This window comes from Rhizobium aethiopicum, assembly GCF_900094625.1.
Taxonomy (GTDB): domain Bacteria; phylum Pseudomonadota; class Alphaproteobacteria; order Rhizobiales; family Rhizobiaceae; genus Rhizobium; species Rhizobium aethiopicum.
The window spans coordinates 1-56,648 of sequence record NZ_FMAJ01000023.1; the positions used below are offsets into that span (position 1 = coordinate 1).

A 56,648-nucleotide genomic window follows, 5' to 3' on the forward strand; every position below is an offset into this window, starting at 1 on the left:
CAGCGTCTCACCGTCGATGCGGTCGGTCTTCGCCCGGCGATGCCGGCGCGGCATAGCGATTGAGGCCGCCTCTACAATGTGGCTCTCTATCCAAGCTTCCTGGCTCAGCACTCGTCCCAGCCAGAAGCCATCAAGTCCGGCCTCTTGGATCATCACCAGTGGGTAAAGTATGTTCTTTCGCCGCTTGGCTTTCTGGCGAAGTGCAGCAAAGCACGCAAACAAACCGGCGATGTCGCCTCCTGTGACGGTGTGTCGGGACATCTTTTCGCTACAAGGTGACAGTGCTGTCACGAGCCATGTTGATTTGCTTAATTCCAACGAGATGAAAATTGCGCCAAGATCGACGAGAGTAGCGGTCTGCGCTTGAGATTGATCTGCTGTCATCGGCATGGTTGGCCTCCAGAGAGTTTTCTAGCGACCTCACTCTGCCACGGTGTAGGCCGCTACTCACCCCTGATGGGATCTCAACTGCAAGAAAGAGCCATTTGCAAATTGCGTCAAACTACCGAAGCGGCGATGGGGAGGAATGGCCGACGGATGCAAGATCACTGCCTGTATCCGTCCGGCCAAGTTCAATCTCGTTCACTGCTGACTAGGATAGCGGCAGGACCAACACGTCTCGGGCCGGCACCTCGATGCGGTCTGCATCAAAAGCAAATTCAGGCGGCCAGGCGGCCTTGCCGCCGGAGAGCTTTCCTTCAGCGAGGCTGACTGATGTTGTCTGGTTCTCGCGTGTTGGGTTGACCAGCCAGAGGAAGCTTGCGCTCTCCCCTCTGTGGATACGAGCAAAGATTGCTTCGTTTGACAAGGTTACGTGCCGCGTCCTGGCGCTCCAGGCCACAAGCCCGGCAAAAAAAGCGGCATTGGACCTACCCTCCGTGCGATAGAAGGCGACAGAGGGATTCGTTCCGATAAGCAAGGTGCGGCCCCTGCCAAAACGACTTTCGACCACTGCAAGGCGCCCATCGTCGAAATGACCGCGCCCGGTGCCGCCTGTCAGGCGGTAAGATTGCAGCAAACCTCCGCCATCGACGGCTATGTCGCCGAACTTGAAACGGATGCGGTTGCCGATGTCGGGCATGAATTCGACGTCTTCCTCGCGCACGCCGAAGACCTCATCAAGCCCCAGATTGGGCTGCACCTGACCGACATGACCGCGATCGCCGAAGTAGCCCGGGCAAGCTTCGGCAATGAGCGTTCCGCCCTTTTCCACCCAGGTTTTCAGGCGTGCCGCCTGTTCGGCGGTGAACATGATCGGGTAGGGGAAATAGAGGAAGTCGTAAGCGTCGATATCGTCGATATGGACCCAATCCGGTTGTAGCCCCTGTTCGAGGAAGGCGCGATAAGCGCCCCACATGGCTTCGGGATAGGGCTTTTCCCTGCGGTCATAATTCAGCAGGTAATCCCATTCCTGCGTTTCGCGGACGACGAGGATGCCCACCTCGCCACGCACCGGCTTGGCTTCCCAAAGTCCTGCCTGAGCTGGGTCATTGGCCCATTTCGCCATCAGGCTCTGCATGTCGGAGCGCGGCGTGCGGCTGCCGTCCATGCCATAGGCGCCGAAGGCGCCGAAGAGCGGCCCGTCGAGCAGCGGACGCCAGCGCAGGTTCAGGATGCCGCGAGCGCCGCCGGCAAAGGAGGTCATGCTCCAGATGCGGATGTCCTCGGGCTCGGCGACGCGACCGTCTTCCTTGTCGCGGCCGATCACCTGCGGCTGCAGCCAGAGCGGACCGCCCTGACGTTCCGCATGCCAGAAGGGCTTGCCGCGGGCAGCGGCGCGGTTGATGTCGACGCCGTACCAGGTCTTCCACGGCTCGGTGCCCTTGCGCGCCTGGATCCAGGTGAAGCCGTAGATTTCGACCTTGGAAGCGGCGAGCCAGTCGTCGCAGCCATTGGCGGCCATGTTCGGGATCGAACCGGAGACGCCGTGGGCGGCTATGACGTTCTTTTGGTCGACGGCGCGGATCGTATCGATGCGCCACTGCATCTGGTCATAGAAATTGTCACGCTTGAACTGCAGCCAGTCGATGCATTCCGGATAGGGCGCCATGTGAACCGGCGGCTCGACGTCGTCCCATTCGGCATAGCTGTACCGATGCCACGCTTTGGCGAGCACTTTCAGGCTGCCGTATTTCTTCTCCAGCCATCTGCGGAAGGCGGCCTTGGCATAGCTGCTGTAATCGACATCGGCGGAATAATTGCACTCATTCCAGACGTCGTACCCATAAATTGCCGGATGATCCTTGTAGCGGGTGGCAAGCGCCGTCAGGAACTCGCCGGCGGCTTCCTTCACCTCAGGGCAATTCAGCGTCAAAGCGCCAGCGCCGCCGCCATTGTTGGAAAAGCCGCCGGTCGCAGCCGATACGCCCATGTAAGAGCCGAGCTTGGTGCCGTCGGCATTGACCTGCAGCGCATCGGCATATTTGCGCACCGCCCAGTCCGGCACAGCATGGATGAGTTCGGCAATAACCGTTTTGATGCCGTTTTTGGCGGCGAGATCAAGCTGGCGATCATATTCCTCCCAGTCGTAGACGCCGGGGGCCACTTCGATCGCACTCCACATGAACCAGTGGCGGAAAATATTGAGGCCGTCTTCGCCCGCCGTTGCATAGTCACGTTCCCAATCGTCGCGCGGCGGATTGGACTTGCGGAAATAGACCGCACCGTAAGGAAATTGGATATCGTTTCTGAGCATTTTCCTGTCCTTCTCTATCGATGCCCGGACATGGCTTCGCCTCCCGAAGAAAGGCTCCGGCATGAGGCAATCGAATGTCGTCCGGTGAGGTCTAAGCTGTCCTGATCTAGCGCGGTCCTCCGGCGAGGAGCTCGAGCGTGCGGATGAGGGCGGAGTGGTCGCGTTCACCGTCACCATTGGCGATCGCGGCATTCATCAGTTGCTGGGTGGCGGCCGTATTCGGCAGCGAAAGATCGAGCGCGCGCGCGGCGTCAACAGCGAGCGTCAAATCCTTGCGGTGCAGGCGGATGCGGAAACCGGGGTCGAAGGTCTCTTTGACCATGCGATCGCCATGGACTTCGAGAATTCGCGAGGCGGCAAAGCCGCCCATGAGGGCTGCGCGCACCTTGGCCGGATCGGCGCCGGCTCGTTTGGCAAAGAGCAGGGCTTCGGAGACGGCTTCGATGGTGAGACCGACGATGATCTGGTTGGCAACCTTGGCGGTCTGGCCATCGCCGACACCGCCGACCAGGGTAATATTCTTGCCCATCTTTTCAAAGAGCGGCATGGCGCGCTCAAAAGCCGCTTCCTTACCGCCCGCCATGATGGTCAGCGAGGCAGCCTTGGCGCCGACTTCGCCACCCGACACCGGGGCATCGAGATAATCGCAGCCGAGCGCCTCAATGCGCTTGGCGAAGTTTTTGGTGGCGACAGGTGAAATCGAGCTCATATCGATGACGAGCTTGTCGGCGGACATACCCGACGCCACGCCATTCTCGCCGAACAGCACGGCTTCGACATCAGGCGTATCCGGCAGCATCAGTATGATGATGTCGGAGGCTTCTGCGACGGCTTTCGCATGAGCGGCGGCGGTGCCACCCTTGGTGACGAGATGCTGAGAAGCTTCTCTCACACGGCTCAGATGCAGCATGTGGCCGGCATCGATCAGATGTTCCGCCATCGGGCGGCCCATGACGCCCAGTCCAATAAAACCGATATCCATGTCACGCTCACTTCCGGTAGGGGTTCATCCAGCCAAGGCCCTCGCTGGTGCCGGCCTTCGGCTTGTATTCGCAGCCGACCCAGCCGTCGTAGCCGAGGCGGTCGAGTTCGGAGAGGATGAAGGTGTAGTTGATCTCGCCTGTGCCGGGCTCGTTGCGGCCGGGATTGTCGGCAATCTGCACATGGGCGATCTTGTCCTTCAACCTGGTAAAGGTCGGGATCAGGTCGCCCTGCATGATCTGCATGTGGTAGAAATCATACTGGATGTAGAGATTGTCGGAGTCCACCTTTTCGAGGATGCGCTCGGCATGATCGGTGGTCGACAGGAAGAAGCCTGGAATGTCGCGCAGGTTGATCGGCTCGATCAGAAGCTTGATGCCGGCATCGGCGCAACGGATCGCCGTATATTTCAGGTTATCCACCAACACTCGTTCCAGTGTTTCCAGATCGGTGCCCCTCGGCATCAGGCCGGAAATAACATTCACCTGCTCGCAGGCGAGCGCCTTGGCATAATCGAGCGCCAGCGACACGCCGCTGCGGAATTCCTCGATGCGATCGGGCAGGCAGGCGATGCCGCGTTCGCCGCTGGCCCAGTCACCGGAAGGCACGTTGAATAGAGCCTGCTTCAATCCGCTCGCTTGCAGAGCTTCGGCGACCTTCTCTTTCGGCTCGGCATAGGGGCCGAGATATTCGAGCGCGCTGAAGCCGTCTTTGGCGGCAGCGCCGAAACGGTCGAGAAAGGGCAGGTCCTGATAGAGGAAGGAAAGGTTGGCGGAAAATTTCGGCACTGGAATACCTTCAAGCATTGGCCGGGGCGACGAAACGCTGCCGATGCAGCATGCGCTTGTCGCGGGGGTCGGGATTGGGAACGGCTGAAATCAGGCTCTTGGTATAGGCTTCCTGCGGCGCGGTGCAGATTTGCTCCGCCTCGCCGAGCTCAACGATCTTGCCGCGATGCATGACGGCGACGCGGTCGCAGAAGTAGCGGACGACGGAGATGTCGTGGGAAATGAAGATGAAGCTCAGGTTCAGCCGTTGGCGGATATCGAGCAGCAGGTCAAGGATCTGGCTGCGAATAGAGACATCGAGCGCCGAGGTCGCTTCATCGGCGATGATGATGCGCGGATCGAGTGCAAGGGCACGGGCGATGCCGATACGCTGACGCTGGCCGCCGGAGAAGGCGTGCGGATAGCGCTCCATTCCCAACGGATCAAGGCCGACAAGACGCATGAGTTCAGCCACCCGGTCCTCCAACGCCTTGCCCTTTGCAAGCCCGTTGACGATCAGCGGGTCGCCGATCACGTCCTTGACGGTCATGCGCGGATTGAGCGAGGCGAACGGATCCTGGAAGACGAGGCGGACGTCGCGATGGAAGTTGCGCAGGTCCTTCTTGCCGAGTTTGGTGACGTCGATCTCGCTGCCATCCTTGCCGCGGTAGAGGACGGTGCCGGCCGTGGGCTCAACAGTACGCAGGATCAGGCGGCCAAGCGTCGTCTTGCCGGAGCCGCTTTCACCGACAATGCCGAGGTTTTCGCCAGGATAGAGATCGAAATTGGCGTTATCGACGGCGCGCAGTGTGTTGGCTTTGCCGTGCCAACCGAAGGTCTTGCTGAGGTGGCGCACCGACAGGATCGGCAGCGGCGCCTCCGGAGACAGGGCGATTGCAGGCAGCTTGCCTTCGACATGATGTGTGAGCTTCACCGTCGATGCCAGCAATTGCCGGGTATAGGGGTGGGTGGCGCCGTGATAGATCGCATCCACCGGCCCGCGCTCGACGATATGACCGAAGCGCATGACGGCGACGTCATCTGCCACTTCTGCGACCACGCCCATATCATGGGTAATGAGCAGCATCGCCATACCGCGCTCGACCTGTAGACGCTTGATGAGGTCTAGGATTTCGGCCTGTGTCGTCACATCGAGAGCGGTCGTCGGCTCGTCGGCGATCAGGATGTCGGGATTGCCGGCGAGCGCCATGGCTATCATCGCGCGCTGCCGCATGCCGCCAGAGAATTCGAACGTATAGCGGTCCGCCATCCGGTCTGGATTGGGGATCTCGACCTGCCGCAGCAGTTCGACCATGCGCTCACGCGCCGCTTTCTTGTCCGGATTGCTGTGCAGGCGGATCGCCTCGATGATCTGCGAGCCGATGGTGTGCACCGGCGAAAGCGAACTCATCGGCTCCTGAAAGATAAGCCCGATGCGCCGGCCGCGGATCTCCCGCATGGCGCGGCTGCCGGGTGCAAGCGTGGCGACATCGGTAACCTCGTTACCATTGCGCAGCAGGATGCGGCCGCCGACGATGGTGCCTGGCCTGTCGACGATCTGCAGCAAAGAGCGGGCCGTAACACTCTTGCCCGAGCCGCTTTCGCCGACGAGGCAGAGCGTCTGACCGCGCTTGAGCTGAAAGCTGACATTTTCGACGGCATGAAGGATATGGGTGCGAAGCCGGAAATCGATCGAGAGATCTTCAACCGAGAGAACGACCTCATCAGGAAGTGCGGTCATGGCTTCCTCCTCAATTGTCATAGGGATCGGCTGCATCACGCAGTCCGTCGCCGAAGAAGTTGAAGGACAGGACGGCTACGACGACCGCCAGGGACGGCCAGACCAGCAGCCAGGGCGCGGTCGCGACAGTACGAATGTTCTGGGCATCCTGCAGCAGCACGCCCCAGCTGACGACGGGCGGCTTCAGTCCGATGCCGAGGAAGGAGAGCGAGGTCTCGGCGACGATCATCGTCGGCACGGCGAGGGTGACGACGGCGAGGATGTGGCTTGTCAGCGAAGGCAGGATGTGACGGAAGATGAGCCGCGCCTCGCTCGACCCGTCAAGGCGGGCGGCCGTGACAAAATCCTCGCTGCGCAGCGCCAGGAAGCGTCCCCGCACCTCGCGCGCAAGGCTGGTCCAGCCGAGCAGCGAGACGATGATGGTTATGACGAAATAGACGTTGACGGGCGACCATGTAAGCGGGATCGCCGCCGCAAGGCCGAGCCAGAGTGGGATGGTCGGCATGGCGCTGACGACTTCGATGACCCGCTGGATCAACGTGTCGACCCAGCCGCCGTAGAATCCCGAGATTGAGCCAAGCACGACGCCGAGCACCAACGACATGGCGACGCCGACGAGGCCGATCGACATCGAGATCCGGGTCCCGTAGACCAGCCGCGAAAAGACGTCGCGGCCCAGGCGATCGGCGCCAAGCAGGTACATGGGATCGTTGGGATTGATCGGGCCGATGAAGTGGCGGTTCATCGGGATTAGTCCCCAGAGCTTGTAGGCAGGCCCGTTCACAAAGAAACCGACAGGCACGACCTTGGTGTCGTCGACGACGAAGGTGCGCCGCAAAGCCACCTTTTCGATCTCCACCTTGTAACCCTTCACGTGGAAATTGAATTCCGAGCTGCCGTCCGGCTTGGTGACGAAGAAGCTGAGACCCTGCGGCGGAGCGTAGGTGTATTGCGGCTTGGATGTTGCGGGCAGCGAGGGCGCCAGGAACTCTGCGAAGAGGCCGATGAGATAGAGGAGCAGGATGATAAAACCGGCCACCATCGCCACCTTCTGGCGAACGAGTTTGCCGGCGATCAGCCGCCAGGGGCCGATGGCAGCCGCCGAAACCGTCTTGCCTTGTTTCAGCGGACTGATCGAAGGTCCGGCGGCGGCGACATATAGGGGTCCGGCGTGGGTTCCGATGGTTTCATGTGTCATCGCCACCTCCTCAGTTGAACCGAATGCGCGGATCGAGCAGCGCAAGCAAGAGGTCCGACAGGAGCATGCCGACGAGAGTGAGAGCCGAGAGCAGCAGGATGAAGCTGCCGGCGAGATACATGTCCTGCGAGACCAGGGCGCGGAAGAGCAGCGGCCCGGCTGTCGGCAGATTGAGGACGATCGCCGTGATCGTCACGCCCGACACAAGATGGGGCAGCACCCAGCCGATCGCCGAGACGAAGGGATTGAGCGCGATGCGCACCGGATATCTCATGATCACCTTGTATTCCGGAAGACCCTTGGCGCGGGCGGTGATGACATAGGGCTTATGAAGCTCGTCCGTCAGGTTGGCACGGAGGATGCGGATGAGGGCGGCTGTTCCCGAAGCGCCGATAATGATGATCGGAATCCAGAGGTGGGCGAGGAAATCGACGACTTTGGCGAGGCTCCAGGGCGCTTCTGCATACTCGGGCGAGTTAAGGCCGCCGACGCTCTGGCCGAGATAGCGATAGGCGATATACATCAGCGTGAGCGCCAGAATGAAGTTCGGTACGGCAAGACCGATAAATCCGAAGAAGGTGAAGACGTGGTCGCCGACCGAGTGACGGCGCACGGCCGAGTAGATGCCGATCGGCAGGGCGACGATCCAGACGAAAAGCAGGCTCAACAGCGAGATGACCAGCGTCGAGCCCATGCGCGCCCAAATCAGGCCGGACACGGGCTGGTTCCACTCGAACGACCAGCCGAAATCGCCGCGGCTGACGATACCCCACATCCATTTGACATACTGGATATAGAAGGGGTCGTCGAAGCCGTAGATCTCCTTCAGCCGCTCGATCTGCGCGGGATCGACGGCCTGGCCGCTGTCGCTCATCGTCGCGATCATCGACGTCAGGTAGTCGCCCGGCGGCAACTGGATGATCAGGAACGAGATCAGCGACATGCCGATCAGCGTCGGGATCATGTAGAGCACGCGCTTGAAGATATAGCCAAACATCGGAATCTTCTCCTCCCGTTGAGAGCGCCCCACCGGGCACTTCCTTCGGACCTCCGTCCGTCTGCGGCCTTTCGAGCCGAAGGCGCCTCTCCTTGTCGCAACATCTCATTTCCAGGTGAGATGCAGCACCTCCAGCCGTTCGATGTCAGGCACCTCCACCTCTGCCCTGCCATCCCTCATGCTGAACTTTGCGGCGCGATCGGTGACGACAAGCCATGCCTTGGCGATCGACCTGCCTTCCGGAATTTCGACCGAAATCGTCTGCGCCGCCAGAGGGTAATTTTCCCGGATCGGCCCCTTCATCATCATCGGGTTGGTGAGGTTGAAGAGGCTGAGCGCGATTCCTTCGGCATTTTCGCGCAGCGCCACGTCAACAACGCCGGGACCCTTCACTTCGATGCGCGGTGTCTTGCCGAGCGCCCAGCGGATGGCATTGGCGATCAGCCGTCCATGATCGACGGCAAAGACCTCCCAGAAGATCTCGCCGATATTCCATGGGATATAGACCGTGCGCCCGCCTTTGCCGGTTTCGCGGGCGATGACAGCGGCTCCATAGGGCGCCTTGCGCGGATAGACCTCTTCCATCGGCAGATCCGGGAAATCGGGCACATAGAGAAAGGGGGTCGCCGCATCCCCGGTCGGCTCTGCGTGAATGATGCGAGTGCCGCCCATGATGCGCTCGGCGCCCTCGTAGCCTTGATTGACAGGGTGATCGCCTGAGAGAGCCACATAGGTGTTCTTGACGATGCCGCGCGGCCCGGAGACCAATTTGGCGCCGAACACATCCGAAAGGCCGAATTCGCTGCGCTTCTTGCCAAATTCATCGCGAAGCGACGTTTCGAAGGATGCAACGACGCTGCCGCCTCGCGCCACATAGGCGCGGATCGCTTCGTTCTGAGCATCCGATAGGCAGGAGGCATTGGCAAGGATGATCAGCTTGAAACGATCGAGATTTTCCTCAGTCAGAACCTGGTCGGAGAGGAGCTCAAAGGGCAGGCGGGCTTCGACAAGCGCATGGTAGAAGCCGAGATCGTGCTTTTCGGCGCTGTGCCGTTCCTCCGGCGCCCAGTGGCGGAGCGTCGTCGAAGGGTCGATGACCGCGATTTCGGCCGTCGGCTTCATGCTTTCGAGAACGGGCTCGACCGCTGCCTGCAGCGAGAAGGCGTCGGCAACCGGGTCCACCCAGCGTTTGTCCGGCACGACGCCATTGAACTTCGTGAACCACGCGTAAAGACCGTGGGCCGTACCGTCATTGATCCAGAGCTGCATTTCCTCGCCCGAGGTGACCGCGTCCTTCCAGCGATACTCCTCCTCCGGGCCGATCGAAGTTATCAGCACGACCGGACGGTCGGGGAAGGTGGCGCGGATGCGCTTGCCGTTGCGGCCTGCAGACCAACCGACTTCCAGACCCTTGCGGCCCTGGTGGTCGACGACGAGGAAGGGGCAATGTCTGGCGATGACGGAGAGGTCGAACTCCATCAGCGAAGCGCCGCCCATATTCGGAATGAAGCTCGCATGCGGGCGGATCGCTTTGACCGCATCGTCCCACTGGGCGATCATGTCGGTCAGAACCCGGCGGCGCCATTGCACCCAGGCCTGCCATGCCGGATCCTCGGCATCAGACTTCTTCGGCAGGGCGTGACCGAACATGTCCTTGAAGCGGCGGGCGCTATCTTCACTATAGTCGACGCCGTGGCCCTGCCAACGATTGGCGAAGACGGCGTCGATGTCATATTTGCGGACGATTTCCTTGACCACTTCGGGCATGAAGACGGTGTTGTAATCGCCATAGGCATTGGTAACCCAGACGTCGCGGTAGGCCCAGTGCCGGCGCGGCGTGCCGTCGGCGTTGATCATCACCCATTCCGGATGAGCCTTGGCGGCATCGTCATGGATTGCATGTGGATCGACGCGGGCCATGACGTGCATGTCGAGCTTGCGGGCGGCATCGACAAGTGCGCCGAAGATATCCTTATCGCCCAGATATTTGCTCACATAGTGATAGGGGACGTCACTCGGATAATAGGCGACATAGCCGCCGGCGCTGAGGCATACCGCGTTGGATTTGGTGCGCTTGAAGACGTCGATCCAGAAGGCCGGATCATATTTTTCCGGATCGTCCTCCACGAAGGTGAGCTGGGTCCAGCGTGTTGCGGTCTTGAACCAATCCGGGGTGCGCAGCGTGTCGCTATTCTGTCTTCTGGCGTCGAGCATCGTCTTCATCCAACCATTGGGCAATGAGGGACCGTGACGCCGGCTGCCACAGCCGGCGCCTCGAATTCATTCGCTGTCACAGGCCATCAGACCTTGTAGAACTGCTCCGGCATGGTGGGAGCAGGCGTCGGCCAGCCGAAAGAGTTCGGCATCGTCTTCGTGATGTTCTTCATGTTGTTCTTGACGATGCCGTAGCCATCCGGGGGCAGAGAGATGCCAAAAACATAGAAATTCTCGGCAGCACCCTGCAATATCTGCTTCATGACCTCCTGCTGGGCAGCCGGATCGGAAGTCGATTTCAGCTTGTCGTAGAGCTCAAGCTGCTTCTTGGTCTCTTCCGGTGGCTCTTCCGCATTGGCATTGGTACGGTCGAGATACCAAAGCTGCCAGGCTGGCGCATACATAGCGTTCGAATCCGTCGGCACGTAGTAGCGCGGATCGAGCATGGCGGCGACGCCGCCATTGGCGCCGAACTGGTGTGCCGTAGCGTCGAAATCGCGGCCCTGGCGGACGCGGGTTTCCCACAGCGATCGATCCATGGTACGCATCTGTGCATCGATGCCGACGGCCTGGAACATCGGGATGACGAGCTGGAAAAGATCGAGGAAGACGGCGCGCGCCTGGTCGATTTCGAAGATCACCGTCAATCGGCGGCCCTTTTCGTCCAGGCGGAAGTTCTGATCGTCACGCTCCGGAATGAGCTGATCGAGCATGGCGTTCGCCTTATCGACGTCGTAGCTCGTGAACTGCGTGGCGAGCTGTTCGTCATAAAGCGGATCGCCCGGCTTGATCGAAGGTTGGGCGGGAGCGCCCTGGCCTACGAGCACGGCATCGATCAAGGCCTGGCGATCGAGCGCCATGGAGAGTGCTGCACGGAAGTCCTTGTTGCGGAAGAGCTTCCGCTTGGTTTCGTCATTGTGGTTCAGGTTGAAGATGAAGTTCATCACATTGGCTTCGGTCGAAGTCAGTGTATAGAAATCATATTTGCCCTGCTCACGCGCATCGTAGAGAACCGACTTGTTGTTCGGCGTGGCGATGTACTGGTCCATCAGGTCGATCTCGCCCTGCATGGCCTTCAGGAGCAACACCTGGGGATCGGCGACCATCTGGTAGACGATGCGGTCCATATAGGGAAGCTGGTTCCCTTCCGTATCAACCTTCCAGTAGAAGGGATTGCGCTCGGCAATGGCACGTTCGGTGTTCTCGCCGGGGGCGACCGTGAACATCCATGCATGCAGGCAAGGCTTTTTCGAGGAGTTCAGGAAGAAAGCGTTGTCGTCCTGAAAGCCGGAAGCGGATTGGAAGGCAGCAATCCAGCTTTCGAAGCCGCGCTGCTTGGCAAGCTCGTCAGCCTTCGGATTGTAGTCAATATGGAACTGCTCGAGATAATGCTTGGGGCAGCGGGTCGTGTGATCGCTATTAGACCAGGCGACCTGAAGCGGAAACATACCGTTAGGCTTCGCGAAGATAACTTTAAACGTCTGCTCGTCGATGACTTCGAGCTTTGCCGGCTTGCCTGATGTCTTCCAATGTCCCTGACCGATCACGGCAACGCGCTTGTCGGTCAGGATGGTGTCGTACCAGAATTTCACGTCAGCTGTAGTGTAAGGGTGTCCGTCCGACCACTTCATGCCCTTGCGCAGGCGGATGGTATATTCGGTGGAATCTGAATTGCCGTCGAAGGCTTCGGCGACGTTGAGCGTCACGCCAGACCAATCTGGCTTGTAGCGGAGGAGCGGCTCGTATGCTTGGTAACGGAACAGCATGGAGAGCGAACCACCGCCGACAAGGGCCATGTTCCAGTCGCCGCCATATCTCCCGACGCTTTCGACCGGCTTGATGACGAGGGGATTTTCCGGCAGCCGGTCCTTCAGCGGCGGCAGTCCGCCGCTCGAAACCTTGTCCTTCAGAATATTCGCTTCTTTGTAGTCCAAGCCAAGCGCAGGCAGCGCCGGCAAAAACAGAGCGGCCGAGGTCCCGGCCAGAAACGCGCGACGTTTCAGCTTGATCATAGGGTTCTCCTCCAAACGTCCGCTCTTTCGGTTGGTTTTTGCTTTATCGAGCGGACCGAGGTGAAGAATACATTTGGATATTGTTAGGTAAAGCGTTATGTTTTATTAGTGCGAAAGTTTGTCTTTGCAGGGAGAACCGTGTAGCGGAATGGCTGCACGCCGGCGTGGAGGAGGTGGAGAGTGAGAAGCAGGGGGCGAATTACCTTACAGACGATCGCGCAAGAGGTCGGCCTCTCAAAATTTGCCGTCTCACGTTCGCTGGCAGGCAAGAGCGGCGTCAGCGAGGAAACGCGTGCGCTCATTCGCGCAACGGCCGAGCGGCTGGGCTACACGCGCCCTGCCGGCCAGTCGCAGTCAAACGACATTGCGGTCGTGTTCCACGATCTCGATGCCGTCAATAGCGAGCTTTACATGCAGGTCCAGAATGGCGTGCAGCGTGAGGCGCACAGGCTGGGGATGGCGCTGCGCATCCGCTGGACGCATAGCGCCGGGCAACTCGAGGAATTGGCGCACTCATGCGCAGGCTTGTTGCTCGTTGGCCCGCATGATCGCGAAGCGGTGGAGGCGGCAACGGCGACCGGCATTCCGATCGTGCGTTTCGGATGGGTCGATGCGCTGGAGCAAGCCGACCAGATCACTGGCACCGACCATGAAGCGGGTCAGGCGGTGCTTCAATATCTGATTGGCCTTGGCCATCGATCGATCGTCTATGTCAGTGGCACGCCCGGCTTCCGCGGCCGGCGGGAGCGATTTTATGGAGCCCGTGAGATCGCCGAGCGCCACGAGGATGTCTCGTTGCAGGTATTGGAGTTCGACGAGCAGAACGGCTTCAGCGCGGCCTTCCGGGACTTAAAGGAAAAGGGGTTTCATCCCACGGCCTTTTTCTGCGCCCATGACGGTTTGGCGCTGACCGTCGTTTCCGAATTGCTGGGGCAGGGATACCGGATTCCCGATGATGTTTCTGTCATCGGCTTCGGCGACTTTTCACCGGCGACCCAGATTTCGCCGTCGCTGACGACGGTGAAGATGGAAGGGCAGGAGGCCGGCGCCGTCGGCCTCCGCCTGCTCCTCGAGCGCATAGAAAATCCGCGGCTTTCCGGGATGCCCGCCCGGCGGGTGATGATTGCCTCACGCATCGTCGAACGCCGTTCTGCTGGTCCTTGCGCATCCCGCGCTGAACCCTCTAGAACGACGCTGGCGAAGCCCTAGACGACCACCCGCTAGTGCACGGATGCAGACGCTGCGTGTAAAGCATCTGGTTGAGGGTCGCACGGTTCTCGAAGCAAGGCGGCTGATGGTGGCTGAAGCTGCAAGCGCAGCAGAGGCTGGCTATCAGGTCGGCTACGAGAGCGCTTCGCAATTCAACCGCGAATACTGCCGGATGTTGGCGCTGCGCCGAAGCGTGACGCGATGAAGCAGCAGCGCTCGTAATAGCGAATACGTTAGCCGCACAGTTCGTACAGCATAAGTCGCGCATCGGGAAGGCCCGGCCTGGGACGCCAGCATCTATTCACGCCGGAAAGGCGAGGGAGCCCCTAAATCGGGCCCTGCTTGCGGCTCAAATGACGGGTGATCGAGACCGCAAGAAGTGCCTTCGCATTGGCGACCAGTTGAATCCGTCGCTGGAGGCTGGCCAGGATCTGCGCGAGCAGACCACCGAGCTTTATGACCGCAACCGGTCGCGGCTTCGGCCGCTAGTCCAGTGATCGGACTACGCGAGGTCGCCACCGTCGATGCCGATCACGTGTCCGCTGATGTACGAACTTGCATCACTGGCCAGGAACACCACCAGCGAGGCGACTTCCTCCGGTGTACCGACGCGGCGCATGGGGTACGGGGCCACGAGTTGTTCCGTCGTCACCTTCCAGTCGCGCCGCACCCGCTCGAGCATGGGTGTCTCGATCGGGCCGGGCGCGATGGCGTTGATGCGCACGTGCCGGCCGTACTCCTGAGCGGCGGCGCGGGTCATGTGGATGACGGCGGCCTTGGAAGCTCCGTAGGCTATGATGTTCGGGAAGGCGTGGCGGCCACCGATCGAGGCGGTATTAATTATTGCGCCTCGTGATTTCACGAGATGCGGCAGTTCGTATTTCATCGCGACGAACACCCCGCGCAGGTTGACGGCGATCTGGTCGTCGAAGCCGGCAACATCGGTGTCGGCGATCGGTGCCGGCGGTAGGTCGATGCCGGCATTGTTGAAAGCGATGTCGAGGCGGCCATAACGCTCGACGGTCTCGATCACGAAACGCTCGACCTGAAGCGCATCGCGTACGTCCGACTTGATGTAGACGACGTCTCCGCCCGCGTCGCGCACGCGGCTCTCGACTTCGCGCCCAAGCGCTTCCCGGCGACCATTGAACGCGACCTTGGCACCGGCCCGGGCGAGGGCGGCGACAGTCCCCGCACCGATTCCGGAGGTGCCGCCGGTCACGATTGCGACCTTGCCCTCCAGAACGCCAGGGCTTTGCGCCATCGCAGGTGCCGCTGTGAGCCCGGTGCTAGCCGTTGCGCCAGCGGCAAGCATGCCGGCCAGCAGGTGCCTGCGCGGAAACATCATCGTGGCGGATGTAATCTCTTCTGTCATTACTCGTCTCCTCTCTCTGCCGTGGATGGAGGAAGGCTAACAGAGAGTATTTGCCGGAAAAATCCGTATCTGCTTTCAGGATTTTAAAGTTTGAGTTAATAATTGGAACATGAAGCTGCGACCGGATCCATTCTCTGGCATTTCGGCTTTCCTCGCGGTGGCGGAGGCGGGCGGTTTCACCGTGGCGGCAGCGCGGCTGGATGTCTCGCCGGCTGCCGTCAGTCAGGCGGTGAAGGCCCTCGAAGAAAGGCTCGGCACGCCCTTGTTCGTCCGCACGACGCGCCGCGTCGGCCTGACCGAGGCGGGTGCTGCCCTGCTGGCGCGCGTCAATCCCGCTGCGGCTGAAATCATCGCAGCTGTCGAGGAGGCGGCAGCAACGGACGAGCCGTCGGGATTGCTGCGGCTTACCGTTCCGCGCATGGCGGTGCCGCTTGTTGTCGAACCGGTTATTCCGGCGCTGAGACTTGCGCATCCTAGAATTGCGATCGAGATCGCGGTCGAGGATGCGACGGTCGACTTGCCCGGGCGTGGCTTCGATGCCGGAATACGCATCGGCGAGTATATCGCGCGCGACATGGTCGCGGTGCGTCTTACGCGCGACATCGCCTGGTCGGTGGTGGCGAGCCCGGCTTATCTCGCCGCGCGTGGGAGGCCGGAAGCACCGCAGGAGCTGACCGCGCATGAGGCAATCCGCTATCGTTTCCCGCGGTCAGGCGTCCTCTACCGGTGGGAGTTCGAGCGGGACGGCCGCTCTTTCTCCGTCGATCCGCCCGGCAGCTTGATCGTAAACGACGGTGCGCTGCTCGTTTCCTATGCGCGCGCCGGTCTCGGTCTTGCCTATGTCGCCGACATTGCGGTGGAGGCCGAATCGCACGCCGGCGATCTCGTCCGAGTTCTAGAGTCTTTCCTGCCGACGACCCCCGGCCTGTTTCTCTACTTCCCACAGCGCGCGCAGGCTCAGCCGAAGCTGCGTGCCTTTATCGATGTCGCCAAACAGGTGCTGCAGCCGGTCCGATGAGCAGAAGCAGACAGGCAAGGCAACACGGTGCTTACTGTACCTCGGTGACCGATTATGCCGCAGTGAGCACACGCATCACGCTCGCCACCCCTCCCTCGTGGCTTCCGGCATGGTGGAGGTTACTTCTGTTGTCCCCTTGAAACCTATGCGGGCTTTGGAATGTAGCCGGAACGCGTCAGTTGATGCGCCATCCGGACGCTCGTGCCGCAACATCGATGTTCGCTTCGGCTTTCACCATGCGACGGCCGTCGCTCGACAACCAGGCTGTGCCCCAACCATGCGGCCCACCCGCAAATCGGGGAGATGATCCCGCCGATCGGCCTCACCGGCCCAGACCGTCCTTGAACCTTTCGGATGCTCGTCCATTGAGAGACATGGATCGAGCGAAAGGATCGTGAGGTGGGACCGCATTGGCCTCTGCGCAACAAGGCAATCACCGCATCCAATCTTCATCAGCGTCTTACGCAGCAAGGTCGAGAGAGCCATCGATCTTCCGCACTTGGCTAACGCAGTTTCAATCCCAGGACTTTCGCAATGAACGACGACCATCCGGAACGAAAGAGCCCAACAACGCCGGCCGCGGCAGGATTAACACCCGCCTTAGCCCGCAACATCGAAGCCATCATGCAGCGCCGCCGGCAGAGCCAGAACGCAGCGTCTGCTCAGGAGCGTGCCGCTGCTGCGGTCAGCAAGTTTGCTGGTTCAATGGTGTTCGTCTACATTCATATCGTTTTTTATGGCTTCTGGATCATCGCAAATGTGGGGTGGATCCCACAGGTGCAACCGTGGGACCCCTCTCTAGTGATCCTCGCGATGGAGGCGTCGGTCGAGGCGATCTTTCTCTCGACGTTTGTCCTGATCAACCAGAACCGAATGGCTGCACAAGATGACATCCGGGCCGATCTCGACCTTCAAGTCAGCTTGTTAAATGAGCACGAAACGACACGCCTGATCGCCATGGTCGAAGCCATTGCAAAGAAGCTCGAAGTCCCGACTGAAGCAGATCATGAAGTCGAAGAGCTCAAAAAAGACATTGCTCCGGAAGCGGTGCTGGATCGCATCCAGGCGGAAGGCGAAGATAAATGAAGCTCAGGCCCGGGCTGATGTTCGGCCGGATCCCGTGCACGAGGCCGGACAGCTATGAAGCATAAGCCGCGCCGTGCCGGATTTGTCCTCGGAGCAGGCTCTTCATGATCGGCATCCCTGCCATGGCCGCGGTCTCGTTCATCACTCCGACACGTTCGTGAATCGTGTGCTTGTGGCTACCCTAGTAACGGCGAGCCGTTCAATGTCGAAACCATATGCTCGATGAAGGCGCGAACGCGGTGCGGTAACGGACCGCCGCCGACGTATATTGCATGGACCAGTTCCAGGTCGCCGGGGTTATACTCCTCGAGCAGTGGAACAAGCCGCCCCGCAGCAATCTCGTCGGCCACATGGAACAGACCGACGCGGGCAATGCCGGCTCCCGCCAGCGCTATTTGTTTCATCGTCTCGCCGTTGTTCACGATGATGCTGCCCTTGACCGGCTGGCCAACCTCCTGTCCGTCTAACGTAAATGGCCAAGTCGGCCTGTCACGCCGGAAGTTGAAGGTCAGGCAGTCGTGACGTTCCAGATCTGCCGGAACGGCGGGAGGTGGTCGCCGCATCAGGTAGCTCGGTGCGGCGCAAACGACGCGGCGGCTCTGCCCCAACTTGCGTGCGATCAGGCTGCTATCCGGCAGGTTGCCCATTCTTATGGCGACATCCGTCTTTTCTGCGAGCAAGTCGACGACACCGTCGTTGAAACTGAGGTCGACGACCACATTTGGGTTGCGCGCGATGAACTCTGGCACGGCCGGCGCCACGAACATCGTGCCGAACGCAACCGTGGTATTGATCCTAAGCCGTCCGCGCGTGGCACCTCCCGCTGCCTGCTGATCCGCGTCGTTCAGCGCCTGCAGGATCCTCAGCGCGGCATGATGATACGCCTCACCTTCTTCCGTGAGCGTCAGAGCGCGAGTTGTCCGCACCAGAAGACGGGTGCCGAGCCTCGCTTCCAGGCGTGCGATCAGTTTACTCACCGCTGACGGCGTGATGTCGAGATTGCGGGCGGCAGCGGAGAATCCCCCGTCCTGCACGACGCGTGCAAACACTTCCATCTCGCCGGAGCGTTCCATCAGGATCCGCGGCATTGATGATCCTCATTCACAGGTACATGTCCTGTTCAGGCAATAGTACAGCTTCATCCTAAAACATAGATTGCCTTCAGCAACAATCTGGAGACACAATATGGATCTGCAACTCACCGCCAAAACCGCGCTCATTACCGGTGCCACGGCTGGGATCGGCCTCGAAATCGCCCGCGCGCTTGCCGGCGAGGGCGCTCGCGTCGTCATTACGGGACGTGACCGCAAGAAGCTCGACAGCGCGATTGCCGATATCAAGGCGTCCGCTGGTTCTGACATCATCGGGGTCGTCGCGGATGCAGCCAGCGCCGAAGGTGCCGCGATCATTGCCAAGGCCGAGCGTTCGGTCGATATCCTCGTCAACAATCTCGGCATCTATGAGAGCAAGGCCTTCGGCGACATCACCGACGCCGATTGGAGCCATCTGTTCGACGTCAATGTCATGAGCGGTGTCCGCCTGTCGCGGACCTATCTCCCCGGCATGCTCGAGCGTAACTGGGGGCGCATCATCTTTATCTCGAGCGAGTCCGGCCTCGCAATCCCGCAGGACATGATCCACTACGCCACGACCAAGACCGCGCAACTTTCGATCGCGCGTGGACTGGCGCAACTGACCCGCGGCACGAATGTCACTGTCAACTCGGTCCTGCCGGGACCGACGCGTTCGGAAGGCATCGAGACTTTCCTGCGCAGTCAGGCGAGGGACCCATCCGCAGCAATCAAGCAGATCGAAGCCGAGTTCTTCGCCACCGCGCGCTCGGCATCGATCCTGCAGCGCATGGTGGAAGCGGAAGAGGTTGCAAACCTCGTCGCCTACCTCGCCAGCCCCCGCTCATCCGCCACGAACGGTGCCGCTCTGCGTGCCGAAGGCGGTCTCGTCAATACCATCGCTTGAGGAGGCCATCCGTCCAGCGCTCCTCTTACGATCATCGCTATCACCACGGCCAAGCCCGGAAAGGAAGAACTTCTGGGCGCGGCCCAGGAAAAGCTCGTCACCGAGATGTTCGCCGAGAATGGTTGCCTTCGTTACGAACTGGACCGGTCGCTCGATGACGGTCGCATCCGCTTCTTCGTCGAAACCTGGGAAAGCGAAGCAAATGGCGCGCCCATCCGGAGTGCGCCGCGTTGCAGCACTTCCAGGGATCCGGCGTGGGCGATTTATTTGGCCGATTTCTCGCTGCATCGACTGACCAAGGTGGCCCGCTGAAAACTACGCCGCAGGAAGCTCTCACACAGGCCGGCGCGCAATTCAGCCAAGCCGGGTTCCCTTCGACGAAAACGTCGTCGTGGACCGCGTGATCCCCGGGCGACGAAGAGCAGCGCTTGCTTGCCTTGGATAGACTGTTTGATATCGAGGAGATGCTGCCTCATGTACTTGAAGATCGGTGCGTCGAGAGGTGTTTGGGAAGTCGAACCGGCGTCCGCGAAGACTGTTCCCGAACCAACCATCGAGCAGCTGCTCATGCCGCAGATTTCTCGTACGGCGAATTTGAAGACCAAACGATGCATTAGCACGAGGACTGGCGCTGGAACGAAATCGTGCACTCACAGGTTCGGGGCTTTGAGTGCGAAGGTCGTCAGTATGAAGATCCTTGTTACCGGCGCAACAGGACTTGTTGGTAGTGCCGTCTGTGCCCGCCTGGCGACAGAGGGACATGATGTCATGCGCGCGGTTCGCCCAGGAAAACGGCCGGTTGAAGGCATCAGCAGTTGGGTTGAAGTCGATGTGGCCAAAGCGGTGGAGCCGTCGGCCTGGCTGCCTCATCTCGGCGGAGTGGACGCCGTGGTCAATTGCGCCGGTGCACTGCAGGACGGAATGACGCACAATATGGCCGGCGTTCACGCGCAGGGACCGCAAGCGTTGTTCCGTGCATGCGAGCAATCCGGTGTACGTCGAGTCATCCATTTCTCGGCCATTGGCGTGGATCGGCAGCAGCCGTCCACGTTCTCGCAGACGAAGCTTTCCGGCGATATGGCTCTGATGGCGACGGATCTCGACTGGGTGATACTGCGTCCCGCCGTGATCCTTGGTGCTGCAGCCTTCGGTTCGAGTGCATTGTTTCGCGGACTTGCCGCGCTGCCGTTCCTGCCATCGATGCCGTCGACCGGTAGACTTCAGGTGGTGCAGCTCGAGGACATAGCCGAAACCGTTCTTCGGCTTGTCGACGAAAGGGCCCCGTCAAAACTCTCCCTCGAAATCGCCGGCCCTCAAGCCCTTGAGTTCGACGAGATTGTGGCGCGATACCGCAGATGGCTTGGCTGGCATCCGGCCAAGCGCTATCTGCTGCCCCGCCCGCTCGCCAGCCTTGTCTATTGGATCGGCGACATCGCCGGATTGCTGGGCTGGCGGCCGCCGGTTCGAAGCACGGCCGCAAAGGAGATCGTCCGCGGCGCCGTGGGTAATCCAAGCGAATGGATCGCCGCCACCGGCATCCTGCCTTTGTCGTTGGACGATGCTTTGGCACGTCGTCCGGTTTCGGTTCAGGAGCGATGGTTTGCCAAGCTCTACTTTCTGAAACCCGTCATTTTTGTGATGCTGCCACTCTTCTGGATTTCCACGGGTATAATTTCGCTGACATCGGGTTTCGAGCAGGGTGTCGAGTTGATGCTGGCCGGCGGTGCAGGTTTTTTGGCGGCACCAAGCGTTATTGCCGGGGCACTTACAGACATCGTAATCGGATGTGCCATTGCCATACGCCGCACTGCGCGATGGGGCCTCTACGCAGCTGTCCTGCTGTCACTCTTTTATGCGGCGGCCGGCACCGCGATATTGCCCGAGCTGTGGAACGAGCCGCTCGGCCCGCTGACAAAGATATGGCCGATCCTCGTGTTGCACCTGGTTGCTCTCGCGATTTTGGAGGAGCGATGACCTATTTCGTGCTCAAGTTCCTGCATATTATCGGTGCCGCTGTTCTTCTCGGGACCGGCGCAGGCATCGCCTTCTTCATGTTGGTGGCGCATCGCACCCGCAATGCGACGACAGTGGCCGCCGTCGCGCGGATCGTGGTCATTGCGGATTTCGTCTTTACGACAACGGCGGTGATCGCTCAGCCGGTCACTGGCATAGCGCTCGCCTGGTATGTCGGCTACTCCCTTTGGGACCGGTGGATCCTTTGGTCGATCGTTCTCTATCTCATCACGGGTGCTTTTTGGTTGCCGGTCGTTTGGATGCAGATGGAGATGCGCAAGATTGCCACGGAAGCAGCGGCCATCGGCGAGCCGCTGCCGGCGCGATATCATCGGTTGTTCTGGACCTGGTTTTATTTCGGCTTTCCGGCCTTTGCTGCAGTACTTGCAATTGTCTGGCTGATGATCACGCGACCGGTTGGATGATCAGGGTGCACATTTGTTTGATCGCGGTGAGATGCACCTCAAACATACCATCAGCTTCAAGTCCGGTCTGAATTTCGTCTTCAATTTTACGCCGAGCCGGGCGAACAGTACGCGAGCACCCGACGGCCATTGATAGCTTGTCGTATCCACCCAGCCAGCCAAATACCCAGAAAATTTTTTGACCGTCAGTGAAGGTGCCGACCGACATGCCGTGGAGGTCACCGATGATGCCAACCTCCTCGAACGCCTCCCTCCAGCCTTCAAGGTTCAACGGCGGATGGGCAGTTCCATAATTCAGCTTACGCGAGATTCGCCTGTACCCGCAAAGTTGAAGTGTGCTGTTTTCTGCAAAGCTGGAATGTCACTCTCCCCGGGTTTTGATGACCTGACAGAGATGGGACTGATTTCGATGGGCGGGCGTGATGTGCAAGAGGTTTTATCTAAGGTGAACGGCGGCGCATGTGCTGCACCGAGCACCGCCGTCTTTCGACGCGGATCAGGATCCGATTATGACGTGCGGCACGAAACGCGATAGATTTGCGGTTATGCGCGAGCGGTCCTCGCGGACGGCAAGGCCGCAGGCGCGGTCGCCGGCGATCCAGCTGCCGAGCACGGCAAAGCCGCTATCGCTTTCGAAAAGCGGGGCATAGGCCTGAACGATGAAGCCTTCTTCGCCATAATCGCCGGGCGCGGAAATCGCTTCCTTCCCCTCCCGAAATATCGTGACGTTCTCGCCTTCTCGCGACAACAGCGGTTTGCGCACGTAGTCGGTCAAGGTCGAAGCCGCTGGGTCGTCGGCGAAATAGCTGGGCAGCAGATTGGGATGATTGGGATGGCGCTGCCAGAGCAGAGGAAGAAGTCCCTTGTTGGAGAGCACGGCCTTCCAGGCGGGCTCGACGAAAACATCGCCAGAGCGCGCCAGTTCGCGAGCGAAGGGCTCGCGCAGCATGAACTCCCATGGGTACAGCTTGAAGCAGCGGTCGATCACCCGATCCTTGAGATCGGTGTAGCGGCCCTGCGCATCGATGCCGATCTCCCGAATGTCCAGAAGCTCGACGCGATGGCCCGCCTGCACCGCACAATCCATGAGGTAGACGGTGGTGCCTCGATCCTCCTCATTGTCGGTTATCGCAGCGAAGTGGAAGATCGACTCCTTGGGAAATTGCTCGAACGCCTCGACAAGGCTTTCCTGCAGGAAGTTATACTGGTCCGCATCTTTGGGCAGAACACCCAAAGCGATCTGATCGGTCAGCCAGTTGAACTGGAAATAGGCCGTCTCGAACACCGAGGTCGGGGTATCGGCGTTGTATTCGAGCAACTTGGCCGGGCCGTTGCCATCATAAGCAAGATCGAAACGGCCGTAGAGGTGCCGGTCGCGGCGCTGCCAGGACCGCTGCACCACATCGCGCAAGTCGTCCGGAATGGCCAGCCTGTCGAGCGACTCTTCGCTGCCGACGATCTCGCCGACCAGATCCATGCACATGTCGTGCAGCTCTTGGCTCGGCTCTTCGATCTGCATCTCGATCTCATCGAGCGTGAACGTATAGGCGGCATCGTCGAGCCAGTAAGGCTCGCCATACATGACGTGAAATCCGAAGCCGACGGCCCGCGCCTTGTCACGCCAATCAGGACGCGCCGGAAGGGTGATGCGTTTCATGTCATCCGCCGAAACTGAAGGACGAACGGCCGCCGAAGCCTTGCCGGGCAACGGTGCGGGTATTGACGTTGACCGGCTTGACACTCTGGCGCGAGGGTGCGGTCACGCTGTCGCTGCCCGAGCGAACAGTGGTTGTGACAGTCTGCCCGGAGCGATTGCGATAGATCGGCGTCGAGCCGTAATAGGAGCCGCTCTGCTCCTGGCGCCGGCGATAGTCGTAATAGTCGCCGATATTGTTCAGTGCCGAAGACAGCATGTAGCCTGCCAGGAACGGGACGAAGAAGCTACCGCCTCCGCCGCTATTATTGGCGACGGTGTTGGACGGCTGTTCGGTGCACTGCCCCTTGCCGTATTCGGCCTCACAGGCGGCCATGCCGTTGAAGCGTGGCGCGGCGGCGAGATGGGCGCGCATCGCATCCTGATAGCCGGCCTGACACACCTGCCGATCCATGCCCGCCGCCACGCATTGGTCGACGGAAGTGAACATGATGTCCGAAGGAGCCTCCTCGCCACAGCCGGACAGGGCCAGTGTCGAGGCTGCGATGGTGCCAAGGGCCAGGAAAGGTCGCCTGTGCCCGCTCATGCGTCTGCGCATCTTTCCCTCCCTCAATAGGTCATGCAGGCAGCGTTGAGAATACCGATGACGAGCGCGATGCCCCCACCCCAGATGCCCGCGGCGATATCGTCGGCGGTGATCTTTTCATGCAGGTCCTTCATGGTGAAGTTCGCGATATAGAAAGCGAGGATCTGCGCCAGAATGCCTATGACAGCCCAGATGACGTAGTCTACGATGCTGACCGAATTGGCTGCGGCCGATGCCAGAGGCAGGCTGAAACCGACAAGCGCGCCCAAGAATGCCGTGACGGCCGCAAGATTGCCCGCGCGAATGAGCTGAACTTCCTTTTGCGGCGTCAAGAATGTGTAGATGACCCCGAAAACGCCGTAGGCGGCAAGACCGACGGCGAAATAGCCGAGGAAGGCAGGCAGGCCCGCCACGTAATCGAGCATTGAAAAAGTCCTCCGTTGAAATTGACAGGTCCATCAGACGCGGCGAACGTCTGCCGGAGCCAATCCATAACCGATCAGAAATTCCACCGAGCTGCCCGCCTGGGCCTGTCCGAGATCGAGGTCGCGCTCGACGTTGATCAGAAGCATCTCGCGAGTCGAGCCAAGTGGGCGGTAATACAACATGCAAGTCTGATGGATGGAGCGCTGCGCCTCGCCATCACTGACCTTTTCGACAAACTCCACCAATTGCGCCCGTTCCGGCCCGTCGCCCCAGAACCGTTTATAGAGGATCCCATCGGCATCATAGGATGGCTGGCCGATCAGGCCGCCCGGCCCGGTCCAGCGGTTCCATTCGCTCTGGCCGGCAGGCACGACGCTGTCCCAAGGCTGGTAGAAGCTGATGTCGTCGATCGCTTCACCCGGCTTGCCCGACGCCGACATCACCTGAATCATCCGGTTTTCTTCGTCGTAGTAGCGCGACAGAACGGTCGCGGCATCGAGCGGAACCTCACCGTAGCCGGCAATGATGAACGGCCCGCTTCGCGGCAGCGGCATGGCCGGCTCGCCGCCCAAAGCATCGGCTTCGAGGGAGAGGAAATCGATCTCGAGCGCCCCGCCGATGGCCGCGCTCAGCGGACCAAGCTCTTCGAGCAAGGGCCTCTCATTCTTGTTTCCGCCGAACCAGCCGATCATGTCACGTCTCCCATTCGAGCCCAGGCAATGGCAGCGGGATCTAGCCGTATTCCGCTGATGTAGTAAAGGGTCTCGCCGCCCCGCATCAGCGTCTCGTCCCGGCAATTCAGGTCGGTTACGCCCTGGCTCAGCATGCCGACGAGCGTCACATTATGCCGACGCTTGAGGCTTAGAAACACCTCGCCATAGGACAGCGGCGTCTGCAAGGCCGGCACCGCCAGGGAGAAGGCCGTGTCAGTGGAGGCGGCCGACAACAGCCGTGCGGCGATCTCCGAAGAGCCAGGATCACGGGCGGCACGCGACAGAAGCTCCTCGGCGAGCGAACCCACCGCCTCGACGCGCGGCCGACGCTGCTTTACCATCTGCGCTGTCCGATCGTCGGCGAAATAAGCCACGATATGGGCATTGGGCGCATGATCCTCAGCGATCAGCACCGCGGCCAGCGTTTCGTCGTCATTTGCGCCGCGCGCGATGATCGCCCGCGCTTGGGCCACTCCGGCCCGCAGCAAAGCGTCCGCATCGGCAAGCCGTTCCGTGCGGACATAGTCGGCATAATTGCTGGCGGGATTTTCCGGCAGGTCCTTGGCGACCAGAACAGTCATCGGTTCGTTGGCATGCCGCTCGGAATGCAGCAGCCGCAGCGTCTGGTGTGTCTGCCCCTCTTGCCATCCCAAAACGATGATATGGCCGGTGCGTTCGCTGTAATCACCCAATCCGCGCATGCGATTCCTCCAAATCGTACCGATGGCTGTCAACAACTTGCCAAGAACAGCGGTAAAGATGGCAATGCCGCCAGGAAGAACGACCAGGACGGTGATGATCCGGCCGAGGCCCGATTTTGGGGAAAGATCGCCATAGCCGACAGTCGTTGCCGTCACCATATAATAGTAAAGAAAGTCGACCGGGCTGCCGACGAGATCGCCTTCGCCGACCAGCCAAAAGAGCAGGTAGGAAGCAACCAGATGGACAACGAGAATAACAAGAAGAGCCGACCACGCCAATTCGCTGAGCGACAGATATACACGCCGCAGTAATGAAGCGATAAATGGCAAGCGATTCGCCCCCGTTGCTAATCTGTAGCCTACCGAAATTTATTTCGCGCGCCAGACCTTTAAGTTGTAGACCGACTACCCAGATATTTTCGACGCTCTAACCGATGGAGGACTTTTTGGAGACCTGGAACCTTACCACTTTAACGCGCCTGTTCGCGGCCGATCCGGAAGCGCTGGGCGACGTCGATGTAGCCGTACCCGAACATGGAGACGTCCTCTGCGTAACTCTTAAGGAAAGAGGCGATCTCGACGTCTTCGTCGCGGTGAGCGGAGAGCGCGATATTCTTGTCAGCGTTGTCCTGGCGCCATGCAAGGAGGTGCCCAAGCGGGAAGCCTTCGAACGGATGGTTCTCAAGACGCACAAGTTCGTGCCGCTGTCGAGCTTCGGCATCACCACGATCGACGGTGAGGAATGGTACGAATTGTTCGGCTCGCTGTCGACACGCTCGTCGGCCGAGACCGTGGTCGAGGAGGTCGCCATTCTGGCTGCCAATGCAGTCGATGCGGCACACATGATTGAAGAATGGAAAAGCGGGGAGATTGCAGCGTGAGCACCTGGGGAAAGATTTTCACCGCCATTCGCGGCGGCATTAACGAGGCAGCGGAAGCGGCCGCCGACAGCCAGTCGATGCGCATTCTCGACCAGGAAATCCGCGATGCCGAACAGTCGCTGCGCCGGGCGCGATCCGATCTGGCCGGCATCATGGCCTCGAACAAGAGCGTCATGCGCCGGCTCGAAGAAAACCGCGCGAAGGAAGCCAAGGACACCGACAGCGCCCGCGCGGCAATCTCTGCCGGCCGGACGGATCTCGCGCAGGGTCTCGCTCAGCGCATTGCCACCAGTCGCGCCGAAATGCAGCGAGATCAGGAAGAGCTCGATCGGCTGCTGCCGCGCCAGCAGCAGATGCTGCGCACGATCCAGGAAACAGAATCGCGCATTGCTCAGATGAAGCGCGAGGTGGAGAATGTCAAAGCCAACGAGTCGCTGCTGCGCGCCCAGTCGGCAATTGCCCATAACCAGTCGGGCATCAACACCCGTCTCGGCAGCGCCGTCCAAAGTCTCGAACGCATCAAGAAGCGCCAGGAAATTACCGCCGGGCGCATCGAAGCCGGTGCCGAACTGGCCGCGCTGGAAAACGGCGGCGATCTCGATCGTCAGCTGCGCGAGGCCGGGATTGGCGGTTCTAGCGAATCGGCCGACGACATCCTTGCACAGCTGATGGCACCAAAGCATTCGGCCGAGCCCGTCTTGCTCCCCCCGCCCCCCGGCAACAAGAATTGACAATTCCCGGACGGCCGCCCTGTCGGAGAGATCGAAGACAGAGCGGCCGCACGTCAAGCTCTGACGTTGCAGCCCAAGCAAGTCGAAAAATATACGACGCCTGTAATCCCGGCCTTGCGCCTGCCGTCGAAACACGCTAATCGGCTTTTGTAATGTTATTACATCACAGCACGAGCCGTGCCGGCCAAATAAAAAGGGTATCAACGAATGAACAAGGCGATCACGACAATCAGCTACGCTCTGGCCTTATCCGCAACATTAACTTTTGCAGGAATGGCAGGCGCTGAGACATCTTCGGGAAACAATCACAACCACAGCCATTCCCACGATAAACAAGAGTCGGTGTATGATGGGTATTTCCATGACGATCAGGTAAAGGCGCGTGAACTGTCGGACTGGGAAGGCGATTGGCAGTCGGTCTACGCCTATCTTGTCGACGGAACCTTGGATCCGGTCATGGCCGACAAGGCGAAACATGGCGACAAGAGCGCCGGAGAATATCGTGCCTACTACGAGAAGGGATACAAGACCGACGTCGACCGGATCGTCATCGATGGAAAGAAAGTCACCTTTTTCCGAGGCAAGGAGTCCGTCACTGGAGACTACGAGACGGATGGGCACGAAATTCTTACCTACAACAAGGGTAATCGAGGCGTCCGTTTCATCTTCAGGAAAAGCGCCGGCGACGACGCCGCTCCACGGTTCATCCAGTTCAGCGACCACATCGTCGCCCCCGAGAAGGCCGACCACTACCATCTTTATTGGGGCAATGACCGTGCCGCGCTACTGAACGAGGTCACCAACTGGCCGACCTACTACCCCGCGAGCCTGAATGGGAAGCAGATCGCCGATGAGATGCTGAGCCACTGACTAGCCGAGGCGACCGCACAGTCGGATTGGGGGGCGCAAAGCGCCCTCTCATGGGCTTCCTTGGAGCGCGGAGCACAGGCGACCTGCTGCCAGGTCTCCGCTATCCTCTCCGAAGCTGCCGCGCATCGAGGAACCTTTGGCAATCACCAAAGTTTCGTTTTCTGACGCCGACGTCAGGGAAGCGCCTTTAGACGCTCAGTGAATCTCGACGGGCAGCGACAATCGATGACAAGCCAGGCATTTAACATGCGCGTCGAAACGACAATTTTCGAGCCGAGCGACTGGGTCCCCAACAATCCGCGATTTCCTGTGTTGATCTACAAGGGGCTTTCTGGCGAGGACGGATCCTGTGATTTCCAAAATCGCTTCGCAGGAAACGGTTGGACAGGCATCTGGACAAACGGTGTCTTCGATTATCAGCACTATCATAGCAGCGCACATGAGGTGCTCGGTGTGGAAACGGGTAGCGCAACCCTTCTAATTGGCGGTCCCGGCGGTCGAGCAATAAAGGTGACGGCGGGGGACTGTCTGGTGCTTCCAGCCGGAACAGGGCACAAAAATCTCGGCAGCACGTCGGACTTCCAGGTCGTCGGCGCTTATCCTGAGGGACAGCATGCCGACATTCGGACTTCGGCTGCATCAAGCGAAATGCTCGCAACAATCTCGTCATTACCCATCCCCCAAAGCGACCCCGTTCAAGGTCGGTGGGGATTTCTCACCAAGGAATGGCGGTAGTCATTCGCCACCAACCGTACGACGACACAACCGCTGGAAAGCCTTACATTCATTTCCACGATCCTGCCGGTTTTTCAGCTGAGACCGAGGAACTGCCTGAGCTCGGCAGTCTGGGGATTGGCGAAGACATCCTCCGGCCGGCCTGCTTCATGAATCCTGCCCTGATGCATGAAAACGACGCGGCTGCAGACGTCGCGGGCGAAGCGCATTTCGTGCGTGACCATCAGCAGCGTCATTCCCTCGGCCGCAAGCTCGCGCACGACGGCCAGAACTTCAGCCACCAGCTCGGGATCGAGCGCCGAGGTAATCTCGTCGCAGAGAAGGGCTGTCGGCTGCATGGCGAGCGCGCGGGCGATGGCGACGCGCTGCTGCTGCCCGCCCGAGAGTTCGTCCGGATAGGCATCGAACCTGTGGCCCAGACCCACCCGCTCCAGCATCTTGCGGGCGGTCGCTTCCGCTTCGGCTTTGGGGGTCTTCTTGACCACGGTCTGCGACAGCATGACATTGCCGCCGGCCGTCAGATGCGGGAAAAGGTTGAATTGCTGAAAGATCATGCCGACCTTGAGGCGCAGCGCCTTCAGATGCACTTCGTCATCAAGCAGCTGTGCGCCGGCCACGGAGATGGATCCGTCGGTGATGGTCTCCAGGCCGTTGATGCAGCGAAGCAGGGTCGATTTGCCCGAGCCGCTCTTGCCGATAATGGCGATGACCTCGCCAGGTTCGACATTCAGGTTGATGCCTTTCAGCACCTCGTTGGATCCGTAGCTCTTGCGGACGTCAGTGATTTCGATGAGCGACATTGAGCTTCCTCTCCAGGATCTGGCTGCTTTTCGACAAGGGCCAGCAAAGGGCGAAATAGATGAGCGCGACAAGCCCATAGACGGTGAAGGGCTGGAAGGTGGCGTTGGTCACCACTGTGCCGGCTTTCGACAACTCGACGAAGCCGATGATCGAGGTCAGCGCCGTTCCCTTGACGACCTGAACGGAGAAACCGACGGTCGGCGGTATGGCGATCCTCAGCGCCTGCGGAAGGATGACATAGCGCATCTGCTGCAGGCGGCCCATGCCGAGGCTGGCGGAGGCTTCCCATTGCCCCCTAGCAACCGCTTCGACGCAGCCTCGCCAGATCTCGGTCAGGAAGGCCGCGCTCCACAGGATCAGCGCCAATCCCGCGGCAAGCCAGGCCGGCACGTCTATTCCGAAGAGGCCGAGACCGAAGAAGGCGATGAAGAGCTGCATCAGCAGCGGCGTGCCCTGGAAGAGCTCGATATAATATTTCGCGAATGCCCGGCCGGCCTTGCGCCTGCTGATGCGCAGGAACAGCAGGCCCAGGCCAACCAAACCGCCGCCAACGAACGAGACAAGCGAAAGAAGGATCGTCCAGCGGGTGGCGAGCAGCAGGTTGCGCAGGATGTCCCAGAGCGTGAACGTGATCATCGTGCTGCTCTCCTCGGGAAAATGAACGAGCCGATCAGACCCAGCACCTGACGGAGCAGGATCGCCAGCGCGAGATAGATTGATGTCGAGACGATATAGGCCTCGAAGGCGCGGAAGGTTCGCGATTGGATGAAGTTCGCGGCAAAGGTCAGATCCTCGGCGGCGATCTGCGACACGACCGCTGAACCGAGCATGACGATGACGACTTGGGAGGAAAGCGCCGGCCAGATGCGCTGCAGTGACGGCACGAGCACGACATGGCGGAAGGTTTCGAAACGCGACATCGCAAGGCTTTCGCCGGCCTCGAACTGCCCCTTCGGCGTAGCCTGAATGCCGGCACGGACGATCTCGCAGCTATAGGCGCCGAGATTGACGACCATCGCCAGATTGGCGGCCGTCAGTTCGGAAAGCTGGAGGCCAAGCGATGGCAGGCCGAAAAAGATGAAGAAAAGCTGGATCAGGAACGGCGTGTTGCGGATCAGTTCGACATAGGCGGCGACGACAGGCTTCAGCCAGGCGGGGCCGAGCGCCCGCACCCAGGCGCAGAAGATGCCGAGAGAAATACCGAGCACCCCGCCGACCGCGATAAGCTCGAAGGTGATCAGTATGCCCTTGAGGATCTCAGGGTAATATTGCAGCAGCCAGCCGAATTCGAAATGGTAGCTCAAGGAATCTCCCCTCTTGCGGTGACGGAGCGCATGTCATCCCGCGGGCGCGGGAGACATGCGCAAGACCCGGATTTCCTTACAGATCGGACGGCAGATCGGTGCCGAGCCACTTCTGCGATATAGCGTTCAGCGTGCCATCGGTTTTGGCTGCGGTGACAATGCCGTTCACCTTTTCCAGAAGCGCGGATTGTTCCTTGTTGAGGCCGATGTAGCAGGGCGAGTTCTTGATGAGGAACTTCAGCTCAGGGCGCTTGGGAGGATTTTTGGCGAGGATTGCGGCGGCCACGACGTTGCCGGTGGCAATAATGTCGACCTGGCCGGACAGGAAGGCCGAGATGGTGCCGTTATTGTCCTCGTAACGCTTGATCGTCGCATCGGCCGGCGCGATCTTCGTCAGCTCGAGATCCTCCACGGCGCCGCGCGTGACACCGATGCTCTTGCCCGCGAGATCTTCAGCCTTGGCGATCGAAAGATCGGCCGGCCCGAACACGCCGTTGAAGAAGGGCGCGTAGGCGACCGAGAAATCGATCACCTTCTCGCGCTCCGGATTCTTGCCGAGGCTCGATATGACGAGGTCGACCTTGTTGGTCTGCAGGTAGGGGACGCGGTTGGCGCTTGTGACCGGCACGAGCTCGGCTTTGACGCCGAGCTTTTCGGCAATGAGGTTGGCCATGTCGATATCATAGCCCATCGGCGCCATGTCGGTGCCGACGCTGCCGAAAGGCGGGAAATCCTGCGGGACAGCGACACGCAGCGTGCCGCGCGCCGTAATGTCGGCGAGAGCATCGGCGTGAGACGGCGAGTTGAGGCTGAAGGTCGCGGCGAGAGCGGCGATTGCGAAGAAGACTCGTCTTGTCAGCATGGATTCATTGCTCCTTTGAACTTGTGGGTTTGAGGTCTGGCTGTTGGGAAAGGGAGGAGGCGCTCTTTGGCGGAAGCGACAGGGAATTGCGCAGATCCGAAAGCGGATCCGGACGCGCAGTGAGATCGAGGCCCATTTCGACTTCATCGAGATGTTCGACGGAGAGCGCAGCAGCTCTGACGAAATCACCTGCCTGCATCGCCTCGAAAATGCGGCAATGTCCCTCGTGGGACTGCACCGCATGAAATTCGGATTGATAGAGCATTGAAATGAGGATGGTCCTTGCGGTCAGGTCGCGCAGGATATCGACGATGATGGCGTTCCCGCTCAATTCCGCGATACGAATGTGGAAATCGCCCATCAAATAGGTCAGGCGCTGGCGGTCGCCTGCGGCCATTGCATTTCTTTCCTCGTTCAGATGGGTTTCGAGCGCCTTGCGTCCCTCGTCTGTGAGTACGCCCATGCTGCGCAGCAATCCGGCCTCGACGACACGCCTTGCCTCATAGACGGCAATTGCATCTTCAGCGGACGGCTCGACAACGAACCAGCCTCGCCGAGGGCTGACATGCACGATGCCACGTGTCTCCAGGCGCATCATGGCTTCACGGACGCGGGTTCGCGACACGCCGAACAGCCCTGCCAGCTGGTTCTCGCCAAGACGCGTCCCAGGCCGAATCTTGGCAGAAAGGATCCCGGAAACGATGGTTGCCTCAATGGACTTCTGCGTGGTCTCGGATGTGTGGCTATCTTGCATACAAGACAGAAAGCAAAGCTCGTGCCAAAATCCCCGCGTTCGGGATTTTCAAGCTGTCATGGATTTTTCGCGGAAATTTGCCTGCCGGGAGTGCAGACTGACCATAATTTGTGCGAGCGCGCGCCCTTCCCCGACATTGCCCCTGTCGCCGATGCCGCCGACGCTCAAGATCGACCGACTTGATCCGACCCCGGCGATCGGGACCGGAGCATGTGTGACGGGGGCGAAGCCATCACCATCGCCTCTCTAGTTGAAGCTCGACGTTTTGAGAAATTCCGCCAACCGTTCGGTCTTCGGGCGCACAAACATTTCCTTCGGATCGCCCTCCTCGCAGATGACGCCCTGGTTCATGAAGATCACGCGGGACGAAACCTCGTAGGCGAAACGCATCTCATGGGTGACGAGCAGCATCGTCATGCCGTCGGCAGCAAGCCCCTTGATCACCTGCAGGACTTCGCCCACCAGTTCCGGGTCGAGCGCGGAGGTCACTTCGTCGAACAGCATCAACCGCGGCGACATGGCGATCGCGCGGGCAATTGCAACCCGCTGCTGTTGGCCGCCGGAGAGTTGGCCGGGGTAATGATTGGCGCGGGCGGCGAGGCCGACCCGGTCGAGCCATCTTTCAGCAATCGCGCGGGCTTCCGGATTCGTCATCTTCTTCACCTTGACGAGGCCGAGCATGACGTTTTCGGCCGCGCTCATATGCGGGAAGAGATTGAACTGCTGAAATGCCATGCCGGTCAGCGCACGCTGGCGTGCAATCTCCTTCTCGCTCTTGCGCCGCCGGCTCGCACCGTCGACACGGTAGCCGATCTCCTCGCCGTCGAGGTTGATCGTGCCGCCCTGGAATTCCTCCAGCATGTTGACGCAGCGCAGCAAGGTGGTCTTGCCGGAGCCGGACGAGCCGATGATGGAGATGACCTCGCCTTCCTGGACGGCGCAATCGACTCCCTTGAGCACTTCGTGGATGCCATAAGTCTTGCGCAGACCCTTGATGTCGAGAATGGTCTTGGCCATCGGGAAGTCTCCTCAGGACGGCAGGGCGGTCTTGCGCTCGACATATTTGCCGAAGTGCTCGATGCCGTAGTTGACGATGAAATAGAGACCGCCGGCCAGAAAATAGAACTGGAGGCTCATGAAATTACGGGAAATGATCTCTTGCGTGCGCAGGAGAAGCTCCGCGACGCCGATGACGGAAAGCAGCGTCGAGGCCTTCACCATCTCGGCCGCCGTATTCACCCAGGCCGGCAGGCATTGGCGCATGGCCTGCGGCCACAGCACCGAGGTGAAAGTCTGGGTAAAGGTCAGGCCGATCGCCTTGGCGGCTTCGGTCTGGCCCTTCGGGATCGCTTGAAGCGCTCCGCGCACGATTTCGCCGACGTGGGAAGAGCAGAAGACGGCAAGGGCGAGGACTCCGGCGGAGAAAGGTCCGAGATCGAGACCGGCCGCAGCGGAGACATAATAGCTTGCCAGCACGAGCACGAGCACCGGCGTGCCACGAATGATATCGGTGTAGGCGCGCACGGCCAGACGCAAGACAAAGCCGCCGTAAACCAGCGCCAGACCGACAAAAACGCCGAGGACGGAGCCTGCGAGAATGGCCAGCAGAGAGATCGACACCGTCATGGCCATGCCGTTCATGATGACGTAGCGGGCGATCCAGAGTTGTTCGAGAAACGTGTGAGACATCGGGACTATCTCGGCAGGGCCAGACGGCGCTCGACGAGGCGCATCACGGCGGCGATGAGGAAACAGGTCGCGACATAGAGCGCTGATGTAACCATCCAGGTTTCTATGACGCGGAAGCTCTCGACATTGATTTTGCGGGCGGCGAAGGTCAGTTCGGGCACGGCGATGGCGGCGGCGAGCGAGGTGTCCTTGAAAAGCGAGATGATCGTCGAGGAGAGCGATGGCAGCACGTTGCGCAGCATCAGCGGCGCGATGATCGAGCTGCGGATCTGCATCCCCGTCAGGCCGATGGCGAGGCCGGCTTCGGTCAATCCTCTCGGGATGGACAGCAATCCGGCGCGGAACACCTCGGCGAGATAGGCGCCGGAATAAAGCGAGAGAACCAGCACGAAGCTTTTCATCTTGTCGAGGCGCAAGCCCATCTGCGGCAGCGCGAAAAAGGCGAAAAGCACCAGGACGAGAATCGGCAGGTTGCGAATGACAGTGACATAGACACGCGCCGGCACGAGCGCAAAACGGCTCCTGGACGTCAGCGCGAAAGCCACGACAAGTCCGATTGCGGCCCCGATCAGGATCGAGATCACTGCAAGGCCGAGGCTGAGGGCAAGTCCACTTAACAGAAAGTCGAAATTGCGCCAGACGGCAGCGAAATTCAGCGTGTAACCCATGCGGGTCCTTTCAGACCAGAGCATGCCGCCGAACCTATGAGCGGCCGAGACGGCGTCATGCTCCAACCATTCGATTCAGAAGCGGAGCCAGATCTTGGCCCGACCTGGACCAAGATCATCCTGTTCCAGCGGAGCGGGAGTGAGCTCCCGCTTCGCATCGCGGTCACTTGAATTCGACGGGGAAGCCGATCTGCGGCGGCGCCAGATCCTTGCCGAACCAGGTCTTGAAGGATTTGGCATAGAAGTCGAACTCGACACCGGTCATTGCCTCGTGAAGAGCGGTGTTGACGAAGTTCAGCCAGTCCTGATCACCGCGCTTGACGGCGCAGGCATAGGTCTGTGGGTTCCAACCGTAACCGGCATCCTTATAGCGTCCCGGGTTCTGCGTCATGTACCAGGCGAGCGACGACTGGTCCGTGGCAGCGGCATCAGCGCGCCCGGACTCCAGCGCCTGATAGATCAGATCGACGGATTCGTACTGGTCGACGGTCGCCTCCGGCAATGCGGCGTGCACCATAGCTTCGGCATAGACGTTCTGGAGAACCGAGATGGTCACCGAGGAGCCGGCAGTCTTCAGCGCGGCATAATCTGCATATTTTCCGTCCGCCTTGAGCATCAGGCCGACACCCTCGCGATAATAGGGAATGGTGAAGGCGACTTGCTGGGCGCGTTCGCCGGTAACGGTCATGAACTGGCAGGTAATGTCGACCTTGTCGGTGGTGATGTTCGGGATGCGGGCGTCCGAGGACTGATTGACATACTCGATCTTCTCAGGATCGCCGAACAGCGCCTTGGCGATGATATGGCCCATGTCGACATCGAAGCCCTGAAGCTTGTCGTCGGCGCTCTTGAAGTGCCAGGGCGCGTTGGTGCTGCCCGTGCCGAGGACGAGGTGGCCGCGGGCCAGCACTTCATCGAGCTTGCTGCCGTCGGCCAATGCAGGCGTGGAGAGCAGCGCGGCGGCGGCGAGCGACATCACGCCGGTGCGAAAGGAAATGGTCATGGCGTTCCCCTTATGGATTGGTTCCCATCGTTCCAGTATAATGGACGTATGTCTGTTTTACTGGAATAATGTATCAAGTGCCATCGGGGATGAATTGTCAATGGGGCATGCCGAAAAAACGCGCAGCTGAGTGCTTGGCGATTTTTTCGGCAGCGCAGCATTTGCCGTCGGCCTCGGCTCCCACCACCGCGGCTGCGCCCAACCGGCTCCGGCGTAAGGGCGTGGGGAAGCGGAAGATTTTCAGGCGCCGCAATAATCGGCCAACCTCCTGCCCTTCCGTCGCCACCAGGGCGGCGCGATCTCCGGTATTGCCTGATGATTTCAGCGGGAAGCAGGGTCTCCGCGAAGCTGACGGCGTGGAACGGGCCTGCCTCCGACCGTGAAGATTGAATCTCAAACCGGTCCTCCGAAAGCCTTGGCAGGAACTCTCGTACGGTCTATCTCACGCTGATCAGAATTCTTCTCAATACTTCAGGCAACGGCCGCCGCCCCATACTGTATGGGCACGCTGCGCTTTCCAAGCGTCCGTCGTCGAAGGATCACGCTCCTTCAGAGACGGAGACTCAATTTCCATCTTCCTCGAGCTTGAAGAGCGCAGCGGCCTCTCGCCCAAGCGCATGCCCGCAGCCGTTTGCTCTTCGACCACGGCTGCGTTCCCTGGTCGACCGTGTTGATCGCCTGGCTGATCCCGTCGAGCGTGGGGATGCTTCAAGCGGCGCCGACGCCAGCGGCAAAGATGGCGATGCAACGGCGAAGGTGGGCAAGCATCTGAGGCCGATCCGGCCAGGCCTGATTGCGGCCTTCTGGGGGCCCCATGCCGCCGAAGATCATATCCATCAGCATGCGGGCGCTGCTCTCCGGATCGTCCAGCGATAGCCTGCCCTCCGCCCTGCGATCGGCGAGCCAGTCAGCGAGATACTGCCGGCTGGCGATTATGCCTTCGCGCTGAAGAATGTCGATAAGCTCCGGAAACTGCGCCGCTTCGCGAAAGACGAGCTGCAGGAAACCGGCACGTTCCGCGTCTAGGTCCTCGTCCATGTCGATCATGAAGATACGTTCTAGGCTCTCGGCGATCGGGATATCTTCAGCGGGTCTCGGCAGGTCGAGCATCAGGCGCCGATGTGCGCCGACCACGGCGGCAAACAGCTCTTCCTTGCTCTGAAACAGCTTGTAGAGCGTCTGCTTGGAAATACCCGCCTCCGAAGCCACGACTGCAGTCGTGCTTCCGGCATAGCCATATTTTACGAAAACGCGGCGGGCGACTTCAACGATATGCGTCCGCTTGTCTTCGTCGCTGGAGACTTTCGGCCGCCCTCGCTTGCGCGGCTCATCTGCGCGCTCGTCGGCAATATCCATGACGATCACACCGCTCTGCCGAAGCGCATCTCATCGATCCGGAAAAGCAGCCTGCTATTTTTTGACTTTTTCGGTTGAGGCATCAGCGATTTCGATTTCGAGAACTAAGTAGTTCTGCAATGCGTTGCATCCCCCACCCTCTAGCGATGGAGCGCTTATGACGACTCTTTCGGCCGCCGCGTCAGTTCTTCTTACCCTATAGCAGGAGCTCGACATCCGCATGCCAGGACATCCTCTCCTGTAGTATGATTTCAACAAAAAAATCAACCGCCACCGGTCGGCTCAACGAACGCATATCCAACGGCGCCGACAACCGATGACCCAGTTGATGGCGCTGGCGAGGGACCGTTTCGACCAGCCGGGCTCCGCCAGCAGCTGCTGCCTTTCTTACGCTTCAAGGTCGATGTCCGCTCCGTTCTATCGGGAAACCCCGGAATGGAAGGACGTAGCCGACTCGGTTCAGCCATCTGACCCTTTTGCAACGCATAAACAATCAAGATGGCAGGTGACGGCAAGCTAAACGGCCAAACAGCTCACCACCCCACTTTTGGACGGCTGCCTCGGCCCGGAACGGTTAGTCGCGCTCTCATCCGAGTAGAAATTAACCATATTTCAGCGTTCTTCAGAAAGAATGCTCTACGTAAATCAGGCGCCTCGAAGAAGAGAGCCACAAAGTTATTTGGAGACGGTCTTGGCATTTACTATTGCGCGCAGTTTGGTTGTCTTCGGCATTGCTGTTTCGACTGGCCTTTTCATGTCGATCGGGTTGCAGCAATCGGCGCTCGAACGGCTGAAGGTCAACGGTCCGGTTTACGAGCAGGTGGTCTACGGCAAGGACCTCATTGCCGATATCCTGCCGCCGCCGCTCTTCGTGGTCGAATCCTACATGCTCTCTTTCGAGGCGAGCAAATTCCCCGAACTCACCGACTCCAATCTTGCCAAGATCGCCAATCTCAAGGCCGCCTACGACGACCGCCGCGCCTACTGGAAAACCACCCGGCTGCCGCAGGCGTTGAAGGACGAACTCGAAAAAGATGTGATCGCCAAGGGTGATACATTCTGGGACGTGATGAGTCGGGAGATCATCCCGGCCCTGACCACCAAGCACGAGGACAGGGCGCACGGGGCGATCGAGCAGTTGCGCGTCGCCTTTCATTCGCACCAGGACGCTGTCGAGAAACTTGTTGCAAAATCCGACGCCTTCCTGAAGGGCGAGGAAAGGAATGCCGCCGCGGAAATCGTCACCTGGACGATCTATGCGGGCGCTGCCGGCTTCGGATCGTTCGGGCTGCTGCTCCTGGGACTCTATCTTCTGCGCCGCCGGGCAATCTTGCCGCTCGACGGTATGAAGGCTTATATGGGCAACCTTGCGGACGGCGATTTTTCGACCGAGGTTCCCTATGCCAGCCGTTCCGACGAGATCGGCGCCATGTCCAAGGCCGTGGCGGTCTTCCGCCGCAACGCGCTAGAGCGGCAGGAGGCGCAGAAGCGCGAGGCGGCGCTTCGCGAGGCGGAATTTGAACGTGAACGCAGCCAGATGGCCGAAAAAGCCGCCGAGGAGCAGGTCCGCGAAACGGTGATCGCTCAGTTGACCCATGGCTTGGACCAGCTATCGCACGGCAATCTCGATTGCCGGATCGCCACGCCGTTTGCTGCCACGTACGAGACATTGCGCGCCAAGTTCAACGACAGCATGGACGCGCTTAGCGCATCGATGGCCGAGATCGCCCAAACCTCCAAACAGGTGGATAGCGCCTCGGCCGACATTACGAGCGCAACCGAGAGCCTCGCATCGCGCACGGAACAGCAAGCCGCGATGCTCGAAGAGGCCACAACCGCGCTCGGCGAGATGAATGCAAAGGCGAAAGACGCCTCCGATCATGCCGGCAAGGCGACCGGCATGATGGCCGAGACCCGCAACAGCGCCGAACGTTCGGCGGCGGTCGTCCGCGAAGCGATCGCCGCCATGGAACGGATCGAAGGCTCTTCCTCGCAGATCGGCGACATCGTCAACGTCATCGATGAAATCGCCTTCCAGACCAATCTTCTGGCGCTCAATGCCGGAGTTGAAGCGGCCCGCGCAGGCGAGGCGGGCAAGGGTTTTGCCGTCGTGGCGCAGGAGGTGCGCGAACTCGCCATGCGCTCGGCCAACGCCGCTAAGGAGATCAGGGCTCTGATTTCCACATCCTCGTCCCAGGTTTCCACCGGGGTGGAGCTTGTCAACCGCACCGGCAAGGCGCTTCAGGAAATCGAAGGACAGGTCGAGCAGGTTGCCGGGCTCATCGCCCGGATCGTCACTGTATCCTCCGAGCAGGCAGTCGCGATCCGAGAGATCAATGCCTCCGTCAATGCTCTCGACCAGGTGACGCAACGCAACGCGACGATGGCCGTCGAAACCGCTTCGGCCTGCCGCGCGCTCGGCACCCAAACGCAGACATTGGAAGGGGTCGTCAGACGCTTTCAGATCGACGCGGCAACCAGCATGTCAAGGCCGCGTCGAGCCGCTTGACGCGTTGGTCGGGCTCCTTCCGTCACTCATTCATCGACGGTTGCGACGACGGCAACGCAGTCGCCAGATTTGACCAGGCCCGGGAAATGCCGCGCACAGAGAATGCCGCTCATGCCAGCGCGGATCTCGCGGGGTTCCACCCCGGTGCGCCCGGTTGGATAGATGCGAGCGATGACGGCATCCTCACTAACGGCTTCACCGAGATCGACGAGGGGCTCGATGAGGCCGCCCTCCTCCGCAAAGGAGAAACAGCGGCCGTCCGGCATGTCGAGCCAAGTCGTCGCACCGATATCGGCGGCGCCCGCCACGATCCCGGCGTGGCGTAGGACATTCATGGTGCCGCGCTTGGCAATCGCCGCACTTTTGGCCGTAGCCGTCCCGCCGCCGCCGAGTTCCGTGGTAATGAAAACCTTGCCCATCTCCTCGGCCGCCGTGTCGTACATGCCGACCGCATCGATCTCCAGCATCTTCATCGAATAAGGTGCGGCAAAGGCCGTGACAAAGTCGAAAGACTTTGCCTCCTGGTGTTTGTTCGGGAGGATATGGGCTGCGCAGAACGGAAGGAAATCGAGCGTCTTGCCGCCGGAATGGAAGTCGAGCACGAGATTCGCCATCGGCAGAAGCACGCGCTGGAAATAATCGGCGATCTTCTCGGTAACCGTCCCGTCCGGACGGCCCGGGAAGCTGCGGTTCATATTGCCCCGGTCGATCGGCGACGTTCTGGTTCCCGCCAGAAACGCCGGATAATTCATCGCCGGCACGATGATGACCCTGCCGCTCACCTCCTCGGCCTTCAGCGAGCGGGCGAGATCGAAGAGCGCGATCGGCCCTTCGTACTCGTCCCCGTGATTGCCGCCGGTCAGCAGCGCCGTCGGCCCCTCGCCTCTGCTGACGACCGTGATCGGGATCATCACCGAGCCCCAGGCGGAATCGTCGCGGCTGTAAGGCAGCCTGAGGAAACCGTGCTGGATGCCCTCGGCGGCGAAATCCACCGTCGCGCTGATCGGCGACGGCCGCAAGCCAATCTCGTTCATGACAGCCTCAATCCTTGACCATCAGTTTGCGCGGCACGTTCGCGAAACATTCGACGCCGCTCTCGGTGATGAGAATGCTTTCGGTCGTCTCGAAACCCATGTCCTCCAGCCACAGGCCGGTCATGAAATGGAAGGTCATGCCGGGCTTCAATTCCGTCCGGTCGCCGGGGCGCAGGCTCATGGTGCGCTCGCCCCAGTCCGGCGGATAGGACAGGCCGATCGGATAACCGGTGCGGTTGTCCTTGACGATGCCGTATTTCTTCAGAACGCCGAAGAAGGCGTTGGCGATGTCCTCGCAGGTGTTGCCGGGTTTGGCGACAGCAAGACCGGCCTCCATGCCTTCGAGCGTTGCCTTTTCCGCATCGAGAAAAGCCTGCGTCGGCTTGCCGAGAAAAACGGTGCGCGACAGCGGAAGGTGGTAGCGATTGTAGCAGCCGGCGATCTCGAAGAAGGTGCCCTCGCCCTTCTTCATCGGCCGATCGTCCCAGGTCAGATGCGGTGCCGAGGCTTCGACGCCGGACGGCAGCAGCGGCACGATCGCCGGGTAGTCGCCGCCGATGCCGTCGACGCCGCGCGTGCCGGCATCGTAGATTTCCGCGACCAGGTCGCATTTGCGCATCCCGACCTCTATTCTGTCGAAGATGCGGGCGTGCATCGCCTCGACGATACGAGCGGCATTGCGCATGTACTCGATTTCCGTCTCGCTCTTGACGGCGCGCTGCCAGTTGACGAGCGCCGTCGCATCGACGAAACGCGCATTGGGCAAATGCTTCTGCAGCGCCGCGAAGGCGGCGGCCGAGAACCAGTAATTGTCCATCTCGACGCCGATCGTCAGCTTGCCGAGGCCGCGCTCGGTCAGGATGCCGGAGAGGTAATCCATCGGATGGCGTTCGGTCGACTGTACGTAATGATCGGGATAACCGACAATGTTGTCGTGCTTCAGATAGGCGGTGAACTTGGCGCCATTGGCGTCCTGGCCGCGGCCGAACCAGATCGGCTCGCCGGACGGCGGCACGATCACCGCCTGGTGCACGTAGAAGGACCAGCCGTCATAGCCGGTTAGCCAGGCCATGTTCGAGGGGTCGCTGACGACAAGCAGGTCCACCCCCTTCGCCTCCATGGCACGACGTGTCTTCTCCAGCCGCGCGGCATATTCGCCGAGCGAGAATTTGAGATTGGGCTGGGTCATGTCTCTTCCCTTCTTGTCCGGCGCAGAACCGGTCAGCTTTCGAATATGGTTCCGGCGTTCGCCGCACCGGCCCGCGCAAAGGCGAGCGTAGCGATGGCTGTGTCCTGGATGCCGGTTCCCGTGAGGTCCGCGATGGTGATCTGGTCGCTCTGCGTCCGTCCCGGAATTCGGCCGGCGACGATCTGGCCGAGCTCGGTGAAATCGGCATCGCCCGCGACCAGTCCCGCATCGATCGCGTGATGCAGCTCGCCGAGGCGGCGCGTCTGCTTCAGGTTGTCGGCGACATAGAGACTGGCGGCGGCGATGACAGCCGGGTCGATCTCGTTCTTGTGCTCGGCATCCGAGCCCATGGCCGTCAGATGCTGGCCGGGTGCCAGCCATCCGGCCTGGATGATCGGTTTTTCGGAAGGCGTGGTGGTGACGATGATATCGGCGCCGGAAATTGCCCGTCGGGGGTCCGATATAGCAGTGACGGGAAACCCAAGCTTTTTCGTCAGGTCAGCGGCCGCAGCTTCAGCCTTTGCGGTATCGCGCGCCCAAATCCTCGCTTCTCCGATCGGCCGCACGAGCGTCAGCGCTTCGAGCTGCAGCCGCGCCTGCATGCCGGCGCCGAGGATCGCGACGACGGTGCAATTTTCGCGCGCCAGATGTTTCGCCGCGACGGCGCCAGCCGCCGCGGTGCGCACATCGGTGAGATAACCATTGTCGAGCAGCAGCGCCTGCACCAGCCCGGTTCGGCTCGACAGCAGCACCATCATGCCGTTGGTGCTCGGCAGCCCGATCTTGGGATTGTCGAAGAAACCGGGACTGATCTTGATCGCAAAGCCTTCGAAGCCGGGGATATAGGCGGTCTTCACATCGACCTCGCCCCGATGCTCCGGAATATCGAGCCGCAGGATCGGCGGCATGGCGACCGCCTTGGTCGCCAGCGCTTCGAAAGCCTGCTCGACGCAGCCGACGGCATCGCGATCGAGCGTGATGACTTTCCTCAGTTCCGCTTCCGTCAGAATGATCATCCGGCTCATAGCCCATCCTCCGCAAACAGCATCTCACCATTGATCACGCGCCGGTGCTGCTCCATGTCGACATTCCGGCCGGACAGGATCGCAACGACAGGGCCATCGGCCCTGACCTTTCCGGCAAGAAGGGCCGCGATGCCGACGGCTGCCGCTCCCTCGACGATCTCGCGTTCGACGGCATAGGCATGGCGCATGCCGGCGGCGATTTCCGCCTCCGAAAGCAGGATGACGTCGTCGAGGAGATCGCGGCACATGGCAAAGGTCACGTGATTGTCGAGGCCGACGCCGCCGCCGAGCGAGTCGGCGAGGCTCGGCAGTTCCTCGACTTGCACCGGCTCTCCCGCATCGAGACTCGCCTTCATCGCCGCACCCCGCTCCATCGTCAGGCCGATCACCTTGGTCTTCGGATTGACGCCCTTGATCGCGGCGGCGACACCCGCCGCAAGGCCACCGCCCGAGAGTGGCACCAGCACCGTCGACACCTGCTGCAATGCCTCGATGACTTCGAGCCCGAGCGTACCCTGCCCGGCCACGACGGCGGGATGGTCGAAGGGCGGGACCATCACCAGCCCCTCCTCCCGCACCAGCCGGTCAACCTCCTGCTGCGCCTCGTCCTGCGAGCGCCCGACAATGCGGACATCGGCGCCGAGGCGGCGGATCTCAGAAACCTTATTCTCAGGCACCAGCCGCGACATGCAGATCGTAGCGACCGAACCTTCCGCCTTTGCCGCATAGGCAAGCGCTCGACCATGATTACCGGTCGAGGCCGCGACGACGCCGCGCGCACGCTCCGCCGGGGACAAGGAGAGCACTGCATTGGTCGCCCCGCGAAGCTTGAAGCTGCCGGTCCTCTGCTGATGTTCGAGCTTGAGATGAACGGGCACGCCGGCAATTTCGCTAAGGGATGGCGACTGCGCCATCGCCGTCACGCGCACGCGGCCGGTTATCCGGCCCGCCGCCGCGCGGACATCATCCAGCGAAACCGGCAATGCGCTCGCCATCACCGACCCTCCGGATAGGGGATGGCCATCAGCCGCCCGAGTTCGGGCCGCGGCCGATCCTCGCCACAAAGCCTTAGGCAAGCCCAGGCGGTAGCGAGATTGCTGGTAACGACAGGCCTGCCGACCTCCGCTTCGATCCGGGCCGCGACCTGAGCTGCACGCACCGCCGTGCAGGAGATGAACAGCGCATCGGATTGCGGCGCCGTCGCCTGGCGCGCCAAGGCAGTAATTTCGTCGGGCGCGATCCGCGCCATCTCACGGTCGTCAGAGAGACCCAGACAGGTGAAGCGGTCGATCGCAAAGTCGAGACCGGCGAAATAGTCGGCCATCGGCCGGCTGGTCTCGATCGTATAGGGCGTCAGCACCGAAATCCGCTTGGCGCCGAGCGCCCTCAGCCCTTTCACCGCCGCCGCCGTTGGCGTCACCACGGGAGCACCCGGTTTGGCAGCATGGATCGCCGCCTCGATGTTGCGGTCGCCGATGACGACCGAGGCCGATGTGCAGGAATACATGACTGCATCCAGTGCCTCGTCCGGGAGGATCAAGGCTGCGCCCGCCGTCAGCGACGGCTGCATCTTCAAAAGGTTTTCCGGGGTAACGGGATTGGCGTAGTGGATGCGGCTGACATAGACGCCGATATCGTCGCTGGCAACCATCCGCTGGAAATCGACTTCGGTCGTATGGTCGGTCGCAAGGATTACCAGGCCGACGCGTTTTTTGAGCGGCCGTTCATCCAGCCGCGGCGCCCGGCCAGCGGTTATGATCTCGATCTTTTCAGTCATGCTCAGTCATCCACCCTGGCATAGCGTTCCTCGAGCCAGCGCAATCCGAGAACCGAAATCAGGCTGATGACGAGGAAGAAGACGCCAACCAGCGTCATCGGTTCGATATAGCGATAGTTGCTGTTGGCGATGCTTTTCGCCTGGTTCATCAATTCCAGCACGGTGATCGCCGACAGCAGCGGCGTTTCCTTGAACATGGCGATGAAATAATTGGCGAGCGCCGGGATCATCGGTGGGATCGCCTGCGGCAGGATCACGTGGATCCAGGCCTGCCGCGTCGTCAGATTGGTGGCCTTGGCTGCCTCCCATTGTCCGCGCGGCACATTCTCGATGCCGGCACGATAGACCTCGGCGGTATAGGTCGCATAGTGAATACCCATGCCGATGACGCCGGCGACCAGCGGCGACAGCCGGATGCCGATATCCGGCAGCACGTAAAAGATGAAGTAGAGCTGCACCAACAGCGGCGTGCCGCGGATGAACTCGGAGACGAAAGCGACGGACCTGGAAACGGCAGCGAGCGGCGACCGCCGCGCAATGGCGAGGCCAAGGCCGACGACCATGGCGACGGCGGCGCCCAGAATAGTCGCAAGAATGGTGATCTTGAACCCTTCGAGAAGGGTCGGCATGATCTGCCAGACGAAATCCCAATCCCATTCCATATGATCAGGTCCTTATGCCGTCGACCCCACGTGCCATGCGCCGCTCCAGCCGGCGCATCGCCGCCGAGATCGCCAAGGCCATGAGAAAATAGAGGATGAGGATCGTCGCGAACGGCACCAGCGTATTGCCGGTCTGCGCCCGCACCACCTGCGCCTGAAAGGTCATGTCGGTCAGCGAGATCAGCGAGACGACTGCCGTGCCCTTCAAAAGCTCGATCGCATTGTTGCAGAAAGTCGGCAGCATCAGCGGCAAGGCCTGCGGCAGGATGACGTGGCGCATGCGTTGGTATCGCGACAGGTTGAGCGCGATGCAGGCTTCCGATTGTTCCCGCCCGACCGCCTTTACGGCGCCGCGCACCACTTCCGCGCCATAGGCACCGACATTCAGACCGAGAGCCAGCACGCCCGCCTGCAGCGGAGTCAGCGTCAATCCGGCGAAGGGCAGCACGAAATAGACCCAGAAAAGCTGGACGAAGATCGAGGTGCCGCGAAAGAACTCGATATAGGCGGTCGCCAGAGCCCGGACGGCAAAGAAGCGCGACAGCCGGCCCAGGCCAGCCAGGAAGGCCATGATGAGCGCCAACGCCGAGCCCATGATCGTCAGTTCGAGCGTCACCAGGGCACCGTGAAGGATCAGTGTCAGATAGCCGGACCACACCGACATCGGCAACTCACTTCTCTATGGATCGAGCGGGAGGCAAACCGGCCATGGTGAAACGCATGGCCGGCTGTTCACATCACGTTACTTGGCTGCGGTGCAGAGCTTTTCGCGGCTCGTCGACATCGCCGCCTTGGCCGAGAAGCCGTAGGGCTCGATGATTTTGGCGAATTCGCCGGACTCCTTCAGCTTCTTCAGCTCGACGTCGAAGGCATCACGAAGCGCAACGTCCTGCTTGCGGAAGGCCGCGCCATCACAATAGACCGGCGCATTGACGACGGGGGCGACGGTTTCCAGGTTAGGATCATTCGCCTTCGCCAACAGATCGTGAATGGAGAGGACCGGCAGCGAATAGACGTCGATGCGGCCGTCCTGCAGCATCTTGATGCCGCTCTGGCCATCCGGAACGACGATGACGCGGTCGCGCGGCACGCCGGCTTCCAGCGCCAGCTTCTCCTCCGTGCCGCCGCCCGGCGCACCGATCTTGGCGTTCGGATTGTCGGCGATATCCTTGTAGCTCGTCAGCTTCAGCGGATTGCCCTTCTTGAGAGCAAAGGCTTCGGCATCGCACAGGATCGGTTCGGAATAGGCGACGGCATTGCAGCGTTCCGGCTTCATGAAGAGACCGGCCGTAATCGCGTCGTGTCGGCCGGCCTGCAGGCCGGGAATCATCGCGCCGTATTCCGAGATCGAGGCGACCACCTCCTTAACTCCGAGCTTTTCGAAGATCACGCGCGCTACATCGGGCGCGGCGCCCGAGACCTTGCCGTCGGCTCCGACGGCCGTGAACGGCGGCTCGTTGGCGATGGCGATGCGGGCAAAGCCCTGTTCCTTCAACTGCTCGAGCTTGTCGTCGGCGGCGTAGGCCTGCCCGCCCGCCGTCACCAGCAGCACCGACAGGCTGACGGCGCTCAAAAGATATCCTGCTTTCATGGTTCCCAACTCCTCTGGCTTTCCTTGCTCTGTTTTTGCGGGCAATGTCTGACGTCAGACGCGGTGCCCCGCCGCGATGATCTTGCGCAGGAAGATCTGCGTCCTCTCCTGCGTCGGGTTGCGAAAAATGTCGCCGGGCTTGCCTTCCTCAACGATCTTGCCTCGATCGAAGAACAGCACGCGGTCGGCAAAGTCATGTGCGAAGCCCATTTCGTGGGTGACGAGAAGCATGGTCATGTCTGTCTCCGAGGCGAGCCCGCGCATGACGTTCAGCACCTCCTCGACCAGCTCCGGGTCGAGCGCCGACGTCACCTCGTCGAACAGCATGATTTTCGGCGACAGCGCCAGCGCCCGGGCGATGGCGACGCGCTGCTTCTGCCCGCCGGAAAGCTGCGCCGGAACGCTCCTCGCCTTATCGGCGAGACCGACCATGTCGAGAAGCTCCATTGCCCGCTTTTCGGCTTCCGGCCGCCTGACGCCCTTGGTCAGCATCGGCGCCAGCGTCACATTGTCGAGCACGCATTTGTGCGGGAACAGGTTGAAGTGCTGAAAGACCATGCCGATCTTTTCGCGCATGCGATGCAGATGCCGTTCATCGGCTGGCACCAGCCCGCTGCCGTTCGACATGTGGTAGAGCTGTTCACCATCGACTTCGATATGTCCGCCGCTGATCGTCTCCAGCGTCATCAGGATGCGCAGGATCGTCGTCTTGCCGGAGCCGGACGGTCCGATTAGCGCTAGCTTCTCGCCCGGCATGACATTCATCGACAGTCCGTCGAGCACGGTGAGAGGACCGTATCTCTTGACGATGTTGTCAATGCGGATGATGGGCAAAGGCATTCATGTCTCTCCCTGTTGAGACAAGCAATGCCTTAACGATGACGGCGCATCAAAATCATGTCAATTCGTAAAATAATATCATGACAATTATTCTGCACGTGCCCAAACACAGGGCACCGGCATCAAATTGCAAGCAGCAGTTCCTCAGGATTTCCCTGCGCCAATGAAGCGACGATGCCGAGCCCGGTCCGCAATTCGCCTTCCGTCGTCGAGCCAAGCGAAATGCGCACCGCCGGCGTCCAGCTCTGATCGCCGGTGCGGAAGGATTTGCCGGGAGCGATCGCCACACCGTGCAGCCGTGCCTGCGACACGAAACCGTCCTCGGTATGATTGCCGGACAGCGGCAGCCATACGTGCAGGCTTTGCGGGTGGGATCGGTAGGTGAGCCCGGCCAGCATCTCCGCCGCGATGGCATGCCGGCTTAAAAGCGCGCGGCGCTGCCAGTTGACCAGTTCCATCGCCGTGCCGTCGCTGACCCAGCGGGTGGCAATCTCGGCCATCGCCGGCGTCGCCATCCAGTTGGAGACCAGATGCCGGTTGGCGACGGCGGCGACATAGCGGTCGGGTGCGGTGAGATAGCCGATCCGCAAGCCGGGAACGGTGATCTTGGTGAAGCTGGTGACGTAGAGTGTGCGCTCCGGCGCGAATGCCGCCATCGGCGGCGCGCGGTCCTCGACCATCGGGCCGAGAATATCGTTTTCGATGATGGCTATGTCGTGTTTGGCGGCCACCGTGGCGAGCGCCTGCCGGCGTTTAGCGCTCATCAGCGCCGCCATCGGGTTGATCACCGAGGGCTGCAGGAAGATTGCCCGGATCGGCCCCGTCCGACAGGCCTCATCCAGCGCCTCGGGAATCATGCCTTCCTCATCGATGGCAATCCCCTCGAGATGCAGACCGAGATAGGTGGAGAGCGGCACAAGCGTATGGTGGCTGATTGCCTCGGTCGCCACCGTCGAGCCGGGCGGCGCGACGCTCATCAACGCCACCGTCATGCCCGATGTCGCGCCGTTCGTGACGCTGACGTTCAGCGGCGACACCTCCAGCCCGCAGCGCGCCAGCCATTCGGTGGCAACTGTGCGGTGGCGCGGAAAAACCATGTTCGGCCGGAACGAAAGCGCCGAACTGGAGGGCAGGTTTTCTGAAAGCCAGCCGAAGGCCTGGCGCATCCTGTCGAGATGGATCTGCTCGCAGACCGGTTTCAGGATCGAGAGATCGATCAACTCTCCCAGCCGTTCCGGCAGATAGGGCGGCTCCGGCTCGCGCGGCCGCGTCTGCACGAAGCTGCCGCGCCCGATCTCGCCGGAGATCAGCCCTCGGCGGCTGAGTTCCTCATAGGCGCGGCTCACCGTCTGCACGGAAAGATGCAGATCGTCCGCCAGCTTGCGATGCGGCGGCAATTGCGCGCCGTCAGCAAGCTTGCCGTCGGTAATCGCGTTGGCGATCTGCTCGGCGAGCGAGAGGTAGGCCGGTCGGCGAAGTTGCGAGGGGTCGGGGCGCCACTTTGTCATGATTTTAACACTGCTGAAAATCAGTTCAATTGACAATGCCAAAATGCGCTCCCATTGTCGTTTCGCAGCGTTTGAAATGATTTCTTTCAAAGAAAGCACCATGAAGCTCGACGCCATCGATCTGCGTATTCTCGACGCCGTCCAGCGCAACGGCCGCATCACCAAGCTGGCGCTGGCCGAAAAGGCCGGGCTGTCGCCGACGCCGTGCTGGATGCGGCTGCGCAAGCTCGAAAAGGCGGGTGTCATCACCGGCTATCACGCCCGCCTGGCGCCGCGACGCATTGCGCCGGTGGCCAGCGTGATGATGGAAGTGACGCTCGCCAATCATCGCCAGGCGGATTTCGAGCGCTTCGAGCGCGCCGTGACCGCCACCCCCGAGATCGTCGCCTGCTGGTCGGTCGGCGGCGGCGTCGATTACATCTTGAAGATCATCGCACCCGATATCGACGCCTATCAGCGGCTGGTCGACGGGCTTCTCGACCGCGAACTCGGCATCGACCGCTACTTCACCTACATCGTCACCAAGGTGGTGAAGGAGGAAACGGTGCTTCCAGTCTCTTCCTTCATCGCCGACGGAGAGCAAAACGCGCCGTAGACAATCTCTCTACGGGAGCGCTGCCCTTTAGACCATCTCTCTCTTTCCGCATCCGCCAAAAGACAATCTCTCGTCCGCTTCCATGGAAGACTTGGCTCATCCGCAACGAGGAGATTGGACATGACCGCCGTTTTTGCCCGCCCCGCCTATCATGACGCGCTGTCGCGACTTGCCGACCGTCATCTCCTGCGCGATCTCGCCTATGTCGGCGGCCGCTGGATCACCGGTGCCGCAGGGAAGAGCTTCGAGGTCAAGGATCCGGCGTCTTCGGCGACGCTTGCCTGGGTTGCGAGCCTCGGCGCGGCGGAGACGGAAACCGCGATCGACGCTTCGTCAAAGGCCTTCGCCACATGGTGCGCCATGCTGCCGCAGCAGCGTTCAGCGATCCTGCGCAAATGGCATGAGCTGATGCTCGCCGCCAGGGAGGATCTGGCGCTGATCATGACGCTCGAACAGGGCAAACCGCTGGCGGAAGCGCGCGGCGAGATCGACTACGCCGCCTCCTTCCTCGAATGGTATGCCGAGGAAGGCAAACGGCTGAATGCCGAAAGCGTCACCAGCCACCTGGCCGGCGCGGAAATGATCGTCCGGCGGGAAGCGCTCGGCGTCGTCGGCGTGGTCACGCCCTGGAATTTCCCCTCTGCCATGCTCACCCGAAAAGCGGCCGCGGCGCTTGCGGCCGGCTGCACGGTCGTCGCCCATCCCTCTTCCGAGACGCCGCTTTCCGCGCTTGCGCTTGCCGAACTCGGCGAACGCGCCGGCATTCCCGCCGGCGTCTTCAACGTCGTCACCGGAAATGCCGCAGCGATCGTCGGACGCATGTGCACTGATACCCGCCTGCGCGCCATGAGCTTCACTGGTTCCACAGAGGTGGGCCGGCTGATCGCCGCCCAATGCGCTCCGAGCCTGAAGCGGCTGGTGATGGAACTCGGTGGCCACGCGCCGCTGATCATCTTCGACGACGCCGATATATCAAAGGCAGTCGAGATCGCCGTCAACGCCAAGTTTGCCACGTCGGGCCAGGATTGCCTCGCAGCCAACCGCATCTTCGTCCAGCGGCGGATCGCCGATGCTTTTGCTCAAGCCTTTGCCGCCCGTGTCGCCGAGCTCAAGGTCGGGACGGGCTTTACGGATGGCGTCGACATCGGGCCGTTGATGCATGAACGCGCCGTCGCCAAGGTCGAGGAACAGGTTTCCGATGCACTGGCGCTCGGCGCGCAGCTCGTCACAGGCGGCAAGCGCCACAGGGCCGGCCGGCTCTTCTATGAGCCGACGCTCCTGACGAATGTGCCTGAAGATGCGCTGATCATGCGCGAGGAGACCTTTGGGCCTGTTGCGGCTGTTGCCAGCTTCGACACCGAAGAAGAGGTAATCGCCCGCGCCAACGAGAGCGAATACGGCCTCGTCGCCTATGTCATTACCGAAAACGGCGCCCGGCAGATGCGCCTCGGCCGCGCGCTGGAATACGGCATGGTGGCTGTCAACCGCGTCAAGATCACGGGCGGCCCCGTTCCATTCGGTGGCTGGAAACAGTCCGGCCTCGGTCGCGAGGGTTCGCGCCATGGGCTCGAGGCCTTCACCGAACTCAAATATCTCTGCATCGACACGGCCGCCTGACCCCATTCAAGTCGGCTCATTTCAGGAAAGAGGATAGGACATGCTCGAAAGAAGCAACGAACTCACCGCGTGGGACCGCGATCACTTTTTCCATCCCTCGACCCATATGGGCATGCATGCCCGTGGCGAAACGCCGACCCGCGTCGTTGCCGGCGGCGAAGGCGTCTACATCATCGACACGACAGGGCGCAAAAGCCTTGACGCTTTTGCCGGCCTCTATTGCGTCAATGTCGGCTACGGCCGCCAGAAGATTGCTGACGCGATTGCCGAACAGGCGAAGAACCTCGCCTATTACCACGCCTACGTCGGCCACGGCACGGAAGCCTCGATTACGCTTTCGAAGATGATCATCGACCGCGCGCCTGATGGCATGCGCCGCGTCTATTTCGGGCTCTCCGGCTCTGATGCCAACGAGACCAACATCAAGCTGATCTGGTACTACAACAACATTCTTGGCCGTCCCGAGAAGAAGAAGATCATTTCGCGCTGGCGGGGTTATCACGGCTCCGGCGTCATGACCGGCAGCCTCACCGGTCTTGCGCTCTTCCACAACGCCTTCGACCTGCCGCGTGCGCCGGTGCTGCACACCGAAGCACCCTATTATTTCCGCCGGCCGGACCGCTCAATGGACGAGGAGCAGTTCTCGCAATATTGCGCCGACGGGCTGGAGGAGATGATCATCGCCGAAGGCCCGGAAACGGTCGCCGCCTTCATCGGCGAACCCATCCTCGGCACCGGCGGCATCGTGCCGCCGCCGAAGGGCTATTGGCAGAAGATCCAGGCCGTGCTCGACAAATATGACATCCTGCTCGTCGCCGATGAAGTCGTCACCGGCTTCGGCCGTCTCGGCACGATGTTCGGCTCGGATCACTACGGCATGAAGCCGGACCTGATCACCATCGCCAAGGGCCTGACCTCGGCCTATGCTCCGCTTTCCGGCTCGATCGTCTCCGACAAAATGTGGCAGGTGTTGGTGCAAGGCTCCGATCAAATGGGGGCGATCGGCCACGGCTGGACCTATTCCGCCCATCCGATCTGCGTTGCCGCGGGCATTGCCAATCTCGAACTGATCGACGAACTCGGCATCGTCGAGAATGCCGGCGCCACGGGCGCCTATTTCCGCTCGGAACTGGCGAAAGCGGTCGGCAGCCACCGAAATGTCGGCGAAGTCCGTGGTGACGGGCTGATGGCGGCAATCGAATTCGTCGAGGACAGGGACGACCGCAAGTTCTTTGATCCCGGCCGCAAGATCGGGCCGCAGGTGGCATCTGCCCTTCTCGAACGCGGCGTCATCGGCCGTGCCATGCCGCAGGGCGATATCCTAGGCTTCGCCCCGCCGCTCTGCCTGACCCGCGAAGAAGCCGACGTCGTCGTCAAGGCGGCAGCGGATGCGGTCGAAAGTGTTTTCAAAACCATCTGAGGAGAAGAGCCGCATGACGATCCCGGCAAAAATGGCGGCGGTATTGCTCACCGGCCATGGCGGTTTGGAAAAGCTTGTCTACGACAAGGACGTCCCGGTCCCGATGCCGGCGCAGGGCGAGGTCCTGATCCGCGTCACCGCCTGCGGCATGAACAATACCGATGTCTGGGTGCGCGAGGGCGCTTATGGCACCGAGGACGACCCCGCCGCTGTCTCCACCTGGCGCCGACAGGGAAATACGCTGACCTTCCCGCGCATTCAGGGCACCGATACAGTCGGCCATATCATCGCCGTCGGTGCCGGTGTCGATCCGGCCCGGATCGGCGAGCGTGTCTTGGTCGACTTCTCGATCTATAATCGCGACGACGACAGTCTCGCCGACATCGATTACATGGGCCACGGGCGGGATGGCGGCTACGCCGAATATATGGCGCTGCCGGCCGAGAACGCCCATGTCGTCGCAACCGATCTGAGCGATGTCGAGCTTGCCACCTTCTGCTGCGCCTATCTGACCGGCGAACGGATGCTGGAGCGGGCGAGGCTTGCTGCCGGCGAGCGCGTTCTCGTCACCGGCGCTTCCGGCGGCGTCGGTTCAGCTATCATCCAGCTTGCCCGCGCCCGCGGCGCCATCCCGATCGCGGTGGCAGGCCCCGGCAAGGAGGCGGCGATGATCGATATCGGCGCGGAAGCGGTCGTCACCCGCGGCAAGGGCAACCTTGTCGAAGCTGTCCATTCCGCAAGTCGCGGCCATCCGATCGACGTCGTCGCAGATCTGGTCGGCGGACCGCTGTTCAACGATCTTCTGAAGGTTCTGCGTCCGGAAGGCCGCTATACCACGGCCGGCGCCATTGCCGGCCCCGTCGTCCAGCTCGATCTGCGGACCATGTATCTGAAGCAGCTCGAGCTGCACGGATCGAGCCAGGGGAGCCGCGCCGATTTCCGCAGGCTCATCGGCTATATCGAGAGTCGCAAAATCAGGCCCCTCGTCGGCGGCGTTTACCCGCTGTCTGAGTTCCACCGGGCACAGACCGAATTCATGGCGAAGAATTTTGTAGGCAAACTGGTCGTTGTTCCCGACGGGCGATAAGTGCGGTCGCCTGTCACGAGGGGTCGGCGAACCTTCTTGGCTTTGCGGCGTTTCACGGCCATGGAGAATTACTGCGATTGCATCGCACGTTCGCTGCCTCAGAAGATTGAACGCCTCCCATCATTCATGAAGGCGGCGGATTCACCGCGCCCGCCAGGCTGCGGCTGATGCCAACGGGGAACACGACATATCTCACCCCTGCCGAACTCGGACGAATTCGGCGAGCTGTCGGTATCGCACGCCTCATGGATACCGCAGTCAGATTGCCTTTCGGCGTACGGATCGGCGCAGACTCGGTTCTCGGCCTCATCCCGGCCGTCGGCGACGTTGCCGGTTCCCTCGTCGGTCTTTTTATCATCGACGAGGCAAGACGTCTCGGCCTTCCCGGCCATAAGCTCGCCCGCATGGCGGTCAATCTCGGCGTCGACGCCGCCTGCGGCACGGTCCCGCTGGTCGGCGATCTCTTCGACGTCTATTTCAAGTCTCACCGCCGGAACGTCGGCATCATCCTCGAGCATTTCGGCATCAGCGAGGACGAGTTGAACCAGCGCATGTGACGAGCTCGACCACCCGTTTGCAGTTTTTTCCTGCCGAAGAACCTAAAGCTCAGTTAGAGCACCGGCCGTCTTGACTGCGTGATCAAGAACAAATTGCAGCTTGGCGGCATGGCCGAAACCCGGCTCATCGGGCTGGCCTGCTCGCACGGCGTTCGCAAATCGCTCGAAGTTGGTGATGACAGGCGCAACCTCGATCTTGCGCCAGATCGCCTTGTCGGCGTCGGCGCCTTCGCAGATCCTGAGGGTCGAACCTTCAGGCGTATGCACCACCTCGAGCGCGCCCTTGTCTCCATGGAGGCGCAGGCGCAATTCGTTCAGATGGCCGGTCGCCCAGCGCGTGGCATGGATGACGCCGGCCGCTCCGTTTTCGAGTTCGGCCATCATCAGGAAGCTGTCATTCGCATCGAGCTCGTATTCCCCGATGCGGTTGCCGGGGCTCTTGTCGAAAACCTTGAGATGCGACGCGGCCGCCTTGACGTCGCTTCCGGCAGCAAAGACCGCAAAGTCGAGAATGTGGATACCGACATCGCCCAGCACGCCGTTCGATCCGTGCTTTGTCGACAGGCGCCAAAGCCATTGGGATTCCTTAGTCCAATCGCCCCAAGCCTTGGAGACCAGCCAGCTCTGCAGATACGAGGCTTCGAAATGGCGGATCGCGCCGAGACGGCCGTCCAGCACGATCTTTCGCGCCGCTTGCAGCGGCGCCACGTTGCGATAGGTAAGGTTCACCATCGTAACCTTGCCGGACGCCGCCGCGGCATCGGCCATCTCCTTGGCCTCGCGATAGGTGACCGCAAGCGGCTTCTCGCAGAGGACATGCTTGCCGGCGCCGAGTATCTTCATTGTCGTGGAATAATGCGCGCGATCCGGCGTGACATTGGTCACGGCGTCAAACTCCCCCCACGCAAGGGCGTCATCGAGCGATGTGAAAGTGAGCGGGATACCATGCCTGAGCGCGAAGGCCCGCAGCCGGACCTCGTCCGTATCGACGGCAGCGACAATTTTGACGCCGGCGATTTCCGAGAAATTCATGGCATGGGTATTTGCCCATCCTCCGGTTCCGAGAATGATCAAGCGCATTTCTGTCCTCATGGTCGTTTATCGAATTCAGCGGTAACCGGCTTCGCCGGCCTGGTGCAGTCTCGGGCCGCGTTCGACGATCGGCTCCAGTGCCTTCTCTACCGGCACATTTGGAGCGTCGGTGATACCAGTCAACGCGCACTCAGGGTTATAGGCCCACTTGACGCCGTTGATCAGCACCTTCTGGATGGTAGCGTCGTGATAGGTCGGGTAGGTCTCGTGGCCGGGGCGGAAATAGAAGATGTTGCCGGCGCCGCGGCGCCAGGTTATGCCGGAACGGAACACTTCCCCGCCCTGGAACCAGGAGATGAACACCGTTTCCAGCGGCTCCGGCACCGAAAACTGCTCGCCATACATTTCCTCGTTCTCGAGCTCGAAATGTTCGCCGATGCCGGCGGCGATCGGATGGCGCTGGTTGATCGTCCACAGCCGCTCGCGCTCGCCCGCTTCGCGCCATTTCAGCGCGCAAGGCGTGCCCATCAGCCGCTTGAAGATCTTGGAGAAATGGCCGGAATGCAGCACGAGAAGACCCATGCCCTCCCAGACGCGCTTGGCGACGCGGTCGACGACGGCATCGGAGACCGCGCCGTGATCCTTGTGGCCCCACCAGGTCAGCACATCGGTTTGGGCAAGACGGGCCTCGCTCAGCCCATGTTCCGGCTCCTGCAGCGTCGCCGTCGTCGCCGAGATGCCGGGATCGCTATTCAGCGCATTG

54 protein-coding genes and 3 pseudogenes are annotated in these 56,648 nt (G+C 60.9%); 18 read left to right on the forward strand and 39 right to left on the reverse strand.

Annotation, left to right across the window (positions count from 1 at the left end):
- From GA0061105_RS28540 to GA0061105_RS28580, 9 genes and pseudogenes are all read right to left on the reverse strand, one after another.
- Positions 1–390: pseudogene (locus GA0061105_RS28540) on the reverse strand (IS110 family transposase); the annotation flags it as partial.
- A 202-nt stretch (positions 391–592) separates the two neighbouring features.
- Positions 593–2,695, reverse strand: coding sequence for a beta-galactosidase (locus GA0061105_RS28545; RefSeq protein WP_092754348.1), 2,103 nt, complete (start codon positions 2,693–2,695; stop codon positions 593–595).
- Between the two features lie 106 nt (positions 2,696–2,801).
- On the reverse strand, positions 2,802–3,677 hold the full coding sequence (locus tag GA0061105_RS28550; protein ID WP_092754351.1) for a 2-hydroxy-3-oxopropionate reductase: 876 nt from the start codon (positions 3,675–3,677) through the stop codon (positions 2,802–2,804).
- Between the two features lie 7 nt (positions 3,678–3,684).
- Positions 3,685–4,464, reverse strand: a complete 780-nt coding sequence (gene otnI / locus GA0061105_RS28555) for a 2-oxo-tetronate isomerase (protein ID WP_092754354.1) — start codon at positions 4,462–4,464, stop codon at positions 3,685–3,687.
- A gap of 10 nt (positions 4,465–4,474) precedes the next feature.
- A complete protein-coding gene (locus GA0061105_RS28560; protein ID WP_092754357.1) occupies positions 4,475–6,184 on the reverse strand; it encodes an ABC transporter ATP-binding protein in 1,710 nt (569 codons plus the stop codon).
- A gap of 10 nt (positions 6,185–6,194) precedes the next feature.
- Positions 6,195–7,382, reverse strand: a complete 1,188-nt coding sequence (locus GA0061105_RS28565; protein WP_092754360.1) for an ABC transporter permease — start codon at positions 7,380–7,382, stop codon at positions 6,195–6,197.
- A 10-nt stretch (positions 7,383–7,392) separates the two neighbouring features.
- On the reverse strand, positions 7,393–8,379 hold the full coding sequence (locus GA0061105_RS28570; RefSeq protein ID WP_092754363.1) for an ABC transporter permease: 987 nt from the start codon (positions 8,377–8,379) through the stop codon (positions 7,393–7,395).
- Between the two features lie 105 nt (positions 8,380–8,484).
- On the reverse strand, positions 8,485–10,593 hold the full coding sequence (locus tag GA0061105_RS28575) for a family 10 glycosylhydrolase (protein WP_092754445.1): 2,109 nt from the start codon (positions 10,591–10,593) through the stop codon (positions 8,485–8,487).
- 86 nt (positions 10,594–10,679) lie between these two features.
- Entirely contained in the window at positions 10,680–12,605 is a 1,926-nt protein-coding gene (locus GA0061105_RS28580) for an ABC transporter substrate-binding protein (protein WP_092754365.1), read from the reverse strand.
- A 180-nt stretch (positions 12,606–12,785) separates the two neighbouring features.
- Here GA0061105_RS28580 and GA0061105_RS28585 point away from each other — a divergent pair, with 180 nt between their 5' ends.
- Both GA0061105_RS28585 and GA0061105_RS28590 read left to right on the forward strand, forming a co-directional pair.
- On the forward strand, positions 12,786–13,814 hold the full coding sequence (locus GA0061105_RS28585) for a LacI family DNA-binding transcriptional regulator (RefSeq protein WP_064692968.1): 1,029 nt from the start codon (positions 12,786–12,788) through the stop codon (positions 13,812–13,814).
- A 64-nt stretch (positions 13,815–13,878) separates the two neighbouring features.
- Positions 13,879–14,073, forward strand: a pseudogene (locus GA0061105_RS28590) (AraC family transcriptional regulator); the annotation flags it as partial.
- 243 nt (positions 14,074–14,316) lie between these two features.
- Here the strand turns inward: GA0061105_RS28590 and GA0061105_RS28595 are convergent.
- Positions 14,317–15,189 (reverse strand): SDR family NAD(P)-dependent oxidoreductase, encoded by an 873-nt coding sequence (locus GA0061105_RS28595; protein ID WP_092754368.1) that lies wholly within the window; start codon positions 15,187–15,189, stop codon positions 14,317–14,319.
- A gap of 109 nt (positions 15,190–15,298) precedes the next feature.
- On the opposite strand from GA0061105_RS28595, the gene GA0061105_RS28600 reads away from it, so the two are divergent.
- The gene (locus GA0061105_RS28600; RefSeq protein ID WP_092754371.1) at positions 15,299–16,207 is read left to right on the forward strand and encodes a LysR family transcriptional regulator; all 909 of its coding nucleotides are present in this window, start codon (positions 15,299–15,301) and stop codon (positions 16,205–16,207) included.
- Between the two features lie 534 nt (positions 16,208–16,741).
- Complete coding sequence (locus GA0061105_RS28605) at positions 16,742–17,293, forward strand: DUF1003 domain-containing protein (protein ID WP_064692972.1); 552 nt, start codon at positions 16,742–16,744, stop codon at positions 17,291–17,293.
- A 176-nt stretch (positions 17,294–17,469) separates the two neighbouring features.
- Here GA0061105_RS28605 and GA0061105_RS28610 read toward each other — a convergent pair whose 3' ends face one another.
- Entirely contained in the window at positions 17,470–18,381 is a 912-nt protein-coding gene (locus tag GA0061105_RS28610) for a LysR family transcriptional regulator (RefSeq protein ID WP_064692973.1), read from the reverse strand.
- Positions 18,382–18,478: 97 nt separating this feature from the next.
- Here GA0061105_RS28610 and GA0061105_RS28615 point away from each other — a divergent pair, with 97 nt between their 5' ends.
- From GA0061105_RS28615 to GA0061105_RS28630, 4 genes and pseudogenes are all read left to right on the forward strand, one after another.
- On the forward strand, positions 18,479–19,270 hold the full coding sequence (locus GA0061105_RS28615) for an SDR family NAD(P)-dependent oxidoreductase (RefSeq protein WP_092754374.1): 792 nt from the start codon (positions 18,479–18,481) through the stop codon (positions 19,268–19,270).
- 30 nt (positions 19,271–19,300) lie between these two features.
- A pseudogene (locus tag GA0061105_RS28620) lies at positions 19,301–19,582 on the forward strand (putative quinol monooxygenase).
- Positions 19,583–19,957: 375 nt separating this feature from the next.
- A complete protein-coding gene (locus tag GA0061105_RS28625) occupies positions 19,958–21,244 on the forward strand; it encodes an SDR family oxidoreductase (protein ID WP_092754377.1) in 1,287 nt (428 codons plus the stop codon).
- Positions 21,241–21,708 carry a DUF2269 family protein gene (locus GA0061105_RS28630; protein ID WP_064692976.1) on the forward strand — a complete coding sequence of 156 codons (468 nt, stop codon included), beginning with the start codon at positions 21,241–21,243 and terminating at the stop codon, positions 21,706–21,708. The genes GA0061105_RS28625 and GA0061105_RS28630 overlap by 4 nt, the downstream gene beginning before the upstream one ends.
- On the opposite strand, the gene GA0061105_RS28635 is transcribed toward GA0061105_RS28630, so the two are convergent.
- From GA0061105_RS28635 to GA0061105_RS28660, 6 genes are all read right to left on the reverse strand, one after another.
- Positions 21,689–21,979, reverse strand: coding sequence for a hypothetical protein (locus tag GA0061105_RS28635; protein WP_064692977.1), 291 nt, complete (start codon positions 21,977–21,979; stop codon positions 21,689–21,691). The genes GA0061105_RS28630 and GA0061105_RS28635 overlap by 20 nt on opposite strands.
- A gap of 225 nt (positions 21,980–22,204) precedes the next feature.
- Positions 22,205–23,365, reverse strand: a complete 1,161-nt coding sequence (locus GA0061105_RS28640) for a glutathionylspermidine synthase family protein (protein WP_092754379.1) — start codon at positions 23,363–23,365, stop codon at positions 22,205–22,207.
- Position 23,366: 1 nt separating this feature from the next.
- The gene (locus tag GA0061105_RS28645; RefSeq protein WP_064692979.1) at positions 23,367–23,960 is read right to left on the reverse strand and encodes a DUF1190 domain-containing protein; all 594 of its coding nucleotides are present in this window, start codon (positions 23,958–23,960) and stop codon (positions 23,367–23,369) included.
- Positions 23,961–23,971: 11 nt separating this feature from the next.
- Positions 23,972–24,373 (reverse strand): DUF350 domain-containing protein, encoded by a 402-nt coding sequence (locus tag GA0061105_RS28650; RefSeq protein WP_092754382.1) that lies wholly within the window; start codon positions 24,371–24,373, stop codon positions 23,972–23,974.
- A gap of 33 nt (positions 24,374–24,406) precedes the next feature.
- Positions 24,407–25,066, reverse strand: a complete 660-nt coding sequence (locus GA0061105_RS28655; protein ID WP_092754385.1) for a YjfK family protein — start codon at positions 25,064–25,066, stop codon at positions 24,407–24,409.
- Complete coding sequence (locus GA0061105_RS28660; protein WP_064692982.1) at positions 25,063–26,118, reverse strand: ion channel; 1,056 nt, start codon at positions 26,116–26,118, stop codon at positions 25,063–25,065. The genes GA0061105_RS28655 and GA0061105_RS28660 overlap by 4 nt, the downstream gene beginning before the upstream one ends.
- Before the next feature lie 104 nt (positions 26,119–26,222).
- On the opposite strand from GA0061105_RS28660, the gene GA0061105_RS28665 reads away from it, so the two are divergent.
- From GA0061105_RS28665 to GA0061105_RS28680, 4 genes are all read left to right on the forward strand, one after another.
- Positions 26,223–26,669 carry a YjfI family protein gene (locus tag GA0061105_RS28665; protein ID WP_064692983.1) on the forward strand — a complete coding sequence of 149 codons (447 nt, stop codon included), beginning with the start codon at positions 26,223–26,225 and terminating at the stop codon, positions 26,667–26,669.
- The gene (locus GA0061105_RS28670; RefSeq protein ID WP_064692984.1) at positions 26,666–27,400 is read left to right on the forward strand and encodes a PspA/IM30 family protein; all 735 of its coding nucleotides are present in this window, start codon (positions 26,666–26,668) and stop codon (positions 27,398–27,400) included. The genes GA0061105_RS28665 and GA0061105_RS28670 overlap by 4 nt, the downstream gene beginning before the upstream one ends.
- A 207-nt stretch (positions 27,401–27,607) precedes the next feature.
- Positions 27,608–28,270 (forward strand): ZinT family metal-binding protein, encoded by a 663-nt coding sequence (locus GA0061105_RS28675; protein ID WP_092754388.1) that lies wholly within the window; start codon positions 27,608–27,610, stop codon positions 28,268–28,270.
- Positions 28,271–28,516: 246 nt separating this feature from the next.
- Positions 28,517–29,005, forward strand: coding sequence for a cupin domain-containing protein (locus GA0061105_RS28680; RefSeq protein WP_092754447.1), 489 nt, complete (start codon positions 28,517–28,519; stop codon positions 29,003–29,005).
- A gap of 74 nt (positions 29,006–29,079) precedes the next feature.
- Here GA0061105_RS28680 and GA0061105_RS28685 read toward each other — a convergent pair whose 3' ends face one another.
- The 10 genes from GA0061105_RS28685 to GA0061105_RS28730 all read right to left on the reverse strand — a co-directional run bounded on the left by GA0061105_RS28685 (position 29,080) and on the right by GA0061105_RS28730 (position 37,442).
- Positions 29,080–29,805 carry an amino acid ABC transporter ATP-binding protein gene (locus GA0061105_RS28685; RefSeq protein WP_092754391.1) on the reverse strand — a complete coding sequence of 242 codons (726 nt, stop codon included), beginning with the start codon at positions 29,803–29,805 and terminating at the stop codon, positions 29,080–29,082.
- The gene (locus GA0061105_RS28690; RefSeq protein ID WP_064692987.1) at positions 29,783–30,442 is read right to left on the reverse strand and encodes an amino acid ABC transporter permease; all 660 of its coding nucleotides are present in this window, start codon (positions 30,440–30,442) and stop codon (positions 29,783–29,785) included. The genes GA0061105_RS28685 and GA0061105_RS28690 overlap by 23 nt, the downstream gene beginning before the upstream one ends.
- Positions 30,439–31,110 carry an amino acid ABC transporter permease gene (locus GA0061105_RS28695; protein WP_064692988.1) on the reverse strand — a complete coding sequence of 224 codons (672 nt, stop codon included), beginning with the start codon at positions 31,108–31,110 and terminating at the stop codon, positions 30,439–30,441. The genes GA0061105_RS28690 and GA0061105_RS28695 overlap by 4 nt, the downstream gene beginning before the upstream one ends.
- 76 nt (positions 31,111–31,186) lie before the next feature.
- Positions 31,187–31,972, reverse strand: a complete 786-nt coding sequence (locus GA0061105_RS28700) for a transporter substrate-binding domain-containing protein (protein WP_092754394.1) — start codon at positions 31,970–31,972, stop codon at positions 31,187–31,189.
- 4 nt (positions 31,973–31,976) lie between these two features.
- Positions 31,977–32,726: a GntR family transcriptional regulator gene (locus GA0061105_RS28705; protein WP_064692990.1), complete on the reverse strand. Its 750-nt coding sequence runs from the start codon at positions 32,724–32,726 to the stop codon at positions 31,977–31,979.
- A 246-nt stretch (positions 32,727–32,972) separates the two neighbouring features.
- Positions 32,973–33,743 carry an amino acid ABC transporter ATP-binding protein gene (locus GA0061105_RS28710; RefSeq protein WP_092754397.1) on the reverse strand — a complete coding sequence of 257 codons (771 nt, stop codon included), beginning with the start codon at positions 33,741–33,743 and terminating at the stop codon, positions 32,973–32,975.
- Positions 33,744–33,755: 12 nt separating this feature from the next.
- Positions 33,756–34,415, reverse strand: a complete 660-nt coding sequence (locus GA0061105_RS28715) for an amino acid ABC transporter permease (protein WP_064692992.1) — start codon at positions 34,413–34,415, stop codon at positions 33,756–33,758.
- A gap of 5 nt (positions 34,416–34,420) precedes the next feature.
- Positions 34,421–35,083, reverse strand: a complete 663-nt coding sequence (locus tag GA0061105_RS28720) for an amino acid ABC transporter permease (protein ID WP_092754400.1) — start codon at positions 35,081–35,083, stop codon at positions 34,421–34,423.
- Positions 35,084–35,246: 163 nt separating this feature from the next.
- Positions 35,247–36,086 carry a transporter substrate-binding protein gene (locus tag GA0061105_RS28725; RefSeq protein ID WP_064692994.1) on the reverse strand — a complete coding sequence of 280 codons (840 nt, stop codon included), beginning with the start codon at positions 36,084–36,086 and terminating at the stop codon, positions 35,247–35,249.
- A 708-nt stretch (positions 36,087–36,794) separates the two neighbouring features.
- On the reverse strand, positions 36,795–37,442 hold the full coding sequence (locus tag GA0061105_RS28730) for a TetR/AcrR family transcriptional regulator (protein ID WP_092754450.1): 648 nt from the start codon (positions 37,440–37,442) through the stop codon (positions 36,795–36,797).
- A gap of 691 nt (positions 37,443–38,133) precedes the next feature.
- On the opposite strand from GA0061105_RS28730, the gene GA0061105_RS28735 reads away from it, so the two are divergent.
- Positions 38,134–39,951 (forward strand): methyl-accepting chemotaxis protein, encoded by a 1,818-nt coding sequence (locus GA0061105_RS28735; protein WP_092754403.1) that lies wholly within the window; start codon positions 38,134–38,136, stop codon positions 39,949–39,951.
- 26 nt (positions 39,952–39,977) lie between these two features.
- Here GA0061105_RS28735 and doeB read toward each other — a convergent pair whose 3' ends face one another.
- The 10 genes from doeB to ehuR form a co-directional block, all read right to left on the reverse strand.
- Positions 39,978–40,985, reverse strand: coding sequence for a N(2)-acetyl-L-2,4-diaminobutanoate deacetylase DoeB (doeB, locus tag GA0061105_RS28740; RefSeq protein ID WP_092754406.1), 1,008 nt, complete (start codon positions 40,983–40,985; stop codon positions 39,978–39,980).
- 7 nt (positions 40,986–40,992) lie between these two features.
- Positions 40,993–42,174 (reverse strand): ectoine hydrolase DoeA, encoded by a 1,182-nt coding sequence (doeA, locus tag GA0061105_RS28745; protein WP_092754409.1) that lies wholly within the window; start codon positions 42,172–42,174, stop codon positions 40,993–40,995.
- Positions 42,175–42,206: 32 nt separating this feature from the next.
- Positions 42,207–43,199, reverse strand: a complete 993-nt coding sequence (gene eutC, locus GA0061105_RS28750; RefSeq protein WP_092754412.1) for an ectoine utilization protein EutC — start codon at positions 43,197–43,199, stop codon at positions 42,207–42,209.
- Positions 43,196–44,194, reverse strand: a complete 999-nt coding sequence (gene eutB, locus GA0061105_RS28755) for a hydroxyectoine utilization dehydratase EutB (protein ID WP_092754415.1) — start codon at positions 44,192–44,194, stop codon at positions 43,196–43,198. Before eutB ends, eutC begins: the two co-directional genes overlap by 4 nt.
- A complete protein-coding gene (gene eutA / locus GA0061105_RS28760; RefSeq protein ID WP_092754418.1) occupies positions 44,194–44,976 on the reverse strand; it encodes an ectoine utilization protein EutA in 783 nt (260 codons plus the stop codon). Before eutA ends, eutB begins: the two co-directional genes overlap by 1 nt.
- A gap of 2 nt (positions 44,977–44,978) precedes the next feature.
- A complete protein-coding gene (gene ehuD / locus GA0061105_RS28765; RefSeq protein ID WP_092754421.1) occupies positions 44,979–45,638 on the reverse strand; it encodes an ectoine/hydroxyectoine ABC transporter permease subunit EhuD in 660 nt (219 codons plus the stop codon).
- 4 nt (positions 45,639–45,642) lie between these two features.
- Positions 45,643–46,302, reverse strand: a complete 660-nt coding sequence (ehuC, locus tag GA0061105_RS28770; protein ID WP_092754424.1) for an ectoine/hydroxyectoine ABC transporter permease subunit EhuC — start codon at positions 46,300–46,302, stop codon at positions 45,643–45,645.
- 78 nt (positions 46,303–46,380) lie between these two features.
- Positions 46,381–47,229, reverse strand: coding sequence for an ectoine/hydroxyectoine ABC transporter substrate-binding protein EhuB (gene ehuB / locus GA0061105_RS28775; protein ID WP_092754427.1), 849 nt, complete (start codon positions 47,227–47,229; stop codon positions 46,381–46,383).
- 54 nt (positions 47,230–47,283) lie between these two features.
- On the reverse strand, positions 47,284–48,069 hold the full coding sequence (ehuA, locus tag GA0061105_RS28780; RefSeq protein WP_092754430.1) for an ectoine/hydroxyectoine ABC transporter ATP-binding protein EhuA: 786 nt from the start codon (positions 48,067–48,069) through the stop codon (positions 47,284–47,286).
- A gap of 122 nt (positions 48,070–48,191) precedes the next feature.
- Positions 48,192–49,577 (reverse strand): MocR-like ectoine utilization transcription factor EhuR, encoded by a 1,386-nt coding sequence (ehuR, locus tag GA0061105_RS28785; RefSeq protein ID WP_092754433.1) that lies wholly within the window; start codon positions 49,575–49,577, stop codon positions 48,192–48,194.
- Positions 49,578–49,677: 100 nt separating this feature from the next.
- Between ehuR and GA0061105_RS28790 the strand changes: the two genes are divergently transcribed.
- The 5 genes from GA0061105_RS28790 (at position 49,678) to GA0061105_RS28810 (ending at position 54,853) form a co-directional block, all read left to right on the forward strand.
- Entirely contained in the window at positions 49,678–50,172 is a 495-nt protein-coding gene (locus tag GA0061105_RS28790) for an Lrp/AsnC family transcriptional regulator (protein WP_167358593.1), read from the forward strand.
- A gap of 120 nt (positions 50,173–50,292) precedes the next feature.
- On the forward strand, positions 50,293–51,789 hold the full coding sequence (locus tag GA0061105_RS28795; protein WP_092754435.1) for an NAD-dependent succinate-semialdehyde dehydrogenase: 1,497 nt from the start codon (positions 50,293–50,295) through the stop codon (positions 51,787–51,789).
- 40 nt (positions 51,790–51,829) lie between these two features.
- Positions 51,830–53,209, forward strand: coding sequence for an aspartate aminotransferase family protein (locus GA0061105_RS28800; RefSeq protein WP_092754438.1), 1,380 nt, complete (start codon positions 51,830–51,832; stop codon positions 53,207–53,209).
- 13 nt (positions 53,210–53,222) lie between these two features.
- Complete coding sequence (locus GA0061105_RS28805; protein WP_064693008.1) at positions 53,223–54,296, forward strand: alcohol dehydrogenase family protein; 1,074 nt, start codon at positions 53,223–53,225, stop codon at positions 54,294–54,296.
- Positions 54,297–54,463: 167 nt separating this feature from the next.
- Positions 54,464–54,853 (forward strand): DUF4112 domain-containing protein, encoded by a 390-nt coding sequence (locus tag GA0061105_RS28810; RefSeq protein ID WP_064693225.1) that lies wholly within the window; start codon positions 54,464–54,466, stop codon positions 54,851–54,853.
- Positions 54,854–54,895: 42 nt separating this feature from the next.
- Here the strand turns inward: GA0061105_RS28810 and GA0061105_RS28815 are convergent, their stop codons facing one another.
- Both GA0061105_RS28815 and GA0061105_RS28820 read right to left on the reverse strand, forming a co-directional pair.
- On the reverse strand, positions 54,896–55,933 hold the full coding sequence (locus GA0061105_RS28815) for a Gfo/Idh/MocA family protein (RefSeq protein WP_064693009.1): 1,038 nt from the start codon (positions 55,931–55,933) through the stop codon (positions 54,896–54,898).
- Between the two features lie 27 nt (positions 55,934–55,960).
- A partial coding sequence (locus GA0061105_RS28820; RefSeq protein ID WP_092754441.1) for a ThuA domain-containing protein occupies positions 55,961–56,648 on the reverse strand: 688 nt, incomplete at its 5' end.

Coding starts and splice junctions, on each gene's coding strand:
- GA0061105_RS28545 (WP_092754348.1), bottom strand. CDS start 2,695: ATGCTCAGAAACGATATCCAATTTCCTTACGGTGCGGTCTATTTCCGC.
- GA0061105_RS28550 (WP_092754351.1), bottom strand. CDS start 3,677: ATGGATATCGGTTTTATTGGACTGGGCGTCATGGGCCGCCCGATGGCG.
- GA0061105_RS28560 (WP_092754357.1), bottom strand. CDS start 6,184: ATGACCGCACTTCCTGATGAGGTCGTTCTCTCGGTTGAAGATCTCTCG.
- GA0061105_RS28565 (WP_092754360.1), bottom strand. CDS start 7,382: ATGACACATGAAACCATCGGAACCCACGCCGGACCCCTATATGTCGCC.
- GA0061105_RS28570 (WP_092754363.1), bottom strand. CDS start 8,379: ATGTTTGGCTATATCTTCAAGCGCGTGCTCTACATGATCCCGACGCTG.
- GA0061105_RS28575 (WP_092754445.1), bottom strand. CDS start 10,593: ATGCTCGACGCCAGAAGACAGAATAGCGACACGCTGCGCACCCCGGAT.
- GA0061105_RS28580 (WP_092754365.1), bottom strand. CDS start 12,605: ATGATCAAGCTGAAACGTCGCGCGTTTCTGGCCGGGACCTCGGCCGCT.
- GA0061105_RS28595 (WP_092754368.1), bottom strand. CDS start 15,189: ATGACAGAAGAGATTACATCCGCCACGATGATGTTTCCGCGCAGGCAC.
- GA0061105_RS28600 (WP_092754371.1), top strand. CDS start 15,299: ATGAAGCTGCGACCGGATCCATTCTCTGGCATTTCGGCTTTCCTCGCG.
- GA0061105_RS28605 (WP_064692972.1), top strand. CDS start 16,742: ATGAACGACGACCATCCGGAACGAAAGAGCCCAACAACGCCGGCCGCG.
- GA0061105_RS28610 (WP_064692973.1), bottom strand. CDS start 18,381: ATGCCGCGGATCCTGATGGAACGCTCCGGCGAGATGGAAGTGTTTGCA.
- GA0061105_RS28615 (WP_092754374.1), top strand. CDS start 18,479: ATGGATCTGCAACTCACCGCCAAAACCGCGCTCATTACCGGTGCCACG.
- GA0061105_RS28625 (WP_092754377.1), top strand. CDS start 19,958: ATGAAGATCCTTGTTACCGGCGCAACAGGACTTGTTGGTAGTGCCGTC.
- GA0061105_RS28630 (WP_064692976.1), top strand. CDS start 21,241: ATGACCTATTTCGTGCTCAAGTTCCTGCATATTATCGGTGCCGCTGTT.
- GA0061105_RS28640 (WP_092754379.1), bottom strand. CDS start 23,365: ATGAAACGCATCACCCTTCCGGCGCGTCCTGATTGGCGTGACAAGGCG.
- GA0061105_RS28645 (WP_064692979.1), bottom strand. CDS start 23,960: ATGCGCAGACGCATGAGCGGGCACAGGCGACCTTTCCTGGCCCTTGGC.
- GA0061105_RS28650 (WP_092754382.1), bottom strand. CDS start 24,373: ATGCTCGATTACGTGGCGGGCCTGCCTGCCTTCCTCGGCTATTTCGCC.
- GA0061105_RS28655 (WP_092754385.1), bottom strand. CDS start 25,066: ATGATCGGCTGGTTCGGCGGAAACAAGAATGAGAGGCCCTTGCTCGAA.
- GA0061105_RS28665 (WP_064692983.1), top strand. CDS start 26,223: ATGGAGGACTTTTTGGAGACCTGGAACCTTACCACTTTAACGCGCCTG.
- GA0061105_RS28675 (WP_092754388.1), top strand. CDS start 27,608: ATGAACAAGGCGATCACGACAATCAGCTACGCTCTGGCCTTATCCGCA.
- GA0061105_RS28680 (WP_092754447.1), top strand. CDS start 28,517: ATGCGCGTCGAAACGACAATTTTCGAGCCGAGCGACTGGGTCCCCAAC.
- GA0061105_RS28685 (WP_092754391.1), bottom strand. CDS start 29,805: ATGTCGCTCATCGAAATCACTGACGTCCGCAAGAGCTACGGATCCAAC.
- GA0061105_RS28690 (WP_064692987.1), bottom strand. CDS start 30,442: ATGATCACGTTCACGCTCTGGGACATCCTGCGCAACCTGCTGCTCGCC.
- GA0061105_RS28700 (WP_092754394.1), bottom strand. CDS start 31,972: ATGCTGACAAGACGAGTCTTCTTCGCAATCGCCGCTCTCGCCGCGACC.
- GA0061105_RS28705 (WP_064692990.1), bottom strand. CDS start 32,726: ATGCAAGATAGCCACACATCCGAGACCACGCAGAAGTCCATTGAGGCA.
- GA0061105_RS28710 (WP_092754397.1), bottom strand. CDS start 33,743: ATGGCCAAGACCATTCTCGACATCAAGGGTCTGCGCAAGACTTATGGC.
- GA0061105_RS28715 (WP_064692992.1), bottom strand. CDS start 34,415: ATGTCTCACACGTTTCTCGAACAACTCTGGATCGCCCGCTACGTCATC.
- GA0061105_RS28720 (WP_092754400.1), bottom strand. CDS start 35,083: ATGGGTTACACGCTGAATTTCGCTGCCGTCTGGCGCAATTTCGACTTT.
- GA0061105_RS28725 (WP_064692994.1), bottom strand. CDS start 36,086: ATGACCATTTCCTTTCGCACCGGCGTGATGTCGCTCGCCGCCGCCGCG.
- GA0061105_RS28730 (WP_092754450.1), bottom strand. CDS start 37,442: ATGGATATTGCCGACGAGCGCGCAGATGAGCCGCGCAAGCGAGGGCGG.
- doeB (WP_092754406.1), bottom strand. CDS start 40,985: ATGAACGAGATTGGCTTGCGGCCGTCGCCGATCAGCGCGACGGTGGAT.
- doeA (WP_092754409.1), bottom strand. CDS start 42,174: ATGACCCAGCCCAATCTCAAATTCTCGCTCGGCGAATATGCCGCGCGG.
- eutC (WP_092754412.1), bottom strand. CDS start 43,199: ATGAGCCGGATGATCATTCTGACGGAAGCGGAACTGAGGAAAGTCATC.
- eutB (WP_092754415.1), bottom strand. CDS start 44,194: ATGGCGAGCGCATTGCCGGTTTCGCTGGATGATGTCCGCGCGGCGGCG.
- eutA (WP_092754418.1), bottom strand. CDS start 44,976: ATGACTGAAAAGATCGAGATCATAACCGCTGGCCGGGCGCCGCGGCTG.
- ehuD (WP_092754421.1), bottom strand. CDS start 45,638: ATGGAATGGGATTGGGATTTCGTCTGGCAGATCATGCCGACCCTTCTC.
- ehuC (WP_092754424.1), bottom strand. CDS start 46,302: ATGTCGGTGTGGTCCGGCTATCTGACACTGATCCTTCACGGTGCCCTG.
- ehuB (WP_092754427.1), bottom strand. CDS start 47,229: ATGAAAGCAGGATATCTTTTGAGCGCCGTCAGCCTGTCGGTGCTGCTG.
- ehuA (WP_092754430.1), bottom strand. CDS start 48,069: ATGCCTTTGCCCATCATCCGCATTGACAACATCGTCAAGAGATACGGT.
- ehuR (WP_092754433.1), bottom strand. CDS start 49,577: ATGACAAAGTGGCGCCCCGACCCCTCGCAACTTCGCCGACCGGCCTAC.
- GA0061105_RS28790 (WP_167358593.1), top strand. CDS start 49,678: ATGAAGCTCGACGCCATCGATCTGCGTATTCTCGACGCCGTCCAGCGC.
- GA0061105_RS28795 (WP_092754435.1), top strand. CDS start 50,293: ATGACCGCCGTTTTTGCCCGCCCCGCCTATCATGACGCGCTGTCGCGA.
- GA0061105_RS28800 (WP_092754438.1), top strand. CDS start 51,830: ATGCTCGAAAGAAGCAACGAACTCACCGCGTGGGACCGCGATCACTTT.
- GA0061105_RS28805 (WP_064693008.1), top strand. CDS start 53,223: ATGACGATCCCGGCAAAAATGGCGGCGGTATTGCTCACCGGCCATGGC.
- GA0061105_RS28810 (WP_064693225.1), top strand. CDS start 54,464: ATGCCAACGGGGAACACGACATATCTCACCCCTGCCGAACTCGGACGA.
- GA0061105_RS28815 (WP_064693009.1), bottom strand. CDS start 55,933: ATGCGCTTGATCATTCTCGGAACCGGAGGATGGGCAAATACCCATGCC.